Below are 57671 nucleotides of genomic sequence, written 5' to 3'. Positions count from 1 at the left end.
TGGGAGTATACCTAGTGCAATTATCGCAGTAGTAACGATTCATTTCTTACCCCTCTTTCACTATAGTCGAGAAGGAATTATAAAGTATATATTAGGATATGTTCTAATCCTTGCGGCAATTTCTATTTTAATAAAGGCATTTTTCTATAATGAATCTACACAAAATTATTTTCAAAGACAGACTATGGTACAAAAAAAGAGCCTAACAATTCTTATTGGTGCAATACTCGGTTTTATCGTGGGACTTACTTCTGTGGGGTCAGGCTCTTTATTCGCTATTGCAATGATATATTTATATCAACTGAGACCATCCGAGTTAGTAGGCACAGATATTACACATGCTTTTTTATTAGTGACGGTTGCAAGCATACTAAATATGAATTTAGGCAACGTAGATTATCTCTTGTTAATTCATTTACTCATTGGTTCTATCCCAGGTGTCATACTTGGTAGTAAATTCTCCACTAAGATTCCCGTTAAACCCCTTCAAATATTTCTAGCTATCATAATTGGTGTTAGTGGACTAAAGTTAGTTATCGCTTATTAAAAAAATTTATGCTTTTGCTATATAAGAATGGAGGTTCAAAATGGATCATACAGAACTATATAATTTTATATACAAGCAAGGGCGTGCCCCTCATTTCCATAAAGATTTTCCCCTAATCTTATTTTGGAGCCAAAAAAGCGGTTGTACTTCGCTAGCCCACTGGTTTTTTTATCAAATTAATTTATTTAAAGAAGCGATAAAATACAACCCGTTCATTCACAACTATGAGTATGAAGTATATAAAAACTCTACACATTATTTAGCACAATTAGCTAGTGGATTACAAACTAAAGAGAAGAATACTTACAAACTAGTAAGAAATCCTTATAGAAGAGCAGTAAGTTCTTTTGTTGCTCTGATTCCGCCACCAAATTTTGAGAATCCCGCATGGAAACCCATTCGACAATTTCTGTATGGTGATGAAACCTGCAATAAACCCATTTCCTTTAAACTATTTTTGTATTATTTAAAAGCACACATGACCAAATTAGATCAAGTAGATCCTCACTTTACACAACAATATATACAAGGAGAAGAGGAATTCGTTACGAACTATATTTATCTAGAAAATTTCAACACAGGAATTTCGAAACTAGAAGAAGTATATAAATTAAAAAAATCACCATTAGATCTGTTATCAAAGGCTTGGCATTATCAAGAGAGTAAGATGATTTACAAAGGAGTTTATGCAGACGGTGATATCACAACCCCTCTTTTCCCACGATTACCTACTTATGATAGTTTTTATGATGCAGAAACAACTCAGTTGGTTCAAGAAATATTTGCAAAAGATTTTAATATGTATCATTATGATTTAAATTCTTTTCTCTCAAAATAAAAGTGTTCAAAGCCACTGGCTCTATTAAGTGTTTTATCTTAAAACTGATACGACAACATCATATATTTATAAATTTTCATACACTTCTCCTAATTCTTTTTTTAGTTGTGTTTTTAAGTGCTCATTTTCACTTTCTAATAGCTTGTTCTTATGTTTTAAAAGCTACTTTACTCAATAATAAGTTTGGCCCAATACCAATCGTACTTTCAATCCGCGTACGTTCATATATTTCTCTCTTAAACTTAAATGTGAACTCGCAAACAAATGAATACTCGCAGTCATATCCATGAAAAATTCATCGATACTATATTGATGAAAATCTTCCGGCGCAACATACTGTAAAGCTAAGCCCATTATGGGATTTGAACATTTCACATACGTATGCATAATTGGATTCACAATAATAATATCTTGCCGCTTCGGTATTTCATACAAACGAGCCATCTTCTTAATTCCTAACGCTTTTAATGGCGGTGTTGCTGCCAATACGATTGATCCACTCCGATTCACATCTCCTACGACAGCCAATTTTGTATAACGTGGATCAAGTCCTTTTTTAATACATGATACGCTCGCATAAAAGCTACGAAGATCTACACAAAGAATAATGCGATTTGGTAAAAGAGAATAATCATGCAAGGTTATCACTCCTATCAAAAGAACATTCGTTCTTTTGATAGGTATTTTCATGAAAATTTTGGTTAAAATAACCTTACTTTTAAAATTTTTTTAAGAAAAACTTAAGGAATTCCCCTCTATATTCATAAGAAGTTTTTTCTATACTGAAAATGTAAATACATAAAAGGAGAAACAATTATGAAGAAATTTGTACTTTGCATAATAGGAATAAGCCTCCCTATATACTTACTACCTTTCATATTACGCGGGGATTTGGACAGATTTAATCCGATTGCTGAAGAAAAAAATGTATACGCCATTGCGAAAGGATATGGCGTTCCGGATTATCATCATAAAGGAAGAACTATGTACTCACTAAAAGGCGTTGATGAATCAAGAAATGAGAAAGAATATACAGTAGGAACTAGCACCCCTAATGATTTTATAAGAAAAACTTACTTGAAAATTCATGTGAAAGGAAAGTATGTCTATTCTTACGACGTTATTTCTGAAAAGGAGATTCCCGAGAAAATAAAGGACCAATTGGAAATAAAAGAGCCTACTCGTATGAGCTGGCTCTTTATTACCTCTTCCACCTACCATTGGGCCATCGCCCTTAACACACTTGAGGAAAGAGAATTCTTTCAATAAATTTATTAAATTAATTATCATTGTTTTAATAACCATTGTTCAATTGCTTTCACTGTTTCATCTCGTTGTGCTTTTGGCGTAATTAAGCTCGCATTATCACCTTTTTGCTCACCATACATGCCAAAATTAGCATGATTGCCCCCTTTTATCATGTGCATAGTTGTATTCTTTGACATTAACTTTTTACTGTTCTCTATTTTTTCTACAGTTGCTAAAGCATCTACTTCCCCATAAATTGATAACATTGGCATCGATTTAGTAGAGAAATTATCTGCAGGATAAGAGCCTAAGAAAATGATCCCGTCTACCTTATCTTCATGTTGAAAGGCATACTTAGAAATCATAGCTCCCCCCATTGAATGTCCAGCAACATACCATTTTTGAACTTCAGGATACTTTTCAATTACACTGTCTACCACATTTATTCCAAATATCGCTAAGTTTAATGGTAACTTAGGCATCACTACAAAATGTCCATCTTTTGCAAGATCTTCCCCTAAGTAACTATAAGCTTCAACTTCTACTTTAGCTCCTTGATAAAAAATAACCCCTATTTTAGCATCTTTCTCTCCAAAAACTATATTCTCTTCATCTTTTTTATCATCTACTAACGACAAAGCCTCTTTCGTTGGTTTATAAGTAAACTGAGACCAAACAAAAAACGTAATACTTCCCATAAGTAAAATACCTAGTAAAGAGTACAGAAAAATTCTCATCCACTTCTTCACATATATGACCTCCCTAAGATGTATATATTCTATATTTTAGATTATCATTAATAAACATAAAAACTCGAGCATTTTTATTATACTCAAGTTTTTATTTGCGTCTTTAATTTATACTATAAATTGTCCAAGATAAATATGTAGCAAATGCAGCCCATAAAAAATATGGAATTAGCAACCATGTCGATACTTTAGATAAATTGGAAGAAAGCGCTATGAGAAGTAACGTAGTAATAGCGACTAGTAAACAATCTACTGTTGCTAAAAACAAATTTTTTTGACTGAATTGAAAGTAGCTGAACGCCTGATTGCACATATAATTTAAAAGAAATAAAAACCAAAATGTTTTTGGCTTAAATCCATATTTGTTGTAAATAATTGCAACTGATAATGCAATAAGTCCATATAATATAGCCCAAATAATTCCGATTGTCATACCAGAAGGTGTCCAAGACGGCTTTTCTAGCGCATCGTACCAAATACGATCAATTGGAAATAAAATACTAGAAACATAAAACAAACCATATGTTAGTAAAAACACTATGATACTAGATTTTTTCATAAACATTCTCCTTTTTCAATAGAAGGTTTTAGAAACTCTATATGATTCGTATGCTCTTTCAATGAATAAAACTTTAATATGTAAATGGACATTCTTATACTTTTCATTATAACCTTTACATATCAAATTCATATTAATTAATTCATTTATTTTATACAAATTCTTTCATACTTTTATATGCACAAAGTGCTCTCTCCCGTGCTGCCTTATGATCAACAACTGGAAAAGGATATGTATTACCAAGCTTAATATTGGCCTTTTGTAAAATATGCTCAGGTGCTTCCCAAGGTTTATGTATATATTTATTCGGTATATCTCTTAATTCTGGTACCCATCTTCTTATATACTCTCCATTTTTATCAAACTTTTCTCCTTGTGTGATAGGGTTAAAAATACGAAAGTACGGTGATGCATCTGCTCCACTTCCAGCAACCCATTGCCATCCCATTGTATTATTTGCAATATCAGCATCTAGTAGTGTATCCATAAACCATTTTGCTCCTTCTTGCCACGGAATTAACAAATGCTTTACAAGAAAAGAGGCTACAGCCATCCTTGCCCGATTATGCATAAAACCTGTTTGCCATAATTCCCGCATTCCCGCATCAATAAACGGATAACCAGTTTCACCCTTCTGCCATACTCTTAATAACTCCTCTTCATTATTCCATGGAAAATTTTCAAAGCTTTTATTAAGAGGTTTATATATTGTAAATGGATAATGATATAGCAAATAATAAGAAAACTCTCGCCAAATTAATTGACGTATAAAACTATTCACTTGTTTTTCAAAAAGACTACATTGTCTTTCGGTACTTTTATTTATTAAGTAATGATGCATCAACCTCACTGATATTTGACCAAATGAAAGATAAGGTGCCAACATTGAATGAGCGTATTGATTTGGAAAATCCCTTCCTTCACTATAAGATGCTAATTTACTAGAGAAAAATTTCTTAAATGTTTTGTATGCCCCTTCTTCTGTAGGCTCCCATATTGATTCAATATGAGATGTCCACGGTATAGTCGGCAGCAAATGTAATTCTGAAATGGATAAGCTTGCTGGTAGAGAGCTTCCCCCTTTTATACTCTGCACTTTACTAATAGGTTTAGGTATTGACTGCTTTTGAAATGCATTGTAAAAAGGCGTAAAAACCTTATATTCAGTGTCATCTTTCTTTTTAATAATCCACGGTTCTAATAATAAATGTGAATTAAATTCCTTGCAGATAATACCTTTATCTTCTAACATCATTTTCATTTTTTGATTAGATTGTAATCTGTCCGGATCATAACAAATATTCCAATATACAGCCGTTATACCTAATTGTTCTATGAGAGAAAGTATTTCTTCCTGTGTATTTCCTTTACGAATTATTAAAGTAGAGCCCAATGCCTCAAGTTGCTTTTGGACATCTACTATAGCATGGTGTAACCACCACTTTGACGCCTCCCCCATTGAAAAAATTTCATCTTGTACATATACCGGAAAAACCTCACCGGACTGAACAGCCTCAAATAGAGCTGGGTTATCATATAAACGAAAATCTTTTTGAAACATAACAATAATTTTACCTTGCATAGCTATCCCTTCTGATTCTAAAAAATAGATTATTTATATTATTATAAGAATAATTCTTTGTAATCACAAACAAACTTTCCCAGAGTTATAGGATTGCTACGTATTAAATATTTAACTACCACAAGCAGTTAATACTAGCATTACAATGAAAAGCAATAAAAACTTACTCATTTTCTTCATAACACACCCCGAATACGCTTTTCCACAGTAATGTAACGTAAAATAGCATTTAGGCATTTGTAGATTTATACAACATATTGCGAAGCAGAATACAAATGAACCCTAATACTAATGCAAATATACCTACAAATAAAATATATTCCGTTCCAATTTGTGCAATAATTATGCCTGCGATCCCGGTACCAATTGTTGTCCCTAAATTACAAGAAGTTAAAAATAATCCATTAACAAAATCAGGTGAATTAGATGCTGAAGACATCATCCAATATTGGTTGACATTGCCCCCCATCCCGCCAAAAATACCCCAAATTACAATAAGAATTGCCGTTGGAATCACAAGGTCTGCTACAAAGAAAAAGACAATATATAATGCAATTAGAGCAATTGGATAAATGATTACCATACGGACAGGAGCTATTATCAGTAATCTCCCTGCAAGAATATTCCCGATAATATTCGCCAACCCATAAGCAAATAACATGATACTTATCATATATGGCGACATTCTTGTTACAACATCTAAATATTCAGCTAGATAACTATAAATTCCAAATACCGCTCCATTTAAAAATGTTACAGCAAGTATTGATAGCCATGCGATGCCCTTTGTTAAAATTTTGAGCTGCGAACCATAAGAAAGCTTTTCCTGAACAGGCATAGAGGGAATAAATAGTATCGTCATAATAAACGCAAAAATATTAACAAGTGCAAAAAGAGCTAACGATATTTCAAGTGTAAATACATTTGCTAAGAAGTTGACAATCGGTACACCTAAAACCATACCAGCTGAAACCCCAATAAACACTTTGGCAACTGCTTTTGGAGCTTCTTTGGTACTAACTGAAGTTGCTGCTACTGATAAAGCCATCGATACGTACACTGGATGGAAGAAAGCCGGAATTACCCGTGCAACTAAAGCAACTGTAAAATTCGTTGTAAAAATTGAAATAATGTTACCGATAATAAAGATTCCTAGTACTAATAACATAACCGTTTTTCGATTTACACCCGAAAAAACTAAAGGAAGCGTTGGAGCCGCAATGGCAATGGCGAGTGCAAACAGGCTAACCATTAAGCTTGCCTTCGAAACACTTACATCAAAATGATCTGATAATGCTGGAAGCAGGCCAATGTACCCCATTTCAGTATTAAGAATACCGAAAACCCCTACTGCTAATATAAAAATTAATACACTTTTTGAATTCTTCATAAAAAACACTTCAACTCCTCTTTCACTTCTCATCAATGATTTTGGTAATGTGATTATAAAATGGTATTATCAAGATAACAAATACCTATATTGAATACGTTCCTATAACAAATAAGCATACGAAGGAGAAGAGTTTTTTGGACATACGTGTATTACGCTACTTCATTGCGGTAGCAACGCAAGAAAATATATCTGCTGCTGCAAATTCATTGCATTTATCACAACCTACATTATCAAGACAATTAAACAACCTTGAAGAAGAGCTTGGAACTACTTTGTTTGTAAGAGGAAATCGAAAAATCACTTTAACAGACGAAGGTATGTTTTTATTGGAGCGAGCAAAAGAAATTGTGGATTTAGTAGAAAAAACAGAAGCTAATTTTAATCAGCAATCTGAAATTATTAGTGGAGAAATTCATATTGGAGCTGGAGAAACAGAGGCAATGCAGTTCATTGCACAAACTATAAAAAAAGTTGTTGCCCATCATCCCAGCATTAAATTTCATTTATATAGCGGCAATGCTGATGACATTACAACAAAATTAGATAGTGGTTTATTAGATTTTGGTATCGTTATTGAGCCAGCAAATAAACAAAAATATGATTACTTAAAGTTGCCAGCTACTGATGTATGGGGCGTACTTATGCGAAAAGACAGCCCCTTAGCTGAAAAAGCTTATATCCATCCAACAGACTTACTAAATAAACCTCTTATCATATCAAGACAAACCGCTGTAAGTAATGAATTATCAGGATGGCTTGGGGAGGAAATTGAAAACTTAAATGTTATAGGTACATATAATTTACTCTATAATGCATCCTTACTCGTAAAAGAAAATATAGGCTATGCATTGTGTATTGATAAGCTTATGAATACTTCTGAGGAAAGTACGCTTTGCTTCCGCCCCCTATCTCCTATGCTAGAGGCTGGATTAAATATTCTTTGGAAAAAACATCAAACATTTTCAAGTGCTGCAAAGATTTTTCTAACATATTTGCGGGAAGGTATGTAAATGTTTTTTTGCAAAAACTGCATGTTTGATAAGCGGTATAACCTTATTTTTAGGATACATCTATCTAGGAAAAAGAAAAATTTCAGTTGAATTAATTCTTATTTAAGCTTAGCTTGATAGCAATGTGGCGGTGCTATCCCCTTTATAAGCTGTTTGCGATACGAATACCGTTGATCAATATATTCAACTTAAAATACGGACTTCATACACAAAGTAAAATTTCATAAAGAAAAAGTCGATTTCTTTATCGTATAGGAAATCGACTTTTGGCTTAGTTATTGATTTAGTAATAAAAAAACATCTTGTTAAGATAACCTCGTTCACTATAGACGTTGATCTTTCTGGAAGTTTAAACGAAAATGATTTTCATCATTATATACCCCAAATTCATACCCTTGCTCTTTATAAAATTTAATAATTTCCGGAAGAGCTTGTAATGTTTGCGCCTTTTCATGCATTAAAACAACTTCTACTTCTTCTGTTGTCTGTTTCTTTACATTTTCAATAATCTGAGTTGGATTATCTTTTAATTTCCAATCATTTGAGTCTATTGTCCAATCCCAAACTTTTATTGCTGCTTCTACAATTTGATTACGAATTTCCTCACCCTTTAATCCTGGTGCAGATCCATATGGTGGACGGACTAGTTTAGGAGTTGTACCCGTAATATTATGGATAAGATCTAACGTTTCTTTCATCTCTGGTACAAATTGTCCCTTTTTGTATAGCTTATCACTATTATGTGTCATACTATGTGCACCAATATAATGTCCTTCTTTTACTGCTCGTTTTACGTTTTCCTGAAAACCTGTATTTTGTAAATTACTACCTTGCATAAAAAATGTCGAAGCAACATTTTGCTCTTTTAGTACATCTAAAAATTTCCCAGTTAATTCGCTAGGACCGTCATCAAATGTTAAATACACAACTTTTCCTACTGGCTTTCCATCAGGTCTTTTCTGTTTTGCTGGTGGTGTTTCCTTTTTCTTTTCTTGTTGTTGCGTATTAACTTGTTTACTACTTTCATTAGCTACTCCTTTCGCTGGGATAGAGTTCCATTCCCCTATTAAAAAGAATGTGAAAAAGGTCGTTGCTAAAACAACTCCTAGAGATATTATTACCTTAGTTAATCGACTTGTTTTTTTCTTACTTTGTGATTCTTTCATTATCTTTCGATCCTTTCCCTATTAATTTTCATATTCATTATTTATAAGGCTGAGCCTTTACTCGACTGAATCATTAGTTTCAACCGTATCTACAATAAATAGATTAATAGAGACGGATAAAGATAAGATGCAGATAATGTCGAAATCAGTTAAAGAATAGCCTATTGCATCCAATCTTTAGAAGAATATTTGTTTCTAATTTGAAAACTGGATATACACCCAAAATAAAAAATACTACTCTTCCTAATTAAGATTTAGAAAGAATAGTATTTTTCTATTTGCCTATTTTATTACATAATAAAATAATTAATAATGCCATCCACAATACCTTTTTGCGATTTTGTTTGGAATTCTTCTGAATTCATTCTTTTTTCATCATTCGCATTAGATGTAAACCCTAACTCAATTAGGATAGCCGGAGAAGGATTTTCTCGTAAGACAAGAAAATCACTGCCATGAACACCTCGATCTCGGCTGTCTATATTTTGATCAAAAATAGCTTCTTGTACGGTCTTAGCTAACTTTTTATCTTTCCTTTTATTAGCTCCATAATGAGTTGTTATTCCCTTTACATTTATATCCTCAAAAGCATCATGATGAATGCTAATATAAAGATCCGCTGAATGGTCTTTAGCTACTTTGACACGTGCTTGTAATTCTTCTTTTTGCTTTGTTTCTGGAAGTAAGCTAGTATCTTTTTCACGTGTCAATATAACTTTTGCATCCGTTCTTTCTTCTAATTCTTTCTTTATATTTTGTGCTACTTTTAAATTAAGATCTTTTTCAATCGTTCCAAATTTCTTTCCTTTCGTCCCTTTATCTCCTCCACCATGCCCCGGATCAATTACAATTGTTTTTCCTCTTAATCGTAAATCCTCTTGTGATATATTTTTATGCCCCTTAGCATGTATAAAACTAACTCCTGTGCCTATTATTAATATAATAAATAAAAGCAATGTCACTCTTTTTTTCATTTTAACAATCTCCTTATCAGCTTTTCATTCAGTTTCTAATGAAAATAGTAATGAATGCTGATAAAGATAAAATGCAGATAATGTCGATTTTGTTTAAAAATGATAAAAACGTGTAGAACGACAATTCTACACGTTTTTATTTAAATAGAAGAAAAATAATACTCCATCTTCTGTATTCGAAACACCATATTCCGCGCCATGCAGCTCTAATATATTCTTTGAAATGGCAAGGCCCAATCCTGTTCCACCTTTAGAGCGTTGACGAGACGTATCTCCTCGATAGAAACGATCCCATATTTTCTCTACATGTTCTGGCGCGATATGAGCCCCTTTATTTTCTACACATACTTTTATACGTTCATTTTCTTCTATTGTAGAAATAATAATATCCTCATGTTCTGGTGTGTAACGAATCGCATTCGTAATAAAGTTAGTAACCACCTGTTCTATTCGATGTGGATTTGCAACTACCTCAATTTTAGAAAGTTGTTTATGCACATGTAATTGCTTAGCTGTTATATCCGAAGCTAATTGCTCACATATATAATCAATCATCTCATCAATATGGAAAACATCCATTTCCATCTTATACGTACCAGACTCGAATTTTGCTAACTCCAGCATATCAATAATGAGCATATCCATTTTATCTACTTCTTTTGACATTGCTTTAAAGTAATACTCCTTTTTATTACTAGCAACACCATCCTCCAAAATTGAAATACAGCTCTTCATAATACTTAAAGGCGTTTTTAACTCATGTGAAACACCCGCAATAAATTCTTTACGTGTATTTTCTAATTGCTTTTCTTTCTCTATATCTTGCTGCAATTGATTAATATACGAATGCAAAGCTTTAGAAAGTGTATTAATATTTTTTGATAAATCGCCTATTTCATCCTTTGTAGTAATAGGTATCGTCTCTGAGAAATCTAAACCAGCGATTTTTTTTGTAGTATCATTTATTTGTAATAGTGGTTTGGCGATTTTATTTGAATAATAGAACGATATCAAAACGATTAAAATCAATACAAATAGAATTAAATATACATAATAATCCTTTATCATTTGCACAGCTTCATCAACTGGTTGCAATGATGTCATAGCAAATATATAATTCACCTTACCATCTGCATCTATTGTTGGTTTGATTAATAGTTTATATTTAATATCATTTTCTTCATAGTCCACTATTTCTGTAGAAGTAATATTATTTCGTTTTTGATTTAATATTAAATCAACCTGAAATTGTTTTATTCTATCTATTAACACACGATTTCCATAAATAGAGTTAGTTCCTAGAGTACCCTCCGGTAACTGCACGTTCTTAATACTTCCTGCTAAATATAACTGTGAATTCCCTTTTGAAGATGCGATTTTTGGGCCATATAACTTCTCTGACAATTGCTTGTTCTCTAGCCCAACATTCTTCTCTTTTATTGTTAACATCGCAGGGACTACTGCATCACCTTCCTGCACTCCATCGATAATAATATGATTCCCCTGTTCTAAACTATCTTTTATCCTTTGTATATCTTCTAAATTAACAAAACTATACAACGGTATCTGAATTAAACGTTCAGAAAAGGTGTTATTTCCGTTAGGATCTAACTGAATTTCTAAAGAAAAATCACTTGCATATTTTATATTCCCTACACTATCTAACGTTGTAATCCATGTCGCATTATCTTGATAGAAATTTTGTTCCAACTCTTGAATCCTTTTCACGTCATCTCCAGCTTTTATATATGCCTTTTCAAAGGATTGAATATTCGTTTTAATATCATTAACTTTTCGATTCGAATAATATTGCTTAAAAAATATGGTTTGTCCAATAAAAATAGTCACTAAAATAAGTGTGCATAATGCCGTTGTTAATATAAATAACTTTAATACAATTCCTTTTTTCATACCTGTCCCTCAAATTTATAACCAGTTCTAACAACGGTTACAATACAAGTCGCTTTTCCCCCTAATTTATGACGCAAATTACGGATATGACTATTAACAGTACGATCATCCCCAGCGAATTCATAACCCCAAATTTTAGTAATTAGTTGTTCTCTCGAAATTACAATCCCTTGATTTTGCATGAAATACGTTAATATTTCAAATTCTGTATGTGTCATACTTATGTCTTCCCCATCTACAGTTACTGTACGAGAAGGGAAATGTACATGGATACCACTACTAGTTAATGTGTCTGCAGTAGATACATTAATAGTGGAAGAATATCGGCTTTCAATTAATCGTTTTGCCCTTGCCAATAAAATAGGAGGACTATATGGTTTTGTAACATAGTCATCCGCTCCCATTTCAAATCCGAGTAAGGTATCATCTTCATCCACCCGAGCCGTTAGCATAATAATAGGTACATTAGATTTCTTACGAATTCGCCGGCAGACCGCCCAACCATCTAATTCCGGTAACATAATGTCTAAAATAATTAAATGTACCTCATGTTCTTCAAATATAGATAATGCTTCTTTCCCATCAATCGCCTCTAAGACGTTATATCCTTCGTTTAGTAGGTAATCCTTCATTATTTCACGTAAAATATCTTCATCTTCTACAATTAAAATTGTTCTTTGCATATTTCATCTTCCCCACGATTAATTTTATTTTTATGAAGAAATAGTTCATTATATATTTTAACCAATTAGAAATCTTTCACTATTTCTGTCACTACTACATGCAACATAGTTATATCAAGATAATAGCATGCTGATATAAAGATAAAATGCAGAGATAGCTGTAATTCTCCAGCGAATAATGAAACCCATCTTGAATCAAAAGATCCATACAAAAACGCCATCCTTGCTGTATATTTCTACAAACAGGATAGCGCTTTTTCATATTAAAGGTAGAATTATAAGGTAATATCAATTATACGTAATACTTGATATTTAATTGATATTAGAACTTATTACTTTATATTTATCTTCTTTTGCAACATCTATAATTGCATCAATTTTTTGTTGTTCATTATTCAGCTCATGCCCTTCGATCCAAACTTTATATCCTATTTCTCCCACTACTCCAACTTTAGTTATAACAACATCTAACTGTTTTTCTTTTTGAAAATATTCAATAGCAGTTGCCTTTGCTTTTTCTTGAGTTTTTGGAAATTCTTTGTCACTTAATGGATCTTTCGTTGTTAATGTAATGTAAGAGACAAAACCAATAATAATTAAAGTTATGGTAGAAAGTCCAACTAAAAATATTTTTTTCATTCTTCTTCATCCTTGTCTATCTTTTTTTAAAGATTAACATAACATTTATCGTTTTTCAATAAATAAATATTGTGTTTTACTATTTTTTTATTGAAAATCTCTATAACTTAGACAAATATAAAAATCATTCCTCTAACTATCCTGATCTTTATCTCAACTAATCTATTAAATAATATAGATTTATAAAAGAGTTTAATCATTATTAAAGAAATACAAAAATAAAAACCCCAATTTCTCTATATTAAAATCGAGAAATTGGGGTTTAGTTATTTAACAATAGTTTTTATTTAAAACAGATAACTAATTAATAATCCTGCTGATAATAAGAAGCCAAAAATCGTATTTGTCATCGCTGTTGATTTCATTGCGATGCGCATATACCCGGGATCCTTTGCTCCTTTTTGGAAACTTTGAATTGCAGAGATTGGCTTTTTCAAACCTAGGAACATAACTAATGCCCAAGGGCTTATATAACCCATTAATACAATCGCCGCGATCCATAAATAAGCAATGAAAAAGGCTACAGCTAGTGTTACTATGGCTTTTTCTCTCCCAAGGAGGATTACTAATGTCTTTCTTCCACCTTTAATATCTTCTTCGATATCTCGGATGTTATTCGACATGTTAATTGCACCTACTAAAATTCCAATTGGAATGGAAATCAATACACTTTCAATCGTTATCGTATTCGTTTGAATAAAGAAAGCAATAAGTACAAAACATGTCCCCATTAACAGTCCAGAAACTAATTCTCCAAATGGAGTGTACGCAATTGGTAATGGACCACCTGTATATAAGTAGCCAACCGCCATCCCAATTAAACCAATGACGACTAACCACCAGCTGCTATTCATACAAATATAAATTCCAATAAATGCTGCTACTACATACAATAAAAGCGCAACTGTTAATACATTTTTTGGCTTCAATCCATGACGGACAATTCCACCACCAATTCCAACAGAATCAGCGGTATCTAATCCACGTTTGAAATCATAATACTCATTAAATAAATTCGTTGCTATTTGCAATGCTAAACATGAAACCATCATCGCAATAAATAAAAGCCAATGAATTTCGGCAACATAAAGTGATGCCACTGTCCCTAAAATTACAGGAGAAAACGTCGCCGTTAACGTATGCGGGCGCGTCATCTTCCATATTAATTTAGCGGAACTAATTTCTTTTTCTGTCCCCATAGCTCTGTTCAATCTCCGATACGATAAACTTAACTAAATCTATACAATTCAATCAAATTTATCTCGTTCAACTAAGGGCGCAATTCCTTAGCCAGTTCTCTTATGAACTTCTCATATTTTCACATGAGCGCAGACTATATGTTTATCTCTTTAGAGATAGAGGATTTTTCCACCACCATAGGCTTGTGATGTACTCTCGTCAGTTATACGAGATAGTCGTTGAACGTTCATCTTATCCATTTTGACTTAGATGATTCGAGGCGGAAGACCCATTGTTCTAGTGTTTAGGATTTAACCTTGCACGATCTGATTGATTTTTTCTGCTTTCGCAACATTCACGCTCGCTATTTCTAGCCACGTTGTAGTTCAATCAGCTTTAGGGATTGCCCGCAGTTAACCCTCACTACTAGCCAATCACTGGACTAGCAGGGCTTACTGATATATTTAATTAACTTTCGTTATAATTGGTTAAATAAATCGTAACAGTTAGTTACCCTACATTTAAGTATAAATTACTAGCAGTATCTTTCTATCTATTTCCTGCTTCACATCTATTATATCAAAAAAAGAATTGGCGATAGAACTTTCATGCTCTTGCTTACACCATAAATTTGCATCAAAATATATTTTTTTCTACTCTGGGGTACCCCTAATACCCCAGAAGAAAAAGAAGAGTTTGAATCCTTTAACGTACAGGGCGTTCCATATATCATTGTAAAAGATCATGAAAATAACATTCAAAAATTAATTCTTGGATTCAGCACTCAATCATTAGAAGAGGCTATTTTATAATAATCATCCCAAAAAAAGAAACGAACATATATGTTCGTTTCTTTTTTATGGTGCTTAATGCTCAAGAAAACTTATAACCGCATAAGTATATAGAACGACTAGAGCAAAGGCACATATTCCCATAATTATAATCGCTAGTGCGCTTTTCTCTTGTCTAAACCCTATAATTCCAAGAATAAATGCACTCAACATTGTTACCTTAAGCATTGTAGAAAGGTTGGGAATTGAATATCCACTCAACCAGGTAGAGAAACTTACAATTACAGAAAAAGAGAACAAAGTTAGAACAATAGATAATATATTAATGTGCTTCCCATACTTCAGTTGCATTTCGCTAGCCTCTTTTCATTAGTGAATAATAGGTAGGTGAATATATTTTTATTTTATTCTAAATTTTCTTGAAAATCTACAACGAAAAGAAGAGGTTGTCCCAAAAGTCGCTGAATAGTTACTTTTAGGCAACCTCTTTTCTTTATTTTTTACTTTCCTCTAATTTAGAGATACTGGTTTCTTTTTCAGGTAACGTATCAAGAAAATCCGTTGCTCAAATTCGAACAACGGACCTTCTTTATATAAACCAATGTAAAACATCCGCAGCAATCTCTTCTGGTCTATCCCAATGCATCAAATGCCCTGTATCTGTGTAAAGCTTAGTCGTAATATCAATACGCTTCTTAAATTCCTTAATCTGCAATTCTCTTATTTCTAAATAATTATCTGGAAGATCACAATACAATAGTAAAATATCGTTTTTAATTTTATGCGATTTCAATGTCTTATACACCTTATATTGAAACTTAATTACACTTCTAGCGGTATCGCCAGTAGCATGCCATTTCACTTTATTATCTTCTTTTCGCATTAAGTCATAAACCGCACGTTCTATTAATGGTGACCACCTGCTATAAACCATTTTTTCTGATTGGATGAATGCTTCTTTATTGTCAAAAGTATATTCATCAAAATCTTTTTCATAATGAGTAATTTCTTCTTCTAATAACCGCGGTGGGCACTCTCCTTCTTTCGTACCTTTATATAGCTCCGCAAAATAATTTGCATTCATTTTACCATGATGATAACCACCATCTAACAAAACCATTTTATTCACTTTTTCTGGACATTCTGCTGCATAGTGAAGCGCAACGCTTGCTCCCCATGAATGCGCTACTATATGAAATATTTCTTTTCCTATCTGCTCAAGTAATGCTACTACCCAATTTGTTAAATGAGATGCATCGTAATCTTCATCCTTCCCAAAACTCGGTGTTTTCCCATGTCCAGGTAGATCAAACGATACAATATGATAGTGATCTTTTAAAAGTTTCGCTATTTCTATAAAACTTAATTTTGTACTTCCTAAACCATGAAAACAAATAATTTAGTGAAAAATAATTTGTACAATTACATCCGATTTACATTTGATATATCCTAATTATTAAACATAGAAAATTAAAACATAATACATAAACGAAAGGGCCAACTCCTAAGAGTTGGCCTTTTTTCTCTTATTTTAAAAATCTTCAATAGTTACGCTACCTTGATAAACAGATAGGTTTTACTTTTGTAACCCATTAATAATTGTATCTATATTCCATTTCATCATTTTCAAATACGTATCTCCATCCTCATCCGTTTTACCTAGTGAGTCTGTAAAAATTGTCCCTGCAATCGGCACGTTTGTTTCTTTTGAAACAGTTTCCATGCTACGTCGATCTACACTTGTTTCTACAAATAAAGCTGGAACTTTGTTTGTTTGAATTACACTTACAACATCTCTAATTTGATCTGGCGTACCTTGGTTCTCTGAGTTAATTTCCCAAATGTATCCCGTCTTAATGTCATACGCTTTTCCAAAGTATTTAAAAGCACCTTCACTAGAGATTAAGAAACGTTTTTCCTCAGGAATTTGATGAATTCTATTCACTGTCTCATCGTGTAACTTTTGAAGTTCTGCTACATACTTGTCGGCATTTTTAGTATAGAACTCTTTATTTTTAGGGTCTTCTTTAATTAATGCCTTTTTCACATTTTCAGCATATAAAATACCATTTTTAATATTCATCCATGCATGTGGATCTGGTTCTTTTTCTAATCCCTTAGTTTCTAAATAAATAGCCTCTACACCTTCACTTACTTTATAAACCGGTGCATCTTTTTCTGATTTGTTTGCAGTTTTCAATAGTTTTTTAAACCATGCTCCGCCCTCTTCTAGGTTTAATCCATTGTAAAACACCATATCTGCATCTGTCATTTTCATAACATCTTTTGGTAATGGATCATATTCATGCGGGTTAGCTCCAATCGGAACAAGACTATGAATCTCAACTTTATCTCCACCAATTTGCTTCACCATATCATATATAATGGAGTATGTAGTTACAATTTTTAATTTTCCATTGCCCTCTTCTTTTCCATTGGTGTTACTCGAACACGCTGTTAATGCAAATACGAAAATACAAAGTATCGATAATAAAACATTTTTGAATTTCATCTTTATCCTCCAATCAATTATGACAACTCTGCTCTATTTTTTCTAATTTTGATAGCTCTCCAAAACAAACCTTGTGACGGTGAAAAAAAGAATGCCAATGCGAACAAGAATGTTGCGACAAGAACAATTGTTGCACCTGAAGCAAGATTATAAGAGAAACTAAAATATAGCCCTACTACAGATGAAAGTGCACCAATACCTGCAGCTAAATAAATCATGACCCATAAACGATTTGTTAATAAATACGCTGTAGCCGCTGGTGTAATAAGCATAGCGACAACTAAAATAATTCCTACAGTTTGAAGTGATGCTACTGTAACCATTGTAAGTAGAATCATTAAGCCATAATGAATCCATTTGTTTGGTAATCCGTAACTTTGCGCCATCGTTGGATCAAAAGTGGATACGAGTAATTCTTTGTAAAACAACATCACAAGCCCGATAATAACCACTCCGATAATAAGTGTCATCCACATATCAGAAGAACGAACTGATAGGACATTTCCGAATAAAATATGATACAAATCAGAACTACTCTTCATAAAGGTAATTAAAATAATCCCTACGGCAAAAACAGATGTGAACATAATCCCTATCGCCATATCATGTTTAATTCTACTATTTTGACTTACAAATCCAATTCCAACTGCAGTAATAACACCAGTTAAAACCGCCCCTATGAAATAGTTCATACCGATCATATAAGAAAGTGCTACTCCAGGAAGAACGGCATGTGAGATCGCATCACCCATTAATGCCATACCTCGTAAAATAATAAAACATCCTATTACCCCACAAATCACTCCTACCATAACGGAAGTTAAAAGCGCCTTCTGCAGAAAACTGTACTGCGTTAATGCATCTATAAATTCTACAATCTTCATGATGAATGTACCTCCGCTGCATTATTAAACAATATTCCTTGATTCACATATGCTTTTGACATAACAGTTGGTTCTAATACTTGTCGTACTTCCCCGTAATGAATTAAGCTTTTATTCAGTAATAGTAATTTATCAAAATAGGACTCTGCTTTACTTAAATCGTGATGTACAACAACAATCGTTTTCCCTTCTATACGTAGCTCTCTAAGAATTTTGATAATTGTCTCTTCACTTGTTACATCAATTCCAACAAACGGTTCATCTAAGAAGAAGATTTCCGCCTTTTGCGCTAACGCTCTCGCTAAAAAGACACGTTGTTGTTGTCCACCTGAAAGCTCACCAATTTGACGATTTTTAAACTCTTCCATTCCGACCTTTTTTAAACATTCAAACGCCCAATCCCGATGCTCTTTCTTCGGCCTTTTCATCATCCCTAAAGATGGATACGTTCCAATTAGTACGACATCTATTACTGTGATCGGGAAATCCCAATCTATATCACTTCTTTGCGGTACATATGCAACATGTTTTCTAGCGCTTCGAATATCCTCTCCAAGAATCCGAACATATCCCTTATCACTTGGGATTAAATCTAAAACAGCTTTCATTAAAGTAGATTTCCCCGCACCGTTTGGACCGATAATTCCAACGAGTTTTCCTTTTTCAATTTCAAAAGAAACGTTTTGAACTACTTGATTCCCTTGATAGGATACAAACAAATCTTTGACGATTATAGCCTCACTCATTTTTTGTGTATTCCCCCTTCTTTTTTTCGTTAATGTAATTATTTTGCACAAAGGCAACTTTCGGACAAAAAAATATAATATGAATTTACATTCATACCTAATTTTCCCTGGGGAAACTTTTTTACATGAGTCAAATTATATAAGCCTAATACAAATTTGTAAACTACTTTTTACTAATTTATGAATATACAATAAAAATCATTATCACTGTGAAACAAAATATATGATCCATTCTATGCTCTTTTGGAAAGGATATTACTGTGAAAAATTAGCACTATAGTATATAAACGAAAGAGCCTACTCGTATGAGTTGGCTCTTTCTCTTTGAGAATATCCAATACGCTTTACAGCAAAAAACTATGATTAAGGTCAAATCACTTCCAAACAACACCTCGCCGCTCGTATTCCATTCTATATTCAACAGCAGCTGCAATTTTGGGACTTGCGAACCTTTCCGTAATCCAGAGACCTAAGTCAACTCCTGAAGTAACTCCTCTTGCGGTAATAACATTCCCTTGATCCACAATTCTGTAAGGAAGAAGTTCTGCTCCATATTCACTAATTTCACTCTGCGCCAAATGATGCATTGTGGCCTTTTTACCATTCAATATACCGGATGCAGCTAGTAACATACCTCCAGTACAAACTCCCGCAACAATCGTTCCTTCATTGTGCATCTCTCTAATCATTTTAGTCAAAGTACCACGCTCTGCTTGCTTTCTTGCCCCATGTTCTGCTTTATGATTCCAGCCACCACCAGGTACAATTAACAAATCTGGACGATTATCCATTCGTAAAAAATCATGTAGTTTAACCGTAACTCCAAACGAAGTAGTAACCTCTTGCTTTGGTTCACTAGAAACTAATTCAACCGTAAACGGAGCCCCTTCTTCTATCGCTCTTTTCAATACCTCAAAAGGTGCAAAGGAGACAAGCTCTCCGAATCCGTCAAACAATACAATTTGTATTTTCATTTTTAGAACACCTCATATGCTTTGTTTTATAAATCCCAAAAGAGAAGAAATGTTATCTACAAATTAAAACAATGAAGACAACCTTTCTCCCCTTACTCTATAAACTTTCAAATGTTCCTCTAATTCTCTCCCGTCACCAAATAGACTCATCGTCTTTTTAACGAAGTTCCAATTTAAACTACCGGATAACCATAGCAACGAAGAAAGTCTTTTATAATCATTTGAAGTTAAAATGTTATTAGCTTTATACCCTTCTAAAAATGCTCTAGCAACTTCCGGACATACTTTATGCGACTGTATTCCTTTCGTTCGAGAGTACCATTTTATTAAAAAGGCTAACCCTTCAATACGGTCAACATAACTAATAGATTCAAAATCTACAATTCCTTTTACCTGTTGACTTGAGCCCCATAAAACATTCAAAGGATTTAAGTCTGTTTGTACAATAAACTCTAATTCACTCGTATATGCGCAGTCTATATGATATTTAGCAAGATCTATATACTCCCGCAATTCCTTACATGCGCTTGTCTTGCTTTCTAGCATATTAATAAACTCAACATACCCATCCAAATGAGATTTCTTCTGAAAAATCGCGCTTTGAAATGCACTAGAAATATCATGAACCTTTCTTGCTTCCTTTCCAAATGCTTCTGCGATAGCTTCCGTACAGAGTGTAATATGTTCTCCTTCAATCCAATTAGACAATATAAATCGGTATTGTTCATCATTCCAAGCGACTAATGTAAATGACTCCCCTGACCTATTTTTATTAATTTGCATAAAAAGGACTCCATGCTCGCGTAAATAATACGTAAAACGTACTTGCTCTATCAGTTGTTCGTTTGATAACGCCCCAAAAGCTGGATTGATTGTTCGCTTGCTATTGATAAACCGTGCGGAATATCGCTTTCCATTCACCATAATTTTATAGTGTAAATCTGTATTCCAGCTATTTTTATGTAGCTCTTCTTCCACTGCTAGTGAATGAATTTCTTTAAAATAATTTATTAATACGTCTTTTATTATGTGTTTCACCCTTTTTTCCTTTCATGTGAAAAAATTTTTATTACACGCTATTTTTTATGATTACTATCTCGATTACTCTAAAAACCAAAATTTTATTCATTGTTAATTACCAATAGTGTTTTTTTCTATATATAAATTTAATAGAGACAGACTACCATTCTAACTATATCATTCTTACATAATATTCTGCATTCGTTGAGATAGTTGTTGTAAACCAATGCAGTAGTGACTATGTATAGAAAAAGAGCCAATCCCCTATACAATAGAAAATTGGCTCTTTCCTTTATTTACTCCCCTGTTTCAGAAAATCGTTTTATACGTTCCCCAATTTCATCGCGAACACGTTGAAATTCAGACCATTCTTTTCCTGCTGGATCATCAAATCCCCAGTGAACACGATTCACATGCGGAGGTGTCGAAGGACAAACAGAATCCGCATGACTACAAAGGGTAACAACTAAATCAGCACTATTTAAAATGTTTGCATCAATCATATCTGATGTTTGATTCGTTATGTCGATATTTACTTCTTTCATCGCTTTAATAGCATTTGGATTTACTCCGTGTGCTTCGATTCCTGCAGAATATACATTCCACTTATCTCCTAAATATTGTTTGCCCCATGCTTCTGCCATTTGGCTTCGGCATGAATTTCCTGTGCATAAGAAATAGATTGTCTTTTTGTTTTCCATGTTGTTTTCCGCCTTTGTTTTAAATTATACTGGTTGATCATTAAAATATTTACGCTTAAACCAAAAAGCGACGTTTACAAGTGCAATCATTACAGGTACTTCAACTAACGGTCCGATAACAGCTGCAAATGCTGCGCCTGAATGAATACCAAACACACCGACAGCCACAGCAATCGCTAACTCAAAGTTATTACTACCTGCTGTAAATGCTAACGTTGTAGTCACCGGGTAGTTTGCACCAATTTTTCTTCCCATAAAGAAAGAAACAAAAAACATCACAATAAAATAAATCAATAAAGGTATCGCTATGCGTACTACATCTAATGGTACGCTAACAATCATTTCCCCTTTTAAAGAGAACATAACGATGATTGTAAATAGTAATGCAAGTAATGTAAGTGGACTAATCTTAGGTATAAACACCTTTTCATACCACTGTCTTCCTTTTAACTTAACGAGTACAAAACGTGTCAACATACCTGCTATAAAAGGAATTCCCAAATAGATAAATACTGATTTCGCTACTTCTACCATTGTAATATCGACAGTAGCCCCTTCAATTCCTAACCATCCTGGAATTACTGTTACAAACACGTATGCATAAACGGAGAAGAATAACATCTGGAATACCGAGTTAAAAGCTACTAAACCTGCCGCATACTCTTTATCCCCATCAGCAAGGTCGTTCCAAACAATTACCATTGCAATACAACGTGCTAAACCGATCATAATGAGCCCGACCATGTATTCTGGCTTATCTGGAAGAAAAATAATTGCTAAAACAAACATAAGTACAGGTCCAATAATCCAGTTTTGTACTAAAGATAAAACCAATACTTTTACATCTTTAAATACTCGGCCCATTTCCTCGTAGCGAACTTTCGCCAACGGTGGATACATCATGACAATTAAACCAACAGCGAGCGGGATGGACGTCGTTCCAACTTGTAATGTATTCAGGCCGTCTACTACACTAGGAAACACAAACCCTAAACCAATCCCAACAGCCATAGCTAGAAAAATCCATAGTGTTAAATATCGATCTAGAAAAGATAAACGTTTCATTTTAGTTTCCATCTCCTATTAACAACAAGAATTTTTTTCTACTACGTTAGAAGTCGTGCAACAAGATGGATCTTCAACTTTATGAACATCGCTATGTGCTTTTGTATAAAAGAATTCCCACTCGTTTCCATCAGGATCCGTTACCCAAAACTTATCTTGAACCGCATAGCAACAAGTCGTATCCATCTCATCACGTGCAAAGAACCCTTCTTTTTCTAATCTTTCTTTATGAAATGTAATTTCTTCAGCTGTATCCACTTGGAAACCAAAATGATTTACCTGATTTCCCTTCACTTCATCTCGTACGTTTAGCGTAAAATTAAGCCCTGGATTCTCTAATAAAAATTTTGCATAATCCATTTTCACCTTAACTGGTGACACACCAAATACCTTTTCGTAAAATTCAATAGACTTCTCTAAATTCGTAACATTTATACCAACGTGAACATATCTCATAGCTTATTCCTCCTCTTTACATGTTATTAATCAATTTTTTTTGATTAATAGTACAAAATTTTAACAGCAGCTACCTTTGCCTGTTTTTCTAAAGATACAACATAATTCTTCTGATAATAAATTATTTACTTCCGCATCATTTAAATCATAATAACTCCACGTACCCTTTGTTTCTTTTACAATTAAACCTGCATCTAATAAGATTTTCAAATGATACGACAACTTAGATTGCGTCATTTCGAAAACCTCTGTTAGATCACACACACAAGTCTGGCCGCGCTGGCAAAGTTCATACATAATCTCTAAACGTTTCTGATCAGCCAACGCTTTAAATTTCTTCTCATAGAGCTGAAAATCTTGTGCCACTGTAGTTCACTCTCCTTTCATCAACTTTTTTTGATATTTATAGTATATACGCAGTTTAGTTCTTTATGCAACTGATTAATCGATTTTTTTTGATTAATATAACCTTCTTTTCTTTCCCATAATTGTACAAGTCCATAACAATTCACTTCGATAATGAAAGAAGAAAAATGAACCTAACACCGGTCCAGATACAGCACCGATATTATTCGCTGTAACAAAAGTGGCAAAGACGACCCTTCTATCCTTTTCTGGTACTATATCAGCTATCATTGCAGAACTTGCTGGACTGTATATTGCCCCACTAATTCCAATACCGATATAGGCTAAATAGTTAATCCAATGCGAATGAGATAAGGAAAAAACTGCAAACATTGCTACTTGTATGATTGTGCCTAATAGCATGACAGGGCGGCGTCCTAATCGATCAGCTAAATATCCACCTAACAAATTACCGATTATGCCTACAAGAGGTATAATTGCCATTAAAATTCCGCCAATAGTTTTGCCAAAAGCATCGCTATAGTATATGGCCATAAACGGAAAATACATCCAAAACAATGTATTGAACATAGTCTCGCCAATCAATCTAGTTTTTAAATTCCGGTCCCATGATAACCATTTCAACGTGATACATCCCCTATTTTAACTTGTCAAATATTCACTATACATTCTATAAACTTTCAGTCCAAGGAAAATATAATAACATAAAGTGAATTTATTTTACAAATTAATATAGGAATCTAAACTTCGTGCGCGAGAAAACCTGTTTCATGTCCAGCTATATTATGCTGCAGTTGGAAACTAGCACTCCTACCAATAAGCTCAACGTTCTTAATGCGTAAAACTCTTGGTTATCAAACTCCGGATAGATAAAACAGGCATAGTCCATATGCATTGATAATGGGCCAATGGAGTCTTTTAGGGAACTATTAAGTGCGAGAAATATTACTTACATAAATACGATACGTTTGAGGAAATAAATCAAGCGATATACGAGTACATTCAGTTTTATTATTATGACATTCCAAAAACGACTAAACGGCCTCATCCCCATGGAATATAGAACTAAAGCCGCTTAGGGTATTTTATTAATTCCCCTGTCTACTTGACAGGGGGGCTGTTCAGAATTGACTCTTCCTCTACTTACTAATACAGATAGATTTTCTCCTCTTTTTTTATAAACTCTCAAATGTTCTACTAATTCTCTCTCGTCACCTAATAGACGCATCGTCTTTTTAACAAAATTCCAATTTAAACTGCCGGATAACCATAGTAACGAAGAAAGTCTTTTATAATTATTTGAAGTTAAAATGTTACTAGCTTTATACCCTTCTAAAAATGCTCTAGCAACTTCCGAACATACTACATGTGACTCTATTCCTTTCGTTCGAGAGTACCATTTTATTAAAAAGGCTAGTCCTTCAATACGATCAACATATCCAATCGATTCAAAATCTATAATTCCTTTTACACATTGATTTGAATCCCATATGACATTTAAAGGATTTAAATCTGTTTGTACAATAAACTCCAAACCATTCGTATGTGCGCATTCTAAATGATACTTAGCTAGATCCATATACCTCTGCAATCCCTTACATGTACCACCCTTATTTTCTAACAACTTTATAAACTCACCATATCCATCTAAATGAGATTTCTTTTGAAAAATCGAGCTTTGAAATGTACTAGAAATATCATGTATCTTTCTTGCTTCCTTTCCAAAGGCTTCTGCGATAGTTTCTGTACAATGAGTAATATGTTCCCCTTCAATCCAAGTAGACAATACAAACCGGTACTGTTCCTCATTCCAAGTGACTAATGTAAATGAATCTCCCGCCCTATTCTCCTTAATCTGCATAAATGGTATTCCATGCTCTCGTAAATAATACGTAAACCGTACTTGCTCTTTCAATTGTTCATTTGATAACGTCCCAAAGGCCGGATTGATTGTTCGATTGCTATTCATAAACCGTGCAGAATACCGATTTCCATTCACCATGATTTTATAGTGTAGATCTGTATGCCAACTGTCCTTATGTAATTCTTCTTCCAGTACTAATGAATGAATTTCTTTAAAATAATTCATTAATACATCTTTTATTATGTGTTTCACACTATTTTCCTTCCATGTAAAAATCTTTGGTGAGAGGTTTGTAAAGTACATCTAATTTACTCAAATGGATGCCATTTACTTAAATGTACTATACCATTCTCCTCTTTTTTCTCCCTCAATCTAACGAAATCTATTATTTTTTAATTCTACACCAAGACCTTCAACTCTTCCTCATATTCTGTAAGTGCCTCATCTAAAATTGCTAATCCATCATCAATCTGATCTTTGTTTATAGAAAGCGGTGGAATCATTCGAATTACTTCACTTGAATTTCCACAGAAGTAAAATAGTACACCTTTTTTTAATGCGATGTCTAATATTTTAAATAATCCCTCACCATTAGGTGTACCTGTTTCAGGGCTAATAATTTCAATTCCAATCATTAACCCAACAGCTCGTATACTTCCAATAACAGAATGTTTTTGTTTTAAGTTATACAATTTCCGAACTGCGTAAGCACCCATTTCTTTCGCATTTTCAACCAACCGTTCTTCTTTCATTACCTCAAGAGTTGCCAGTGCCGCTGCACATGCAATTGGATTCCCTCCGAAAGTTGTACCATGTGTTCCTAATGGCCACTGCTGCATCAACTCTTTTGACGCAACCGTTGCACTAAGAGGTAATCCTGATGCAATTCCTTTTGCGATTGCCATAATATCTGGTGTTACTCCAAATGTTTGTGCTGCAAACCATTCACCTGTACGACCAAATCCTGTTTGTACTTCATCAAAGATTAATAGAATTCCATGCTGATTACAAATTTCACGAACTTTCTTTAGCCATCCAGCTGGTGGAACAATATATCCCCCTTCCCCTAGCACAGGCTCTACAATTACACATGCAACCTCTTCTGGTGTAACTTGATGATTAAACAGAGTTTCAAAATCTCTTTCTAGTTTTTCAACACAGTGTTCCTCAGGATCAATCCCTTCCGGACAACCTTTAATATTTGCATATGGAATTTGATACGTTAGCCCATTAGGTTGCAAAAACTTACGATATTTACTTTTGGAAGTTGTTACACTTAATGCCCCCATTGATCGCCCATGGAAACACCCTAAAAAAGAAATAACATATGGTCTTTTCGTCACATATTTTGCTAACTTAATCGCCCCTTCAATCGCTTCTGTGCCACTATTTGCAAAAAAGAAACAATCTAATTTAGGAGGCAATACCTTCCCAAGTTCTTCCGCAAGACATAAAATTGACTCATACATGATAACTCCAGATGGGCCGTGAGTCAGACACTCTGCACTATCCTTAATTGCTTGTACGACCTTTGGGTGACGATGTCCAACATTGGTCGTTGCAATACCTGATGTAAAATCAAGGTATTTCCTCCCATCTAGCCCAAAATAGTAACATCCTTCTTCTTTCACGACCGGTAAATTCGGATGGTCTTTTGCCATACTTGGTGCTAGTAATTGTGGCATTCTTTCAATTAAATGATTCCAATTTGTAGTCATTTGAACTCCTCCTTATCATTGTGCATCAGTTTCCCATTGCATATAAAAATCATTGATTCATCTGTTTATGCATCTACATCTACATCTGCATTTGTATGCTGTTCTTTCCACTCTTCATACTTTTCAAATTCTGGTGACGTTAAATACGAAATGATGAAAATTGATAAAACACTACATGCCATCCCATATAAGATTGGATCTGTAGCCGAAAGACCTTGTACAATTAAACCAACTATCGTGACAATTGCACTTAAAATAATAGAGTAAAATGCCGCTTTGTCTGTTACGCGTTTCCAAAACAGCCCTAAAATTATCGGAAAGAATACCGATCCAGATAATATTGCATATGCAACATCTAACGCTACAATAACATCCTGAATCCAGACAGCACTAACCATTACGAATATTCCGATAATTAACGTTAAAATTCTTGAAGTTCTAATTACATCCTTTTCACTCATATTCTTAGATGTAGTACTTTTTATTATGTCGTTTACAATTAATGTTGAAGACGCTAATAGTGTTGCAGATGCAGTTGACATAAGAGCTGAAACAACACTTGCAATGACAATCCCTAATAAGCCTACTGGTAAAATTGTAATGGCCATTGTTATAAACGCACTTTGTGGATCACTTAAATTCGGAAAAACTACAGCAGCGCACATGCCAATTATACTGATTGCAACAGCATATAAAAGACAGTATACCCCTGCGCCAATTGTACCTTTTTTCGCAATCCCTGCAGTCTTGGCAGTAAAAATCCGCTGCCATATATCTTGGCCGATTAGTACCCCTAAACAATATAAGAGAAAGTACGAGAAAATTTTATCTCCACCAATGTTGGCTATTTCAAAATAACTATGTGGTAATTTTTCTTGAAGAGCAGACCAACCTCCAGCCTTATCTAAACTAAGAGGTAACATAATTGCAAATACTCCAATTGTCATTACAATAAACTGAAATATATCGGTCATCGTTACAGACCACATGCCCCCCAGTAATGTATACATAACAACTACACTACCGCCTAATAACATACAAAGTTTAATATCCCATCCTAGTAGTACATTTAATATAGTCCCCATTCCAATTACTTGCGTTACAGTAATCATCGTTACATATATAAATGTAATCAATGAAGTAATCACTCTTGTTTGTGAATTAAAACGTAATCCTAACAGTTCACTGATTGTAATTATTTTAAATCTTGATACTTTTTTCACTAAAAATATTCCTAATAGAATAATTCCGATTCCAATCATAACAACGAGCCATATCCCTGAAATACCAAATTCATATCCTAATCTTGCAGTTCCAATTGTAGATGCCCCACCAAGAATTACTGCGGCTAAACAGGCTAGATACATCACTAAACCTAAACTACGACCAGCAACCATAAAATCTTCAGATGTTTTTGCTTTCCTTGCCCCTATAAAACCAATACCAATAATAATTATAAAATAACCAGCCATTAGTAATATATCTACTGTATTCATAACATCCTCCTTTTCAATACATACTATTTTAGCCTTACTAAATTACGTCTTTTTTGCATCGCTACAAGAGTAATCATTTCATATGCAATACTTGATGCTGCAATTGCTGTAATTTCTCCACTATCATACGCAGGTAACACTTCGACTAAGTCAAATCCAGCAATATGTAATCCATCTAATCCTTGCATAAGTTCCACTGCTTCAATCGTTGTAGGTCCACCAATTTCAGGCGTTCCCGTTCCGGGTGCGTATGCAGGATCTATAAAATCAATATCAAATGAAACGAAAGTTACTGCATCCTTTACTCGTTCATGAATTCTCCGTAACACTTCTGTATATCCAATTTTCCGCACTTCTCTCATTGGAATAACTTCAAAACCTAACTCTCTTGCATCCTCTATATCATTTGGTCCATACAAAGGACCACGCATTCCTACTTGAATAGAATGATCGACATTAATAAGCCCTTCTTCAACCGCCCGTCGAAATGGAGTTCCATGCATATATTTTTCTCCATAGTAATGATCCCATGTATCACTATGCGAATCAAAATGAACAAGAGCTATAGGGCCAAATTGCTTTGCGAATGCTCTTAAATTTCCTAATGAAATAGAATGATCCCCGCCTAATATAATAGGTACAATCCTTTTTTCTAATAAAGGTGCTAAACCTTCTACGATGTTGTCATATGTACGATGAATATTACCAGGTACAATATCTAAATCTCCATAGTCTACCCCTGAACAATAATCAAAAATATCAATTGCTTGATCTGGATTATATGGACGTAATAAACTTGAAAAATTCCGAATATGATTCGGTCCTAAACGCGCTCCCACACGATACGACTGTGCAGTATCAAAAGGAATCCCTAGCACTGCAAAATCTACATTTTCAGTAGTATTTTTTTGTTCTAGTCTCATAAACGTTTTCACTCCACAAAAACGAGGTGACATAGCAGAATCCTTAGGTTTATACATCTTCTCACTCCTACCATTTATTTTTCTACAACTTTAAATAAAATAAATCTTACATTAGAGTATTCTTTGCCTCATACTCACTCATAAAGGTTGACTTATCAATTTATCCCCTACTTATTTTTCTTGTGCTAAATCTTAAAGTATTGAAAATAAGTATTTATATATAAGGCAATATTCTCTCCTCCTTTGTATTGTTTATTAATGCAAATATCATGCCAATTTAGAAAAAAAGAAGAAGATGGACAAAAATGTTTCATCCATCTTCTCACCATTCATAACTTCAATTTATCTTATACTTCTTCAATTTTCTTACTACAGAGGGCTGACTTATCGCTAAATTCTCTGCTATTTTCACAGTCGTTTTATATTTTCTCTTAGCATCAAATAATACTTGCTTCTCTACCATTTCTAGTATTTCTGTAAGAGTTTGAGACGACTTTTTAACGAATTCATCACCACTCTTAGATTTATAGTAATCTGGTATATTTTCAATCGTAATAAGCTTTGAATGTGATGTAATCACGAGCCGTTCTATTATATTCATTAATTCTCTTACATTTCCTTTCCACTTTTGCTGTAATAAAATTTGTATGACCGCCTGATCCAATTCCCTCTCCCTTTTATATTGAGTACAAAATTTATTCAAAAATAAATAAATCAAATTCATAATATCTTGAGGTCGTTCACGTAATGGAGGAATCAAAATTGGTACAACGTATAAACGAAAATATAAATCTTGTCTAAATTTTTTATTCTCTACCAGCTTTTCTAAATCGCGATTTGTTGCGACAATAAGACGAAAATCTGCATTCTTCAGCTTTGTTCCACCAACTCGATAAAATTGTCTTTCTTCAATTAGCTTAAGAAGTTTTACTTGTTGTTCAAGTGAAAGCTCTCCTACTTCATCAAGAAACAAAGTTCCCCCATGAGCAAGTTCTGCAAATCCGGGTTTCCCATTTTTTTTCGCCCCTGTAAAAGAGCCAGCTTCATACCCAAAGAATTCAGCCTCAAATAAAGACTCAGGTATAGCAGCACAATTGACTTCAATAAAAGGTCCATATGTTCTTGGACTTTTATCATGAATATAACGAGCAATAGCTGTTTTTCCTACTCCTGATTCTCCAAGTAGAACTGTATTTACATCCACCTCTGCAACTTGATGTATTGTCTCCATTGCTTTATACATAGCAGGATCATCAGCAATTAACCCTACTGATGTAATTTTTTCACGCAGTGCAAGTTGAGCTTCCTCTTTCACACGTTCCAGTTCCTCTTGCATATGATCTAAATATTTCTGAATTTCTATCAAATCCGAAACATCATAAGAGTAGCTTACAACTCGATATACTTCACCTTCCTCATCCAATAGGGGTACTCCTGTTACTAGCAATTTATTTCCTGTCTTTGTAAGCTGAACAACTGTGATTTTCTCTTTTTTTTGTATGATTAACGGTGTCACAATCGGAGTAATAATACCTGTTCGTTCCAATTCATAAATAGAAGCACCGATTAAACTTTCATACTTAATTCCATATCTATCAGCGGTAAATTGTGTCGCTTTTAGAATCGTCCCATTTACATCTGTTACGATTAAATCATCCATTAAAGATTCCAATATCGTCTCTGTTTCAGAAATAAATTCTGTATATAACAATTTTTCACCACCATTCAAAATAAAGAAAATTCAGTCTATTTATTAATGAATATTTTATTTGATTTTGTATAGAAATGTAAAGCATAAGTTTTCTCATATTATTTTTCTTGCTCTTGATACAACAAAAAAACCTCCCATTTTCAATTTATCTCCCACCTACTCACTAGGCTGTGACCCTTCAAGTTCCTTGAGGAAGGAGTCTTATTAGCTAAATCGAGGCGAAAAATAGTGAGCTAAAGCATAGACACGGGTATGATGTGGCATCTTCCTCGGGTATGATTGGTATGCAAATACAAGGGGCGATGGTCATATTCGCAGTTAATTTAAAACGAATCATGACCTTAATGAAAGAAACAAGGTAAAAAAGCATAAGAAAAAGGCGACTTTCCGTTCAAGTTTGAACGAAAAGTCACCTTTTTGCATTGTACATATGTTTTACGAAAGGAAAAACGTAAGTTTTTCCTTTCGTAAAACCCGCTCCTTTTAATCATCTATCCCTGATTCCTCTGCGCCTCTCTAAACTCTTCTTTAACCTTCTCTAACAACCCTTCTTCCGTAATTAATCGATAGGCTGTATTCGCTAGTGCTTTTGCGGATGTAATTAGCGCTTTATCTCCTAATTCTGAACGTGCTGCTTCTCTAAATTCATTCGTATGCGCAATTAAGTCATCTGGTCCGATTTTAATGTACGGATGAATTGTCGGTACGACTTGGCTTACGTTTCCTGCATCTGTTGAGCCAATTCCTACTCTTTCTTTACGGTTTACGTCTTCACCTAATAGTTCTAGTTCATCGGCTACGACGTCATTAAATGTTTTTGTCACGAGCAATTCATCAATTTCATTTTGGAATTGATGAATTTTTACTTTTGTGCCTGTTGCTAACGCTGCTCCTTGTGCGATGTTTTTTACTTTCTCTGTTACTTCCGCACATCTTTTTCGCGTTGCTGCTCGGATGAAGAACCTTGCTGCGGCGTAGTCAGGAATAATATTCGGTGCTTTCCCGCCTTCAGTAATAACTCCGTGAATTTTCACATCTGACGGAAGTTGTTGGCGAAGTGCATTAATACTGTTATACAGCTGGATAATCGCATCTAATGCGTTAATTCCTTCTTCTGGTGAAGCTGCTGCGTGAGCTGTTTTTCCGTAAAAATGAAAATCAAGTGGATCGACCGCTAGTGATGGGCTCGTTGGAGCTGTTTTTCCGCTCGGATGAATCATAAGCGCCGCATCAATATTTTTAAATAAGCCAGCTTTCACATAACTCGATTTTGCGCTACCATTTGGCCCGCCTTCTTCTGCCGGTGTTCCGAACACGACAACTTCTCCGCCAATTTCTTCCAGCGTTTCTGATAATGCGATCGCTGCTGCAACGCTAATTGTACCAATTAAATTGTGACCACACGCATGACCGAGTCCTGGTAAAGCGTCATACTCCGCTAAAAATGCGATAACTGGTCCTTGTTTCCCTGAACTTTTTCGTGCGATAAATCCTGTTTCATGCCCAGCTATATTGTGCTGCAACTGAAATCCTGCGCTTCCTAACAACAAACTTAACGTTCTTGATGCGTAAAATTCTTGGTTACCAATCTCCGGATTCGCATGAATATTATGACTTGTTTCTATGTACTTTTCCTTATTTCTTTCTATACTCTCTTCAATTGTTTTTCTTTGTGACGTTACTCCTGTCGCTCCCATTTTTCTTCCCCCTTATATTTTCACGTAAAAAAGCCTCTTTCTAAAAGATAGAAAGAGGCTTCTGTATATACAGTCAAAATGAGCTTCTTTCTTATCTTTCAAGTTACCTTGCTGGAATTGGCACAGTATTCATAAAGAATCCGCTGCCGAGGTGTCATAGGGCCAGTCCCTCAACCTCTCGTGATAAGAATTTTCATAAAATTATATTAAATTATTTTCATTCTAAGTTCATTCCAGGCAAAAGTCAAGGAATTCCTATCTGAATTTACCGAATATCTAAAAACCCTTTTAATACGCCAATTGTTTCAGGTGCTTGTAATCTTGCACATATGTACGGAAATTCCATACTACCTTCAAACATCATTTGAGATGTAAGAGGTGCTCCTGCCCAAAAGATTTCATCATCGATTACGATAAACGGGAATGCTTTATTTTGTCTTTGTAACTTTACATTTTTTAACGGAACTGGTCCATCACTATACACTGTTATTTGCGCATTTGTACGCATTAACGCTTGCCATACTCGCTTATCCACTTGCTTTGTACTTGGAAGTGAAATAATAATTTTTCGTTTTGCGGCTAAAATATCTTTCAATAACCCTTTCGGCTCTTCAAGATTCATTTCCATAAACCAGCGTAAACGTTTCGAAATTTTCCGCTCCCACAATTGTCTTGATGTCGTGCGATCATATACATCTCCGTGACGTTCTATATGAGCTGTTAATTGTGATAACGCTTGTTTCCTCGAAAGGTTTTTACGCATATAATGGCAATCTGATAATTGAATGAACTTCCCCCTCGCCCTTGTCACTGCTACATTGACGAGGCGATGGTTTTTATGATCAAAGAATAACACGCCAGGGCGTTCTTGCGGATAACTATCTACCGTATCAAAGATCATCATATCTCTTTCAGACCCTTGAAACTTATGAACTGTCGCCGCTAAAACTGGTATGTTTTGATATTTCGTTTTCTGCAACATTTCTCTAATGCACGTTGATAAAAAGCGGGACTGTGCCCTGTAAGGCGTAACTACACCGATAGATTGAACACCGTCTAACAATCCAATTAACATCATTTGCATCGCTACTAAACCAGACATAATATTAAAACGAGAACCGGAAGCGGCGTCTTTTAAAGAAAAGGCTCCCATTAAGCTCGTATCAAATAAAACACTCGCCTCATTTGCGAACGGTTGCAGTTTCGCAAGTTCTTTACGCTCTGAAACAGATGGATGATCGTATACTCTATTTTTATAAATAAATGAATTCGTAAACTTCGATATATCCGTATGCATACGTCTTTGCTCCTGCAGCATAAAAAGGTTGGGATGTGCTTCTGATTTATTTACAGAATCAACAATCCCTGCATGGTAAAACATATCTTCGCCAAGCCATTTGCGAACGAGTTCATGGTTCGCCATCGCAATTGGAGGTAATTGTAAAAAGTCCCCACAAACGACAATACGTTTTCCAAGTGAAGCAGCTAATGCAATTTGCGGCACATATGCCATACTCACTTCATCTACGACAACTAAATCAAATGTACGCTCATAAATAAGTGAATCAATGGCACATTTTGATAAAGTCGCACCGATTACTTTCGCATTTTCAATGTATTCTTTTTCTACTTCTTTAATTTTCGCTTTTTGCTTTCGAAGATCACTTTCAATCTCTTGTATACGCTTCTTATCAGCAGAAGTCGCTTTATATGATAAAATCTTTTCACGAAGATCTTGTCGTGTCTCTTCTAAATAGAGTCTTTCTTCTCCCCAAGATCCGTTCGTCGTTTCAACTAACTTCGACGCAAGTAACGTTTCATGATTTCGTATATGTTCATGTTGACTATAACCGTAACGAACAATTTCACCAGGCGTCCATTTCTTCTTCTTCTCAATTTGCTTCGTTACTTCACTCATTAATACGTCTACTGCCGCATTACTATGAGCTAGCACAAGTACCGATTTTCCTTTTTGATAATGAGCAGAAATAATACGCGATAAATTGTAAGACTTCCCTGTTCCCGGTGGTCCCCACACGTACGTTGTCGGATTGTAAAATGAACGATACGCCAATTCATTTTTCGTATTTTTCATCTTTTCAATATGTTTCGGACTGCTAGTCCCATCAACAAGACGCTTTATACGATTACGTTTTAGCTTATCTTTATGTGCCTCTTTCAATCGCTCTTGTAGTTGCTCTAAAAGCTGCCACGGTTCACTATATAACACAGCTTCTCTTATTTCACCTTGTATATAATCATTTAACTTCAATTCGATTTCTAATCCATGTACAGATAATACTTCCCCCGTCGCTTCCTCACCATCGAATTCAATTCGAATCGGTGAACCTTCAGGTAAACTCACTTCCGAAATAAGCTGAAATACGTATACTGTACTTTCATAATCTGTATATAAAAAACGACCGTTCATGATAGAGATTTTACTACCACCTATCGTTTTCCAATGTTTAATTTCATATGCTAACGCATAATGCCACTCTTTCATCGTTTCCGATAATGAAGGAGTTTGAGTAGGTGTATTCATCGTATAATCTCCTTCCTTCTCCCCAAACATACTTTCTCACTATACCATATAACAAGCTAAAATTTGTAAGGTTTTTATCTTGCTTATTTTCTTAATTTTCAATAATATATTGTATATAATTTTCAGAAAGAAGGAAGGAATCTACATGCCAGTTAGAAGAATCGAACACGTTGGACTTATGGTTACAAACTTAGAAACATCTATCTCATTTTATGAAGAAGTAGTCGGCTTACAACTCATTAAACGTATGGGACATCCAAATCCAGACTTAAAACTCGCTTTTTTAGGTGTGGAAGAATCGAAAGAAACGATACTTGAACTAATTGAAGGTTACAACTCTTCCCTTCCGGCAGAAGGAAAAGTACATCACATTTGCTTTAAAGTGGATTCATTAGAAGATGAAATCAAAAGGATACAAAAACATGGAGTAACGTTTTTACTAGGAGAAGAAATCGAAACATTACCAGATGGAACACGTTACATATTCTTCGCTGGCCCTGATGGGGAATGGATTGAGTTTTTTGAGACGGAGAGATAAAGTAACACTTTAATCAGGTGGGTGTCCATTCCTCCTTTTTTATCCCACACCAATCGGGCTTTTACGGGCAGCAGGGCTCCCACCTAACTTCTTTGCTCCAGCTGAATTTTGAGGTGGGAGTTTTATTGCCCACAAATAGCGGGATAAAAGTAACTGCCGTATTTGTTGGAAGAATCCTATTAAGTATTATCTTTTTCATAAACGGAATGGCTTTAGGACTGCAACGAAATTGGCTAGAGCCTCCCTATGAAACAGAATGGAATTTCTTTATAAAGTCTTTATTAAATGGAAAAACTGATGCACTTATACACTTGTTGCTTCTAATTATTATCGTTACTTTCGACTTAATAATTATATTTTGTTATATAAATAAAAAGAAATAGAGTGTTTTCCCTATTTCTTTCTTTACTAGGGTACCGCCCATAACCATCAACCTAAGAAAAGCGCATACCCCAAAACGAAAAAAATGACCTGAATTCTCATAAATAACTGTTGTAGTGATATAAGATTTTCGTTTTAGGGATACTTCAAAATATTAGCTTGATGAACATGGGGACGAGCCCCTAAAATACAATTCCACTAGAAATTTTTTCGCTATATTCTCTTTTATTTATGATAGTTGATTAACAACACTTTCTAAAAATTTGTCTACCTTTTCTTTTGATGTATCCGGTGTATGATAACCAATCGTAAATGTAAGTCTTCCATTATAAGAGCTTGCACCCATTGAAAAGAATGGCGCATACATAATGGGTGATGTCATATACCCGTCCTCAGCTTGAACTTCACCAAACTGAATAGGTTCATCAGCGATCACCCCGAAATTTGTCAGTAACGGCAACGCCATCCCCATCTGTAAAGCCTGCTCGTATTGCTGATTATACATTTCCTTCACCACAGATAGCTTCATACCTGCCAGTAGCTCCATTCCTGCTGCTGAAGAAAGACCTGGATTTTGAGACTTTATTTTATCCATTGATTGTTTAATTCGAACGAGAGTCTGATTAAATGATTCATCATCCTCCATTTTAATCACTGGCATTTCCATGCCGGATAAGTTGCAAATAGCACCAGTTGTATAATTAGGCAGATATCGACGTAAATCAATTGTTAAACCGATCATTTTTTCTGCGGTGCGAGGTTCTGCATACACAGTGAAATGTGATAAAGCTCGGAAGTATGCAGTCATGATTACATCATTCAAGGTAGCCTGTTGTGCTTTTGTCCATTGGGTTAGACGTAGAGATTGCTCATGGCTCAACCGCCGTACGGACATTTGAGGGGATTTATTTTTGTTGGGTTGAGATGGAAAAGACCATAACGATGCCTGTTGTTCTTGGTTAGGACGATACGCGCTTTTTATGTCCGATATTCCAGCATATTTGAATACATGTGATTGATCTCGAAAACTCTCATTTCCCTCACCAAATTCCTTCATAATTTGATTCTTAGATTGTCCCAAGGAAAGTTTAGTATAAATTGCTCCAAGCAAATTAATATATTCCTTGACCCCTGCGCCATCTGAACATAGATGAGATAATTTCACAACTAACATATCTGTTGTAGTGCCTCGTAATAATTTTGTTTGAACCATAGGCCCCTGAATACGATCACCGGGTTCCTTAATAAAATCTATTGCCATTATTTCAAGTTCTTGATTATTTCCTTCTGCAAAAAGGCAAATAGGTGAGTTAGTGGCAGATGATTGTTCCTCCCAGTAAGGAATATCATTTTCTACAAACCGACTGTTCAAAACCGGCTGCAATTGTAACGTTATCCTTACTGATTGTTCAAGTATTTCCTTTGATATACCTACAGGAAAATAAAGAACTGCATTAATTTGTTGATCTGCAGAATAAAGACCTAATACATAATTCATTCGATCTTGAGGTGTTACTGAAAACTTTCTTTGTTCCATAATTTCGTCCCCCTTTTAAGACTTTTTTTGTATAACCTTATTCTCCATATGGTTGTAAATTTTCTTCAAGAGTAAATAAGTATTATTTTTCGAATTTTTCACAAAAGTATCTTTTCCGTACTGGTTCCATTCTTTTTACAGCTCTTTGTAGGTGATATAACCATTATTTCATTATTATTAACACCTCCTATCCCTCTTTAAAACCAAACGAAAATTGATTTAGTTTATATATATACAAACATTTTATAATGTTGTTTGGTAATTATCAATAAAAATAAATTATTTTTATGTCTGTTAATAAAAAACAATAATATAATACGTTTAGGTGTTACTTCATAATAAAAGGTTGATGGGCATGGAGGACCACCAACCTTTTATCATATTGCTTTAGATGTTTGTATTCATTATTACATTGTTTACAAATAACTCCTGTTTGCACTTGTATCACCTCATCATTTTCACACTAACTAGGTCTTCATAAAGTGAAACTTTAATCAGTGGGGGGTTTTGTCTATCCCCACTGATTATTAGCCTTCGCCAATCGAGCGTTTACGGGCAGCAGGGCTCCCACCTATCTTCTTTGTTCCAGCTGAATTTTGAGGTCAAATAGCAAAAAAAGGAGCCGGAATTTTGGCCCCTTTTTTCGCAAGTGCAGCAACGGTTTAAACACTAGTAACAATTAAACATACCCCTTTCTACATGCTTTCTAACAACATAAACACACAACTTCCCCCTTTATTTTACCCTCTAAAATGAAACTTTCGTTTCATAATAACAGCAAAAAACCTTACCTTTGATAGTAAGGCTTTTTGTAATCGGATAAGACAATATTCATCTTAAAATATAATAACGTATGCAAATCAACCCCACGGCTCTCCATGTGTATATTGTATACTACTTGTTGTATTAACCTTTGTTTGGTCCGTTGAAACATTTACTCCATTTAATAGCACGACTGTTATTATTAATCCAATTGTACTGTTTATGATTCTTTTCATTTTAAAGCCCCTTTCTGAAAACCTTTTTCTTTTTCTTTATAGCCTAAATAGAAGTATTCACTAGATTTTATTGAATTTCCTTCTTTATGATATTTAACCGCTAATTTTTCAGCATATTCCTGGACATATTGCCATAAACCCACTTCATTAAAGAAAGAAATGCCATTAGAAATAGCTACCTCTAATTTTTCAGCAGAAACATTCTCATTCATTTCTTTTAGAATTGTAAAATGATGTTTATATTCTTTTTGTTCTAGTTCATTACAGATTACTAATCCTTTTTCAATTAGGGACGCTGCAAGCTTTGTTTCTCCTAACTTAAAATTCTCTCTAGCTTCCAAAAAAATCGCTCTAAAGTGATTCGGGATTTTTTGTGATACTTCTGATAAATAACGAAGTGCTAACTCAGATAGATCTTGTTCTGCATACATAACCCCTAAACTATGCCGAACTCGTAACATTAACTCTTCTTCATTCTGCTTTTTCAAAATATCCAGAGACGACATAAAATAAACTTCTGCCTGTTCAAATTCATTTAACTTTATACATGCTAAACCCAGAACATTGTCACATGCTGCAACCTTCCTGTTACACCCGTACAGCCCTTCAAATGTATTTCTTGCTCTAGTTGCATATTGAATTACTAAAATAGGCTGGCAAACATGGTAATAATAGTTGGATAGCTTAAAGTTAAATTCTGCTTTTTCGATTGGATCCTGAATATTTTCCAACAGTGATTCAGCTATCCCATAATGCTTTTCAGCCACTTTAAAATCGCCGTTTATCGTAGCATGAGAAGCCTTAAAGAAATGGTAATAATATAATAAAGATTCATCCGATGGAACTTCATCTAACTTCATTTTTCTTAGATCATTCTTAGATATATCAGATTGATTGGGATAAAACTCTGCACTTAACATTTTAAACCTAAAATGTAAAAGTGAATAATACTCTGTATTCTTTTGATCTTCTTCCATGCTATTAACTTTTGTATCAATACTTTGTTTTAATTCCTTTGCCTTAACGAAATTCTGCGAACGAATTTCTCGATACCACTCATTTAAAAGTAAAGTAATTTCTTCTTTTTTTATTGTATGTACACTCATATGGTCCCTTCTCCTTTACCTATAGATTACTAACATAATAACAAAAAACAGCTCAAAAAACATTTAATTTTCTGAATATTATTACTCAAAAAAACTTTCTCAATAAAATCCCATCATTTTTACTCTTTAAACTTATAGCTTGTTCCTTATTCTTTTCTATTAGGGGTACCGCCACACATCTATCAACTTAAGCGATTAATTGTCCCAAAACGAAAAAGATGAGTGTATTTCTTAACTTGATAGCGATGTAGCTGGTCCCCTTTTAGACTAATAAAGTATAAATGTGAAAAAACTCATAACAAATTTTGTTAGGAGTTTTTTTAAATACGTGATATTTTATTTTTCAATATTTCTTCAGTCTTCCTTATTGATTTCTATTGTGCCTGTTCTAGCACTAACCTTTAAAATATTTAATAGATTCTCAGGTGTCTTGATTTCCACTTCATATTCAAATTTAGATTGTGCTAAGTTGTCATCTTCTAATTCGAATTCTTTTTTTACATTAATAATTTCTCCATTTGTATGAGCTAAAGAAATTTCACGAACTTGTTTCTCTGTATAGTTTTCATTCTTTTTCGCATAATTGTAGCCCATACCATAATATCCACCAACAATAGCAATACCGCTTACTAAAATAGCAATTACACTTATAATTATTTTCTTTTTATGTTTTAACATTTTCATCCACTCCTTAATGATTAATCATCTATTCCAAATCTTGCTTCAAGTGCATTTTCTGCTTGCTCTAATTGATCTTCAAGTATATCTTGTTCTCTTTCTTGTATTTGATATTGTTCAACAGTTATCGTTCCAGCGTGATAATCTGCTTCTAGCTGATCATCAGATAGATCTATCTTGTCATCTAATTGGTCAATTTCTTTTTTTGCTGCTAAGTACGTATTTAAGTTATCTTCTTTTGCTCCAACTGGTTTCGTATTATTTGCCTTTTCTATAATAGATGTGACTTCGTTTTTGAAATTTTGTGTTTGCTTAGTATCATTCATAGCAGGCCCTGTTTTGTGTGGTTCTTGTTGTAGTTGAGCACCTTCTTTTTGTGATGTATCGTTTTCTACTTTCAGTTGTTGTACTTCTGTATCGTTATCAGCTTGAGTCGAACAAGCTGTTAAAAATAAACAAGACATTGCTCCAATCATCATCCATTTTCCCATTATGTTCTCCCCCCTTTACATGTGCACCTTATCCATGTCTTTATATTACTGAACAAACATTAAAGGAAGATTAATGTGCCAAAAAATAAAATGATATAATTAAATAGTTTCTAATCTTTCTTTAATGTTTTGAAATTATAGTGATACATATAAATAAGAAGAAAAGGAGAATGTTAATGCGAGTTCTTATTGTCGAAGATGAACAAGACTTACAAAATATATTAGTAAAACGATTAAATGCAGAATATTATAGTGTCGATGCATGTGGGAATGGAGAAGATGCCTTGAATTATATAAACATGGCTACCTACGATTTGATTGTGCTTGACATTATGATTCCCGGAATAGATGGTTTACAAGTATTACAAAGATTACGTGCGGACAATAATACAACTCCTGTCTTGCTTCTTACAGCTAAAGATACAATTGATGATCGCGTAACAGGACTCGACTTAGGTGCGGACGATTATTTAGTAAAGCCCTTTGCTTTTGATGAGCTGTTAGCAAGAATTCGAGTGTTGATGCGAAGAAAAACAGGAAATACATCTAATGTGTTTGAAATCGCTGACCTAGTGGTGGATTGCAATATGCATAAAGTAACAAGAGGAGATCAAGTTATCAATCTTTCCAGTAAAGAATTTGCTATTTTAGAATATATGATTCGTAATAAAGAAGTTGTGTTGACACGAGATAAAATTGAGCAACATGTGTGGAATTACGACTATGAAGGTGGCTCGAATATTATTGATGTTTACGTCCGCTATCTTCGCAAAAAAATTGATAGCCAGTTTGAAAAGAAGTTAATTCATACAGTACGAGGAACTGGTTACGTATTGCGAGTAGAATCATGAAAAGACTATCAATAAAAATGAGAGTGACCCTATGGTATACGGGGCTAGTTGTAATTATTATGGCACTCGTGTTAGCTTTTATTTTAACTTCTTCAGATAAAGTTTTGCTTTTTAATATGAAAAATCAATTGAAGAGCACAGTAAAAGAAAGTGTTGAAGATATCGAATATAAGCATGGGCAGTTAAAGATTGACGATGAATTTGAAGCCTTAGAAGATGGAGTAAATATCATCATTTATAGTAAACAAGGTGAGCTGCTGGCAGGACATAATCCAACAACCTTTAATAAAAAGGTATCGCTTAAATCCGATGAAATACAAACCATTAAAGACGGTAATAAGGAATGGATAGTATATGATTTTCTCCATAATGTAGGCGGCGATGAGCAAGTCTGGGTTCGTGGCATAATGACCATGAATCAATTATCATCGACCATGAATACGCTTATTGTGGTAACACTCATCTCATTTCCATTACTTATTCTCATTGCAGCAGCGGGAGGATATTTTATTACGCAAAGAGCGTTTCGACCTGTGCAACAAATGAGTGATTCAGCCAGTGAAATTGGTGATGGTAAAGACCTTTCGAAGAGAATTAATTTACAAGGTTCATCGAAAGACGAAATGTATCATTTAGCACAAACCTTTGACAAAATGTTTGAGCGATTGGAGACATCATTCGAAAGTGAAAAACAATTTACATCTGACGCATCTCATGAATTAAGAACACCAACATCTGTTATTATTTCGCAATGCGAATACGCTTTATCGCAGAGGAATAATCCGAAAGAAATGGAAGAATCGTTAGAAGTAATTTTAAGGCAATCGCGTAAAATGTCCGCGTTAATCTCGCAACTCTTATTATTAGCACGAGTTGACCAAGAAAAGCATAATACTTTTCAATTTGAATGTATCAATATGAGTGAATTAACGGAAATCGTTGTAGAAGAGCTTTCATTAATGGTTCAAGAAGCTTCGATTAATATAACAACACATATAGAGGAAGACCTGTTTATTAAAGCAGATCAAACATTGATGATGCGTTTATTAATGAATTTACTAACGAATGCGATTGCTTATAGCAAAGCGAACGGCACTGTGAATATGCAACTGTTCCGGGATGAAACCAACATAATAGGTAAAGTCTCCGATAATGGCATAGGCATCAGCGAGCAACATATTGCGAAAATATGGGACCGCTTCTATCGAGTTGACGCAGCACGAACATCTTCAAACAATGGAAACACAGGTTTAGGATTGTCGATGGTAAAATGGATTATAGAACTACACGGAGGAGAAATTACCGTTGAAAGTGAATTAGGAGAAGGCAGTACTTTTACATTTAAACTACCTATTGAAAACCGAGCATAATGTATGCTCGGTTTTAGCTTTAGAATACAGATTGATTAAAAAGCTCTCTTCAGTCCTTATTTAAAAGTAAATACAAAAACTCCATTTTGAAAAAAAGCGATCAAAATGGAGTTACTCTTTTTAGCTATATATGAGATGTTATAAAACCATCTACTTAAATCTATTTTCCAAGTATACCATTCAACAATCTGGAATATTCTAATCAACACAATCACTCATTTAACTAAAAAAATTGGTTAATTGCATAACGCTCTTCTGACTTTCCTTGCGAAAATTAGTGGATCATCAACGTCTTCGATATTAACGTAAATTAAATTTGGATCATCACATAACCACTCATTGTGTATAGACGAAACAATTATTCCTTGTTTAATAATTGTAGCAACAAATTCAGTAACTTCCTTTTGTAAGAGTGCTACCCGCCCTAGACATAATGCCCGTCCAGTTTTATTATCTCGTGATTCGAATGAGAAGGAAGTTGTTACTCTAAAACGTTTTCCTAATATTGTTGCTTGTATTTCATCTCGATTTATTGTTGCCACGCATTTTCCACCGGCGAATCCTTCTTGGCCGCCGATAATTCTTGCAAACTGTTGACAAATTGATTCCTCATTAATCGCCATACCTTCAATCATCTCCCCTTTTACTGTTAGGTTATGAATGAATACATAGGTATGAAACGGTAATGAATCTATTCTATTACAAAAAAGATGATGGCAATCTAACGAAATCTATTAGCTCAATTATTCTTGATTATTTGAATTAACTCGGCTATATATGTTAAGACATTTTTAGAGAGCATAAAAAAGACACCCTAAGGTGCCATCCTCCGACTTGAGAATCATATCTATGTATGGAGAAATTTAGAAAAGACAAATACAAAAGAGAAGGTTCTAACTATAATTTATAGAGCTCTTATACCATGAATTACTTACATACATATTTCCTTATTTACCCGAAGAAGAATCCCCGTTATATTACTTTCTGATCAGTCTCGTTAAAGCCATCCCAATAAATCCAGCACCCATCCCTATTAGCCATCCAGCATGAGTATCACCTAATATAGATCCCACTCCTCCGCCAAGAAACATGCAGCCAACGAATACTAACCCCCCAATTCCCCAATTCGGTCGTTCCATAATTCAATCACATCCTTTCAATAAAACATATGCTTTTAGCTATCTAAACTTTCTTGCATAGGATAGTTAATTATTTTGCTTAGGTTTAGCACTTCAGGGAATTCAAAAGATGCGGAGATTGGCCGATTTGAAAGGATTTAACCTTGTCATTAGAGGATACATAAAAACCTGACAATTACTCAAAATAGATCATGCACTATGAAATAAAGTGAAACTTTAATCAGCTCCCAACAAACTTCTGTACCCAACTAAATTTTGAGGTGGGAGTTTTACTTTCCACAAATAGTAAGAGGCTAAATATATAGTAAAACCCCAGAAATCCAAAGGTCTCTGGGGCTTCATTATATATTTAGCTCTTTTTGCTTTTTGTTTTGTTTATGTCTATGCAGCAATTTTCGACTTATGAGAGAAATCAGTAATAAGATCAGTATTAGTACGAAAAGTTGCATAAATGATAAATCAAAATATTTAGCACCTGTAACTATTAAAAGTGTAGAAATTGTACCTTTTACAATGAAAAAAATAATAATCCATAATCCGCCTTTTTTCCAGTTCATTTTTATTTTACCCTTTCCTACGTTTTAATTCTTACATGGGACACCTTAATAGAAATCTATTATATTAATAAAAAAGTAAACTTTTTCACAAAAATCATGTCCAATTACATGTGACGACTTCATAATAAATGAAAATGATATTCAGTGTCAATTTTATTGACTATTTGAATATCTATTTATCATCTCAATCTCTTTCTACTTCGTTTCTTATAGGCAATGAACTCTTGTTTTCAAACAAAAACACCTCCATTGAATTTGCACACTAAATATGCGAATTCAAGAGGTGTTTTTTCATGTACCATCAGATAAGATTTCCTGCTTTATTTATTTCTTGATACGTAGCTATTTTCTAGTACACAATAACTGGATCATTAGTGTTCAAACTATCATATACAGTTTTTGCTACATTAGGAAGAAGGTTAACACACCCGCCTGATCCTCCTGTTAAATAAGCATTATTTGCCCAGTCTTTTCGCCAGCCTGCATCATGGAATCCTTGGCCGCTATTTGTGAATGGAACCCAGTAATCTACTTTAACTGCATAATCAGCTTTACCTACTGCGCTGCCTTTGAGCGTGTATGGTGTTCGTTTATATAGAACGTACCACACACCTGGTGATGTATCTTCACTCGTGCTATGTTTACCAGTTACTACATTTGTTGTGACGACTAATTTCCCATCTTTATAAATCCAAATTTGTTGATCTGCAATTGAAACTTCCGCATACGTGTCTCCGATGCCATTATTCGATGTTGTTTCATAACCGATACCTTCCTTCTCCCAACCATTTCCATGGATATTAGAAGCAGATAGCGATTTTTCACCCTTTTCAAAAGCTTGTTGAACTTGTTTTGTTTCTTTTTCAACATCTAGTGCCCAGCCGTAGCCTTGTCCTTTTACTGATATGACCGAACCGGAATGGGTTTTAAAGCTGAAATTTTTATTTAATGTTGATTTAGCATTATTAATTTCAGCAATCTTATTCTTAATGTCGCTCGCATCGATTGTAACTTTCATATCCTTTGACATAGAAGCATTTTGAATTAAATCTTTCGCTTTTAAAGGATACACTTCATTCTGCACTTTATATTCAACTGACTGCCCAAGAAGATTCTGTAGTGCTTTCTCCTCTTTTTTAACAATCGGATCGTCTTCTTTAATAGGCTGTATGTATGTAGACTTCAGATGAATTTCACTTTTATACTTCTGCTTGTCGTAATCTTTCAGTAGACTAGTAACGTCATACTGTTTTCCATCAACGCTCTTCGAAATAACAACTTTTCCTTGTTCCAGCTTAGCCATAGCATCTTGAGGCGCTTGTAGTTTTTCATTCATAGAGATGAGCTTTTCTTCTACAAGTTTTTTCATCGTTTCACTACGATACTGATCCGCCTTTTCCGGTAGCACTGAATATTTTTTTTCCTTTGAGGAAGGGAAAAATGTCCACTGGCTTTTTAATAGTTTCTTAACTTGAGGCAAATCTTTTTCCGTAAGTTCCGTTTTTGTATCTTTTTCATCTAAAATTTGTTGTTGATCAACATAGACTTTGTTTTCTAGTCCAGATGTTTTTAATTTCTGTATTGCCTGATCAGCGTTCAGACCACCGACTTTTGTGTCATTAATCGTAACATTTGAATTGAAGTGAGTTGCCTGATAATAACTCATTCCTCCAATGAGAAGTACAATTACACCAACACCCGCTGCAATAAGCTTCCAATTTGTAAAACGTTTGCTTGATCTTACTCGTTTTCTCTCAACTTCTTCAACTGATTCATTTATTGGATTATTGTTCATCAATCTTTCCCCCGTATACATTAACGTCAATCGATTTTAAACTAAAACCATTGACTAGTGTACCTTATTTTTCCTAAAATTTCATTATTTTTAAAAAGATTTTATCGCATTTAATTGATTAAATTCGTATTTTTCAATAGTACGATACATTGAATAACCCTTTACAAGTAATAAAGTGAAACTTTAATCAACTGTTACACCAAGGGATTTAGCTAAATCTCTTGTGAAAGCTTTTTCTCTTTACGTAAAATACGAAGTATGTTCTCCATTTTTATGAACATCACCCCTAATTTTCCCAAAAACTTTTACATTATTAGTTTATATAATTCTGTTATTAATGTTCACATAAAAAAACGTAGAGGAATCCCCTACGTTTTTCACTCACTCCTATTTTCAATATTTTTCAATGCAAATTTCACTGGAAGTTTCTTTGATTTGATAACTACCAGATAAAAGCTCCCTTGTCTAACTAATCAGCAAAAAAACTTGTAGGAATCATTATCTAGAGTTTTATTTTTCTCTATCGATTTAACCTCTCGACAGCTTCCGCGCTTGTATCTACACGTTTAACGAAAAAAACTAATAGCAGTGCAACAACATTCATGCCAAGCGCTACATAGAATGAATATTGAATTCCCGATAATAAAGCCTTCTGAGTTAATATTGCCTTCGTAGTTTCTGTGAAGGTTGTTGGATCTACATCAGCCATTAGGCTCTCAGCTTTTGTTGTTGTTACAGAATTCATAATCGTAACAAGAATAGCAGTACCAATCGAACCGGACACTTGTTGAGCTGTATTATTAACAGCCGTACCGTGCGGATTTAAGCGAGTTGGCAATTGATTAAGACCATTTGTCATAAGTGGCATCATCACCATTGCCATCCCAAACATCCGCAGTGTGTAAATAAGAATAATATGTGTGTGACTAGAGTCAATTTGCAGGTTTGCCAACATATAAGTTGAAACAGCTGTAATGGAAAGTCCTACTATGCCAAGAATCCGAGGGCCATATTTATCAAATAGTTTACCTGTAATTGGTGACATAACCCCCATTATTACCGCACCTGGAAGCATCATCAGCCCAGAGTTCAGCGGCGAAATGCCACGGACGTTTTGTACATAAGCTGGTGTTAAAATCATACCCGAAAACATGGCCACCGCGTTGACAATTGCAATTACAGACGCAAGTGCAAACATTGGGTACTTGTAAACACGTAAATCCAATAACGGCTCATTCATTTTTAATTGACGGATAATGAAAGTAATTAGGGCAATAGCGCCTATGATTAAGGTTGTTAAGACAACTTTATTCGTCCAACCATCGGAGCTTGCAGCACTGAATCCATATAACAAACCGCCAAAACCGACAGAAGATAATAGTAATGAGAGATAATCAAGTTTTGCATTTTTGTTTTGTCTCATGACATTCTCCGATTTCCAAATCCCTAACAGTAAGCTAATGATTGCTAACGGTAAAATCATTTCAAAAAGCAAACGCCAGTCATAATACTCTACAATATAACCTGATAGTGTCGGTCCAATTGCTGGAGCTGTAATCATAACTAATCCAAAAATCCCCATTGCTGTTCCCCTTTTTTCTCTTGGAAAGCTTACTAGCATAATATTCATTAACAAAGGCCCCATGACTGAAGAACCTGCTGCTTGAACCATCCGGCCAGTAAGTAATAAACCAAAGTTCGGTGCTAAAGCCGCTAAGGCCGTACCAAGAATAAAAATCACCATAGATATAATAAATAAGCTCCTATTGGAGAAGCGGGTTATTAAAAATGCTGATGCCGGAATTAATATACCACTTACAAGCATATACCCTGTAGAAAGCCACTGGATCGTTGAATAATCTTTAATGTCTAAATCCTTCATTATTGATGGCAAGGCTACATTTAAAAGCGAGTTGTTTAGAAATGAAACAAATGCCCCAATAAAAAGGATTACAAGCATTAAATATGGTGGTTTTCTTTTATGTAATGTTTCACTCATATATTTATTTGCCCCTTCATTATAAATTCCATTGATTCGTTTAAGTCGTTTGCATATCTGCACAAGAATACATTGTCCTTGCAGTATTTTGCCAAACTCTTCGAAGGGATATTCTCTTTTTAGCAATTCTAATTACTCAACATAACATTTTAAAGTCTTTTTTATTGATTAAACCTTTATAAACATTTAAATAAGATTTTGAATGAATATTTAAACACGTTTGTTAACCGAAATTAAATTAGGCTGAAATAAACAAAAGGAGAAACTGAAAATACCTTTCTAAAATAAAGTGAAACTTTAATCAGTGGGACTTTTACAGGCAGTCCCCCCAAACTTCTTTGCTTTCGCTGAATTTTGAGGTGGCGGTGTCTTACTGCCCACAAATAGCGGGATAAATCAACAAGACCACACACCCATTCTTTTAAATACGGGCTTGTAAATCTAGTTATGTAACCATCCATAAAAAGGAATATTACATAGGCTAAGTCTAACATTACATTTTTAAAGTGAGGGGAATAAGCTTATGCACCAATATTGGTATTTGGATTCAAAGGGAAACGGGGAACAATATAATAACCAAATTTCAATGTCATCATTATATTCACAGCCCCAAATAACTAAAGCTGAGGAAATGAATGGTCTGAATATTCCTGAAAATCGGAGTTGTCGAATCTATCCATTTGGTTGGGATTCACCAACCAATTATACGGGTTTCAATCCCGGGCCCCCTTTCTCTTGGGGTCAGCCAATCCATTATGCAGGGATGATGCCCCAAGGACATCCTGCTAATTGGACTCCATTACCAGGCCATGCAGGTTTTAATTTTCAAAAACATCCCTTCCCTTCGGCTCAACCATTCAATCATACAGGGATGTTCGCACAAGGTCATCTTGCCGCTTTACTATCGCCGCCAGCCAAGCCTTTTAATTTTAATACCAATAACTGGGGTGTTTTTGGAAACCCTCCAGGGTGGGGAGGACAGGTAAGTCCCATGGGATGGGGGAATAATGGAGGTAACGGTCAGGCAGGAATGCTTGGAAACTTACTTACAGTAGGAAAAGGCACCATGAATGGAATAGGAATGCTTAGTAGTCTAATCGGTATGGGGAAGTTCTTCTTTTAGTTAATTAGAACGGGAGGATAGGTCCATAGCCCAGACTTAAAAATCATTTCCTTTTCCATTGATTTAATCTTCTCAAACATGCCCCCTCAATGTATTTATTGTATGCTTCCAATACTCCCTCCAAGTTCGTTTCCTCGTCTTTCAAATTATAAAAACATCTGTTACCTTGTATCTGATAAGGGATAGTTGAAGGTGATTGCATCTGTTAGCTTAATAGAGATGTGGTCGCACCAACAAAACGCGAATTTCGTACGCTAAGATTCTTTCAACATAAAGATTGTTGATAACTTGTACGTGTCAGTAATACCATCTAGCTGTAGAGTGCCGAAAAAAAGTGAAGCGAACAAAATATTAATCTCTTTCTCCCTATTTTAGAAAGAGTTGGAGTAGATTACGTAGTTCCTTTCGCATATTTCATAGTAACTTTTGCTGTTATAGCAATTATATTAGCGGTTATCTCATTTTGTAGTCGTACCGAAAAGAAAATTTTATCTATCATCGGTTTAACCTTTACGTTATTTAATACAGCAATTATTTTACTTTTCCTTTGGTTCGGTTACCATTTCACATAAAATAAAAATTAGGCGAAGTAAGGGAAGTCCTTTGACTTCCCTTACTTCGCCTTTAAAAAATAATTAGTGAATATCTCACTATTTTTTACACAATTGTAATTATAGTGTTTTTTGACATTTTATCATTATAAATTTAAATGGAGGCTTACTTGCCATATTTTTATGTGGCTCCACAATTTCCGTAGTTTCCATCAGTCCATATTTTCCAAAGTCTTGTTTTACCGAGTCAACATCATAAAAATACATTTTTACCCCTTCCATTATTTCAAAGTAGTCTTTACCCAGTTGTTTCCCCTTCCCAAACATTGGGGCATCTTTAGAAATAGTAGTAAAAATCATATATCCGTTTGGTTTTAACTGACTATAACAATCTTTAATAAACTTCTCTCTCTCATCCTTATTCAACAAATGAATAAGTGCATAAGAAAATATGCCATCATACAGTTTGTTATCAAAAGGCATATCCGTAACTGAACCATGGAAGAAATTAGCATTAATTTCATTTGCCCTCGCCAATTCAATCGCCGTTTTTGAAATTTCAATACCTGTTACTTGTATTTCGTTATCAATAAAAACCTTTGCATTTCTACCGTACCCAATACCAGGAATCAATATATCCTTCACTTTCTTTTCAAGGAAAAAATCCTTCGTCAAAATTGCGGAATCTGCAGCTTCAAATCCCCACATCATTTGATTTTCTATAAAACTTGCTTCCCAAAATTCTGTCATACATCAATCTCCTTTATATATCATTGTTTACCGTTGAATGTTGAAAACTCATCGCATATTCACGAAATTGTATCAAATTTCAACATTAATTCAAAACAAAAAGCATTGGATATCCAATGCTTTTTCACACTTACGCAAACAGAGACGTATTCGCATATAAAGCTGGTGAGCCACCTGAATGTACGAATAAAATGTTGTCCTCTTTATTAAATTTACCTTTTCTAATTAAATCGATTAGTCCCGCTACTGCTTTACCTGTATAAACTGGGTCAAGTAAAATACCTTCAGTTTTCGCAAGTAACTGAACTGCTTCCACCATTTCTGGTGTTGGTAACGCATAACCTGGTCCTACATATTCATCAAAACATGTAACAGCTTCGCGTGAGATAAAGTTTGGAATACCTACGTGAGCTGAAGTTTCATCTACAAGTTTTGCTACTTTCTCTTCTTGCTCCGCTTTTCCTCTACTTACGTTAATTCCGATTACAGGAATTTTACTTTGCGTTCCGGAAAAGCCAGTAATTAAACCAGCATGCATACCAGCGCTACCACTTACACAAACAACTGAACTGAAATCAATTCCTTGCTCGAATGATTGCGCCATAATTTCTTGCGCACAAGCAATATATCCCATTGCGCCAGTAGGGTTTGATCCACCAACTGGTATTACATATGGTGTATTACCTTTTTCACTTACTTCTTTCGCTACTTTATGCATCTCTTCCATAAGGTCTGTTCCGTTTGGTACAACAATTACGTTTTCAGCACCTAATAAATGATATAAGAAATAGTTTCCGTTAAAGTCTGGCTTTTCTTCTGGCTCAAGCCCTTCTTCTAACACAAGAATACATTTCATTTTTTCTTTTACCGCAGCTGCAAGTGTTAGACGGCAATGGTTTGACTGAATACCACCAGCTGTAATTAACGTATCTGCACCCTTTGCCTGTGCATCCGCAACTAGAAACTCTAACTTTCTCGTCTTATTACCGCCAGCTGTTAAACCAAGTAAATCATCTCGTTTAAAATAAATAGTCGGCCCACCAAGTGCTTCAGAAAAATTGTTTAATTTTTCAATTGGTGTATATGATTCTGTATATTTTTTTCTCGGAAATTTAGCTAAATTCATCAATAACGCTCCTTTTATACTCTTTCACAGTAAATGTAACCCTACTATTATTACATGGAAAAATGATGAAGTCACCTTTCTGGATTAAAAATGTATCAAAATTCGGTACATGCAATTGCATTTACGATTTTAACTTCAGTACGGTACATGAAATTTATATTAGCGATTGTTCAAATATATCGACTTACCGACAAAAAACGACAAAACAAAAAGAGCCCACTTATTAAAAAGTAGGCCCTTACCAATCACTTATTTGCCGAAAAACGAAGTAGCTGCGTTAATCCTGGTTCTAAATTCATTTCGCCTTTATGGCGTACGTATACAGTTTTGTTCCCATCAAATTTTGGAGGGTTCCCTTTACTGTATGTGTGCCACTCATTCGTTCCTTCTACATTGTACTCCATATACTCTGTTGCACCAGCGATTACGTTTTTACTATCATCAGCCGTTACATCTGGTGCCATTTGTGCAATTTTTGCATCACTAATTAATAAGTTCTTTATACCTTTATCACGTTTATAATCGTAAGCCGTTACGACAACATCGTTACCATATGCTTTCACTTGCAACCCTTGTTTAAAAGAAGATCCATCCGGAGCATGAATCTCGCCGCCATTTGGACCAGCTGACCTCCATCCTGTTTCAATGCCGCCCGTATTTACAACTGTAAATCCTTTTTCATCTCCGCCTGCAATTTTCTTTTTACCAGCCCAGTCTGGTAAATTTAAATCCCAGTGCGTATGGCTCGTGAAAAAGACAACTTGCGGGTAATCTTTTAATATATCGTACAATTTATCCACGTTTAAATAGTCATTTAAATACGGTGATTGTCTTGAACCAGATACAGAATCAGGTAAAACGTGATGAGAAAAAATAAAAATCGGCTTATTTTTATCTTTTTGACTGTAGTCTTCTAAATTTTGTTTTAGCCAACCTAATTGTTCCTCACTTAAGTACACTTGATCTGACATTTTTGAATCATGGTACCTCATATATTTTTCTGTCCCTAAAAATAATAGTGGATAACCATCTAATTCTTTTTTATGGTACACCTTTTCTTGTCCACTAAATTTCAAATATCGATTAAATAGCGTTTCTTCTGCTACACCGTTTGGCCATGTACTTTGAGATAACTTTCCATCAGCTGTCCATTTCCCAGCGTAAAACTCATGGTTCCCAATAGCCGACCATACATTTTCCGGATGCTTATTTTTGTTTAACACACGCTTCACATCATCATATTGTGACTGCTGTCCTTCTGGCGTTATATCCCCATTCATAATAAGTGCTCTAGATAGCGGCGTCACTTTGTTCATATCTTTTAATACGTGATCAAAATCCGATAAATCCCCTTGAATGTCACTAATTACATTAAACAACGTCGCTGTTTTTCGTGCTTGTGCTTGTTCTTTTCCCTCAGCATTCATCGAAAACGTTGGTAATAACACTGCCATAACGGCTAACGAAGCAACTACCTTTTTCATACAATTTCTCCCCCTAATAATAAAATGTATAAACTGACATGTTCTGCTTTCTCTTAGATGCTTGCCCAATTCACATTATAAGGAGGGATTGTAAAGATAGATGGAGTAAAAATTTAAGTATTTTTTAAGAGATTTTGTCTTTTTTACACTACGCATTTAACAATTGGCACCAATTGTTCTATTTACCTATTAATATTAAATGAGTGTAAAATCACACGATTAATCTCGTAGTTTGATACGTTGTGTTTTAATCTATTTTACATAATCTCAATAAAATACTTTACCTTTTCAAATTCTCTTCATTTAATCCTAACAACTCCGGTAAAATAAAAGGTCCATCTTTTCTTATCAGTACGTCATCAAACCAAATTTCACCCCCTCCATACTCCGGTCTTTGAATGTTTACTAAATCCCAATGTATCGCTGATTTATTCCCATTATCTGCACCTTGTAACGAATCTCCAATTGCTAGATGAAAACTACCATTTATTTTTTCATCAAATAACGTATTATTCATCGGGTGTAATATATAAGGATTAAAAGCTAGTGCAAATTCTCCAATATATCTTGCTCCCTCATCCGTATCCAGAATTCGATTTATTCGCTCTGTATCATTTGCATATGCATCTATTATTTTCCCCTGTTTCATATGTAACTTTATATTTTGAAACGCATAACCTTGTTGAACGGATACTGTGTTAAATGTTATTACTCCATTTACTGAATCTTTGACAGGTGCTGTATACACTTCACCATCAGGTATATTATCCGTTCCATCTCCTTTTAAAACGCCAATTCCTTCAATTGAAAACTTCAAATCCGTACCTTCTCCAATAATCCTAACTTGCTTTGTCTTTTCCATTAATTCTTTTAACGGATTCATTGCTTTCGACATTTTATTGTAATCTAACGTACATACATCATAATAAAATTTTTCATAGGCCTCAGTGCTCATATTCGCTTCTTGCGCAGACGCCGCATTCGGGATTCTTGTTGTCACCCATCTTGTTTTATACACTGCTTCACTATGAGCTTTTCCAAATATCTTTTGATATAATTTCATTTTTTCTGCTGGTACATCTGCTAATTCATATGCATTTCTAGGGCTACGGAGATTAATATATACTTGCATCTTACTTAAGCGATAACATTCCCAATCTGCAAATACCTTAAATTGTTCTTCAGATCCTGACAAAATCAATTGCCTCGTAACAGAAACATCGCGCATTGATACATGCGCATATCCCCCTGCTTTTTCCACAGACTTAATAATTTCACGAACTACTGCCGGATCTATTTCTGTAACACTTTGGATCAACACTTGATCACCAGGCTGCACTTTCGTAGAATGATTGACTAACACATCTGCTAATTTAGATAATCCTTGCTTCACTACACTCCTCATCCTTTCATTCCCGTTTCAAAAACGTAATAAAAAAGAGAAATAACCTTTAAGCATTTCTCTTTTCCAGCCACACGATAGATAGAAAATAAATCATTAAAAATATAATATATAAATTCCATAACGAGGGTATTGCAGCTACACTCAAATACAGAGTTCCTGGTAACAACCAAATGCTACAAACAATCATGAAAGTCTTATGCCTTGCCACTGCCGCAATTACTGCTAGAAAAGAAGGAAGTAAGAACATGAAAAACACAGTAATATATAAGTCTTTATCAAGGAATTGCTTACTATACGGATTGAAATATAGAAAAACAATTGAAAGGATAAAGATACTTTTAGCAGCTACTACCCCTATATAATTTTTCATCATTCCCCGCCTTCCAATAGCAATGTACTTAATACTTTCCATTCCTGCTATCTATATCTTCCGCTCCATACAGAACTCTCTTTGGGTTCACAACAATTAAAACAACTGCAACTACTAAATAAAAAATCGCGTTATGCATGATTAGATCGATTAAGTTTCCGTTTATGATGCCAATAAAGACATTAAAGAATTGATGGATAATGATTGGAATGATTAGATTTTGATTTAAGTTATAAAATGCAGTCATGACGATTTTTATAGATATGATAGAGATCATAAAAAATAGAATATATTTAATTAGGTCCATGCCTACAAATCCTGTAGTAAACCAAATAGGTAGGTGCCACATTCCCCACCAAAAACCAATAATTAGCGAAGCTTTTAATGGTGAATACTTCTTTTGAAGCTCAATTTGTGCAAAGCCTCTCCATCCTAGTTCTTCTCCCAATGGCCCCGCAAGAAAGTTTTTAACAAAGAAATAGATTAGCATTCCCCATGAAGTGACAGTAAAAATAGAGTCTACTTTACTATTTTTAGATACGAGAAATAAAATTATCAAAAATATGAAGGCTTGAATCATAATTGTAGTAAGCAGCACAGAAAATTTAAGTTTATTCTTGAATTTCTCTTTTACAAACTGTATAAAGCTCTGCCCCGGATAGATTTTCTTAAATAGCACGGCAAAAGCAAAAGTTGAGGACCAAGACGATATACAAAACATTACATCAAAAACCCATGCTGGGAATCCTAGCATACTTATAGCACCTACAAGCAAAAAAAGTGGCAGAAAAATGATATTGGTTAGTACGATAAAACTCGCTACTGGTTTTTTGAGTTTCTTTTCCCTATTCATGCACAATCCCCATTTCAAACTAAGTATTTCGTAAACATAATAGTAGTTATATTTACAGATACTTTCAGCTTAAACCTGGGGGTTACTCACAGGTCAATACATACCTTCATTATTTTATAGGTGCATAAATCTCTAAAAATATACGCTCAAGTTCCTCTTCATATGTGGTAAGTAATATATTTATATACACTAGCCCCAAAAGTTCATGTCCTTGTTCTATTGCTGCTTTTCTTAAACTGGATTCTACATTATGATCAATACTTTCCCCACCAGTTGCCCACCTTCCATCTTCAATAACTGTATAAATACATTTTGGATGCGATAGAATTTTTCCTTCCACTCTTTTATCAGAGTCCTCTACTTTTCTTACAATAATAAATTTATCTTCTATAATACCTTCTTCATTGAAACGTATAACTCTTCGTAAAGATGTTAAAGTAACTGCTTTTTTTAAACTATCCTTACTCTTTTTCAAAGATTCATATTCATCATACGCAGTAAAATGCTCTATTTCTCCGTTTACTTCTAAAGGCTTCATTTCTTTTACTACGTATTCCCCTAAGAATTGCTTTATTTTTTCGCAATCTTCTTTTACAATTTGAAGCTTTTTTAAAAGAAGTTT

General features: G+C 34.4%; 53 protein-coding genes, 5 pseudogenes and 1 riboswitch (2 of these 59 cut by a window edge). Of the genes and pseudogenes, 10 read left to right on the top strand and 48 right to left on the bottom strand.

Annotated features, from left to right (window positions below; translation table 11 throughout):
* Both MR155_RS21685 and MR155_RS21680 read left to right on the top strand, forming a co-directional pair.
* Positions 1-547, top strand: the 3' portion of a protein-coding gene (locus MR155_RS21685; protein WP_242311061.1) for a sulfite exporter TauE/SafE family protein. Its footprint begins 227 nt before the window's first position; 547 of the gene's 774 nt are visible here — the last part of the coding sequence; its start codon lies off the left edge, out of view; its stop codon occupies positions 545-547.
* Between the two features lie 40 nt (positions 548-587).
* Positions 588-1385, top strand: coding sequence for a sulfotransferase family 2 domain-containing protein (locus MR155_RS21680; protein ID WP_219303001.1), 798 nt, complete (start codon positions 588-590; stop codon positions 1383-1385).
* A 160-nt stretch (positions 1386-1545) separates the two neighbouring features.
* Here the strand turns inward: MR155_RS21680 and MR155_RS21675 are convergent.
* A pseudogene (locus MR155_RS21675) lies at positions 1546-2024 on the bottom strand (Y-family DNA polymerase); the annotation flags it as partial.
* Between the two features lie 177 nt (positions 2025-2201).
* Here MR155_RS21675 and MR155_RS21670 point away from each other — a divergent pair.
* Positions 2202-2555: pseudogene (locus MR155_RS21670) on the top strand (YxeA family protein); the annotation flags it as partial.
* A 116-nt stretch (positions 2556-2671) separates the two neighbouring features.
* Here MR155_RS21670 and MR155_RS21665 read toward each other — a convergent pair.
* The 4 genes from MR155_RS21665 to MR155_RS21650 form a co-directional block, all read right to left on the bottom strand.
* The gene (locus tag MR155_RS21665; RefSeq protein WP_219303005.1) at positions 2672-3382 is read right to left on the bottom strand and encodes an alpha/beta hydrolase; all 711 of its coding nucleotides are present in this window, start codon (positions 3380-3382) and stop codon (positions 2672-2674) included.
* 103 nt (positions 3383-3485) lie between these two features.
* Complete coding sequence (locus MR155_RS21660) at positions 3486-3941, bottom strand: TspO/MBR family protein (RefSeq protein WP_242311056.1); 456 nt, start codon at positions 3939-3941, stop codon at positions 3486-3488.
* 151 nt (positions 3942-4092) lie between these two features.
* Positions 4093-5523, bottom strand: coding sequence for a cryptochrome/photolyase family protein (locus MR155_RS21655; RefSeq protein WP_219303009.1), 1431 nt, complete (start codon positions 5521-5523; stop codon positions 4093-4095).
* A 229-nt stretch (positions 5524-5752) separates the two neighbouring features.
* Positions 5753-6946, bottom strand: a complete 1194-nt coding sequence (locus MR155_RS21650) for an MFS transporter (RefSeq protein WP_219303011.1) — start codon at positions 6944-6946, stop codon at positions 5753-5755.
* 104 nt (positions 6947-7050) lie between these two features.
* On the opposite strand from MR155_RS21650, the gene MR155_RS21645 reads away from it, so the two are divergent.
* Entirely contained in the window at positions 7051-7926 is an 876-nt protein-coding gene (locus MR155_RS21645) for a LysR family transcriptional regulator (RefSeq protein ID WP_219303013.1), read from the top strand.
* 323 nt (positions 7927-8249) lie between these two features.
* Here MR155_RS21645 and MR155_RS21640 read toward each other — a convergent pair whose 3' ends face one another.
* From MR155_RS21640 to MR155_RS21530, 24 genes and pseudogenes are all read right to left on the bottom strand, one after another.
* Complete coding sequence (locus MR155_RS21640) at positions 8250-9092, bottom strand: polysaccharide deacetylase family protein (protein WP_242311055.1); 843 nt, start codon at positions 9090-9092, stop codon at positions 8250-8252.
* A 290-nt stretch (positions 9093-9382) separates the two neighbouring features.
* Positions 9383-10066, bottom strand: a complete 684-nt coding sequence (locus MR155_RS21635; RefSeq protein WP_219303017.1) for an N-acetylmuramoyl-L-alanine amidase family protein — start codon at positions 10064-10066, stop codon at positions 9383-9385.
* Between the two features lie 126 nt (positions 10067-10192).
* A complete protein-coding gene (locus MR155_RS21630) occupies positions 10193-11977 on the bottom strand; it encodes a sensor histidine kinase (RefSeq protein WP_242311054.1) in 1785 nt (594 codons plus the stop codon).
* The gene (locus tag MR155_RS21625) at positions 11974-12660 is read right to left on the bottom strand and encodes a response regulator transcription factor (RefSeq protein ID WP_012261222.1); all 687 of its coding nucleotides are present in this window, start codon (positions 12658-12660) and stop codon (positions 11974-11976) included. Before MR155_RS21625 ends, MR155_RS21630 begins: the two co-directional genes overlap by 4 nt.
* A gap of 312 nt (positions 12661-12972) precedes the next feature.
* Positions 12973-13299, bottom strand: a complete 327-nt coding sequence (locus tag MR155_RS21620; RefSeq protein WP_002013624.1) for a hypothetical protein — start codon at positions 13297-13299, stop codon at positions 12973-12975.
* Between the two features lie 287 nt (positions 13300-13586).
* On the bottom strand, positions 13587-14498 hold the full coding sequence (gene menA / locus MR155_RS21615) for a 1,4-dihydroxy-2-naphthoate polyprenyltransferase (RefSeq protein WP_242311053.1): 912 nt from the start codon (positions 14496-14498) through the stop codon (positions 13587-13589).
* A gap of 846 nt (positions 14499-15344) precedes the next feature.
* Complete coding sequence (locus MR155_RS21610; RefSeq protein WP_001176332.1) at positions 15345-15620, bottom strand: hypothetical protein; 276 nt, start codon at positions 15618-15620, stop codon at positions 15345-15347.
* 238 nt (positions 15621-15858) lie between these two features.
* Positions 15859-16668, bottom strand: a complete 810-nt coding sequence (locus MR155_RS21605) for an alpha/beta fold hydrolase (RefSeq protein ID WP_242311060.1) — start codon at positions 16666-16668, stop codon at positions 15859-15861.
* Between the two features lie 177 nt (positions 16669-16845).
* Positions 16846-17781, bottom strand: coding sequence for a manganese ABC transporter substrate-binding protein/adhesin MntA (gene mntA / locus MR155_RS21600; RefSeq protein WP_242311052.1), 936 nt, complete (start codon positions 17779-17781; stop codon positions 16846-16848).
* 17 nt (positions 17782-17798) lie between these two features.
* Positions 17799-18665 carry a metal ABC transporter permease gene (locus MR155_RS21595; RefSeq protein WP_000706185.1) on the bottom strand — a complete coding sequence of 289 codons (867 nt, stop codon included), beginning with the start codon at positions 18663-18665 and terminating at the stop codon, positions 17799-17801.
* Positions 18662-19411 carry a metal ABC transporter ATP-binding protein gene (locus MR155_RS21590; protein ID WP_002084653.1) on the bottom strand — a complete coding sequence of 250 codons (750 nt, stop codon included), beginning with the start codon at positions 19409-19411 and terminating at the stop codon, positions 18662-18664. Before MR155_RS21590 ends, MR155_RS21595 begins: the two co-directional genes overlap by 4 nt.
* 374 nt (positions 19412-19785) lie before the next feature.
* A complete protein-coding gene (locus MR155_RS21585) occupies positions 19786-20385 on the bottom strand; it encodes a DJ-1/PfpI family protein (RefSeq protein WP_219303029.1) in 600 nt (199 codons plus the stop codon).
* Between the two features lie 63 nt (positions 20386-20448).
* Positions 20449-21423 (bottom strand): phosphotransferase enzyme family protein, encoded by a 975-nt coding sequence (locus tag MR155_RS21580; RefSeq protein WP_219303031.1) that lies wholly within the window; start codon positions 21421-21423, stop codon positions 20449-20451.
* Positions 21424-21701: 278 nt separating this feature from the next.
* Positions 21702-22106, bottom strand: a complete 405-nt coding sequence (gene arsC, locus MR155_RS21575; RefSeq protein ID WP_088265418.1) for an arsenate reductase (thioredoxin) — start codon at positions 22104-22106, stop codon at positions 21702-21704.
* A 24-nt stretch (positions 22107-22130) separates the two neighbouring features.
* Positions 22131-23171: an ACR3 family arsenite efflux transporter gene (gene arsB, locus MR155_RS21570; RefSeq protein WP_002084645.1), complete on the bottom strand. Its 1041-nt coding sequence runs from the start codon at positions 23169-23171 to the stop codon at positions 22131-22133.
* Between the two features lie 18 nt (positions 23172-23189).
* Positions 23190-23627 (bottom strand): ArsI/CadI family heavy metal resistance metalloenzyme, encoded by a 438-nt coding sequence (locus tag MR155_RS21565; protein WP_219303033.1) that lies wholly within the window; start codon positions 23625-23627, stop codon positions 23190-23192.
* Positions 23628-23687: 60 nt separating this feature from the next.
* Complete coding sequence (gene arsR, locus MR155_RS21560; protein WP_000046018.1) at positions 23688-23993, bottom strand: arsenical resistance operon transcriptional regulator ArsR; 306 nt, start codon at positions 23991-23993, stop codon at positions 23688-23690.
* Between the two features lie 117 nt (positions 23994-24110).
* Positions 24111-24617 (bottom strand): annotated as a pseudogene (locus tag MR155_RS21555) (MFS transporter); the annotation flags it as partial.
* A gap of 122 nt (positions 24618-24739) precedes the next feature.
* Positions 24740-24858, bottom strand: a pseudogene (locus MR155_RS32275) (amidohydrolase); the annotation flags it as partial.
* Between the two features lie 210 nt (positions 24859-25068).
* Positions 25069-26109 carry a phosphotransferase enzyme family protein gene (locus MR155_RS21550; protein WP_242311051.1) on the bottom strand — a complete coding sequence of 347 codons (1041 nt, stop codon included), beginning with the start codon at positions 26107-26109 and terminating at the stop codon, positions 25069-25071.
* Between the two features lie 146 nt (positions 26110-26255).
* A complete protein-coding gene (locus MR155_RS21545; RefSeq protein WP_219303037.1) occupies positions 26256-27575 on the bottom strand; it encodes an aspartate aminotransferase family protein in 1320 nt (439 codons plus the stop codon).
* Between the two features lie 65 nt (positions 27576-27640).
* Positions 27641-29071, bottom strand: a complete 1431-nt coding sequence (locus MR155_RS21540; protein ID WP_113935853.1) for a sodium:solute symporter family protein — start codon at positions 29069-29071, stop codon at positions 27641-27643.
* A 23-nt stretch (positions 29072-29094) separates the two neighbouring features.
* Entirely contained in the window at positions 29095-30051 is a 957-nt protein-coding gene (gene speB, locus MR155_RS21535) for an agmatinase (RefSeq protein ID WP_242311050.1), read from the bottom strand.
* Positions 30052-30331: 280 nt separating this feature from the next.
* On the bottom strand, positions 30332-31705 hold the full coding sequence (locus MR155_RS21530) for a sigma-54 interaction domain-containing protein (RefSeq protein ID WP_242311049.1): 1374 nt from the start codon (positions 31703-31705) through the stop codon (positions 30332-30334).
* Between the two features lie 212 nt (positions 31706-31917).
* Here MR155_RS21530 and MR155_RS21525 point away from each other — a divergent pair.
* Positions 31918-32067, top strand: a pseudogene (locus tag MR155_RS21525) (IS5/IS1182 family transposase); the annotation flags it as partial.
* A 129-nt stretch (positions 32068-32196) separates the two neighbouring features.
* Here MR155_RS21525 and MR155_RS21520 read toward each other — a convergent pair.
* Together MR155_RS21520 and MR155_RS21515 are read right to left on the bottom strand one after the other, a co-directional pair.
* Positions 32197-33402, bottom strand: a complete 1206-nt coding sequence (locus MR155_RS21520; protein WP_242311048.1) for a M20 family metallopeptidase — start codon at positions 33400-33402, stop codon at positions 32197-32199.
* An 88-nt stretch (positions 33403-33490) separates the two neighbouring features.
* Positions 33491-33592: riboswitch (SAM riboswitch) on the bottom strand.
* Between the two features lie 75 nt (positions 33593-33667).
* Entirely contained in the window at positions 33668-35977 is a 2310-nt protein-coding gene (locus MR155_RS21515; protein WP_242311047.1) for an AAA domain-containing protein, read from the bottom strand.
* A 115-nt stretch (positions 35978-36092) separates the two neighbouring features.
* On the opposite strand from MR155_RS21515, the gene MR155_RS21510 reads away from it, so the two are divergent.
* Positions 36093-36485: a VOC family protein gene (locus MR155_RS21510; protein ID WP_242311046.1), complete on the top strand. Its 393-nt coding sequence runs from the start codon at positions 36093-36095 to the stop codon at positions 36483-36485.
* 125 nt (positions 36486-36610) lie between these two features.
* Positions 36611-36868, top strand: a complete 258-nt coding sequence (locus MR155_RS21505) for a hypothetical protein (protein ID WP_396027177.1) — start codon at positions 36611-36613, stop codon at positions 36866-36868.
* A 227-nt stretch (positions 36869-37095) separates the two neighbouring features.
* On the opposite strand, the gene MR155_RS21500 is transcribed toward MR155_RS21505, so the two are convergent.
* The 5 genes from MR155_RS21500 to MR155_RS21480 form a co-directional block, all read right to left on the bottom strand.
* Complete coding sequence (locus MR155_RS21500) at positions 37096-38403, bottom strand: condensation domain-containing protein (RefSeq protein WP_242311044.1); 1308 nt, start codon at positions 38401-38403, stop codon at positions 37096-37098.
* Positions 38404-39263: 860 nt separating this feature from the next.
* Positions 39264-39401 carry a Phr family secreted Rap phosphatase inhibitor gene (locus MR155_RS21495; RefSeq protein WP_088078878.1) on the bottom strand — a complete coding sequence of 46 codons (138 nt, stop codon included), beginning with the start codon at positions 39399-39401 and terminating at the stop codon, positions 39264-39266.
* Positions 39398-40507 carry a response regulator aspartate phosphatase gene (locus MR155_RS21490; RefSeq protein WP_242311043.1) on the bottom strand — a complete coding sequence of 370 codons (1110 nt, stop codon included), beginning with the start codon at positions 40505-40507 and terminating at the stop codon, positions 39398-39400. The genes MR155_RS21495 and MR155_RS21490 overlap by 4 nt, the downstream gene beginning before the upstream one ends.
* A gap of 354 nt (positions 40508-40861) precedes the next feature.
* Complete coding sequence (locus MR155_RS21485; protein WP_002084636.1) at positions 40862-41185, bottom strand: PepSY domain-containing protein; 324 nt, start codon at positions 41183-41185, stop codon at positions 40862-40864.
* A 20-nt stretch (positions 41186-41205) separates the two neighbouring features.
* Positions 41206-41676, bottom strand: a complete 471-nt coding sequence (locus MR155_RS21480) for a hypothetical protein (protein WP_242311042.1) — start codon at positions 41674-41676, stop codon at positions 41206-41208.
* Between the two features lie 176 nt (positions 41677-41852).
* On the opposite strand from MR155_RS21480, the gene MR155_RS21475 reads away from it, so the two are divergent.
* Complete coding sequence (locus tag MR155_RS21475) at positions 41853-42527, top strand: response regulator transcription factor (RefSeq protein WP_242311059.1); 675 nt, start codon at positions 41853-41855, stop codon at positions 42525-42527.
* Positions 42524-43897, top strand: coding sequence for a sensor histidine kinase (locus MR155_RS21470; protein WP_242311041.1), 1374 nt, complete (start codon positions 42524-42526; stop codon positions 43895-43897). Before MR155_RS21475 ends, MR155_RS21470 begins: the two co-directional genes overlap by 4 nt.
* Before the next feature lie 236 nt (positions 43898-44133).
* On the opposite strand, the gene MR155_RS21465 is transcribed toward MR155_RS21470, so the two are convergent.
* The 5 genes from MR155_RS21465 to MR155_RS21445 all read right to left on the bottom strand — a co-directional run bounded on the left by MR155_RS21465 (position 44134) and on the right by MR155_RS21445 (position 49387).
* The gene (locus MR155_RS21465; protein ID WP_003190280.1) at positions 44134-44532 is read right to left on the bottom strand and encodes a DUF1259 domain-containing protein; all 399 of its coding nucleotides are present in this window, start codon (positions 44530-44532) and stop codon (positions 44134-44136) included.
* A gap of 342 nt (positions 44533-44874) precedes the next feature.
* Entirely contained in the window at positions 44875-45036 is a 162-nt protein-coding gene (locus MR155_RS21460; protein WP_000441003.1) for a hypothetical protein, read from the bottom strand.
* A gap of 341 nt (positions 45037-45377) precedes the next feature.
* Positions 45378-45593 carry a hypothetical protein gene (locus MR155_RS21455; RefSeq protein ID WP_002017170.1) on the bottom strand — a complete coding sequence of 72 codons (216 nt, stop codon included), beginning with the start codon at positions 45591-45593 and terminating at the stop codon, positions 45378-45380.
* 349 nt (positions 45594-45942) lie between these two features.
* Positions 45943-47388 carry a L,D-transpeptidase family protein gene (locus MR155_RS21450; protein ID WP_133116657.1) on the bottom strand — a complete coding sequence of 482 codons (1446 nt, stop codon included), beginning with the start codon at positions 47386-47388 and terminating at the stop codon, positions 45943-45945.
* A 520-nt stretch (positions 47389-47908) separates the two neighbouring features.
* Positions 47909-49387 carry a DHA2 family efflux MFS transporter permease subunit gene (locus MR155_RS21445; RefSeq protein WP_242311040.1) on the bottom strand — a complete coding sequence of 493 codons (1479 nt, stop codon included), beginning with the start codon at positions 49385-49387 and terminating at the stop codon, positions 47909-47911.
* Positions 49388-49910: 523 nt separating this feature from the next.
* Here MR155_RS21445 and MR155_RS21440 point away from each other — a divergent pair.
* A complete protein-coding gene (locus MR155_RS21440; protein WP_242311039.1) occupies positions 49911-50510 on the top strand; it encodes a hypothetical protein in 600 nt (199 codons plus the stop codon).
* A gap of 671 nt (positions 50511-51181) precedes the next feature.
* Here MR155_RS21440 and MR155_RS21430 read toward each other — a convergent pair.
* From MR155_RS21430 to MR155_RS21400, 7 genes are all read right to left on the bottom strand, one after another.
* Positions 51182-51811: a class I SAM-dependent methyltransferase gene (locus tag MR155_RS21430; RefSeq protein WP_242311038.1), complete on the bottom strand. Its 630-nt coding sequence runs from the start codon at positions 51809-51811 to the stop codon at positions 51182-51184.
* A gap of 130 nt (positions 51812-51941) precedes the next feature.
* Complete coding sequence (gene cuyA / locus MR155_RS21425) at positions 51942-52937, bottom strand: D-cysteate sulfo-lyase (protein WP_242311037.1); 996 nt, start codon at positions 52935-52937, stop codon at positions 51942-51944.
* 245 nt (positions 52938-53182) lie between these two features.
* A complete protein-coding gene (locus MR155_RS21420; RefSeq protein WP_242311036.1) occupies positions 53183-54421 on the bottom strand; it encodes a DUF4073 domain-containing protein in 1239 nt (412 codons plus the stop codon).
* Between the two features lie 280 nt (positions 54422-54701).
* Positions 54702-55814 carry an aminopeptidase gene (locus MR155_RS21415; RefSeq protein WP_242311035.1) on the bottom strand — a complete coding sequence of 371 codons (1113 nt, stop codon included), beginning with the start codon at positions 55812-55814 and terminating at the stop codon, positions 54702-54704.
* A gap of 58 nt (positions 55815-55872) precedes the next feature.
* On the bottom strand, positions 55873-56196 hold the full coding sequence (locus tag MR155_RS21410; RefSeq protein ID WP_242311034.1) for a hypothetical protein: 324 nt from the start codon (positions 56194-56196) through the stop codon (positions 55873-55875).
* A gap of 28 nt (positions 56197-56224) precedes the next feature.
* Complete coding sequence (locus MR155_RS21405) at positions 56225-57049, bottom strand: CPBP family intramembrane glutamic endopeptidase (RefSeq protein ID WP_242311033.1); 825 nt, start codon at positions 57047-57049, stop codon at positions 56225-56227.
* A gap of 109 nt (positions 57050-57158) precedes the next feature.
* Positions 57159-57671, bottom strand: partial view of a MerR family transcriptional regulator gene (locus tag MR155_RS21400; RefSeq protein WP_242311032.1) — the 3' portion only. 282 nt of this gene lie beyond the right edge of the window; the window shows 513 of its 795 coding nt (coding positions 283-795); its start codon lies beyond the right edge, outside the window — the gene reads right to left on this strand; its stop codon occupies positions 57159-57161.

The sequence above is a fragment of the Bacillus cereus group sp. BfR-BA-01331 genome (genome assembly GCF_022663915.1).
Taxonomy (GTDB): domain Bacteria; phylum Bacillota; class Bacilli; order Bacillales; family Bacillaceae_G; genus Bacillus_A; species Bacillus_A mycoides.
The sequence above is the reverse complement of the archived record's forward strand: the minus strand, read 5'-3'. Positions and strand labels throughout refer to the sequence as shown.

Bases quoted from the DNA above. Each gene is read 5' to 3' on its own strand.
- MR155_RS21680 (WP_219303001.1), top strand. From the start codon at position 588: ATGGATCATACAGAACTATATAATTTTATATACAAGCAAGGGCGTGCC.
- MR155_RS21660 (WP_242311056.1), bottom strand. From the start codon at position 3,941: ATGAAAAAATCTAGTATCATAGTGTTTTTACTAACATATGGTTTGTTT.
- MR155_RS21655 (WP_219303009.1), bottom strand. From the start codon at position 5,523: ATGCAAGGTAAAATTATTGTTATGTTTCAAAAAGATTTTCGTTTATAT.
- MR155_RS21650 (WP_219303011.1), bottom strand. From the start codon at position 6,946: ATGAGAAGTGAAAGAGGAGTTGAAGTGTTTTTTATGAAGAATTCAAAA.
- MR155_RS21640 (WP_242311055.1), bottom strand. From the start codon at position 9,092: ATGAAAGAATCACAAAGTAAGAAAAAAACAAGTCGATTAACTAAGGTA.
- MR155_RS21635 (WP_219303017.1), bottom strand. From the start codon at position 10,066: ATGAAAAAAAGAGTGACATTGCTTTTATTTATTATATTAATAATAGGC.
- MR155_RS21630 (WP_242311054.1), bottom strand. From the start codon at position 11,977: ATGAAAAAAGGAATTGTATTAAAGTTATTTATATTAACAACGGCATTA.
- MR155_RS21625 (WP_012261222.1), bottom strand. From the start codon at position 12,660: ATGCAAAGAACAATTTTAATTGTAGAAGATGAAGATATTTTACGTGAA.
- MR155_RS21620 (WP_002013624.1), bottom strand. From the start codon at position 13,299: ATGAAAAAAATATTTTTAGTTGGACTTTCTACCATAACTTTAATTATT.
- menA (WP_242311053.1), bottom strand. From the start codon at position 14,498: ATGGGGACAGAAAAAGAAATTAGTTCCGCTAAATTAATATGGAAGATG.
- MR155_RS21610 (WP_001176332.1), bottom strand. From the start codon at position 15,620: ATGCAACTGAAGTATGGGAAGCACATTAATATATTATCTATTGTTCTA.
- mntA (WP_242311052.1), bottom strand. From the start codon at position 17,781: ATGAAATTCAAAAATGTTTTATTATCGATACTTTGTATTTTCGTATTT.
- MR155_RS21595 (WP_000706185.1), bottom strand. From the start codon at position 18,665: ATGAAGATTGTAGAATTTATAGATGCATTAACGCAGTACAGTTTTCTG.
- MR155_RS21590 (WP_002084653.1), bottom strand. From the start codon at position 19,411: ATGAGTGAGGCTATAATCGTCAAAGATTTGTTTGTATCCTATCAAGGG.
- MR155_RS21585 (WP_219303029.1), bottom strand. From the start codon at position 20,385: ATGAAAATACAAATTGTATTGTTTGACGGATTCGGAGAGCTTGTCTCC.
- arsC (WP_088265418.1), bottom strand. From the start codon at position 22,106: ATGGAAAACAAAAAGACAATCTATTTCTTATGCACAGGAAATTCATGC.
- arsB (WP_002084645.1), bottom strand. From the start codon at position 23,171: ATGAAACGTTTATCTTTTCTAGATCGATATTTAACACTATGGATTTTT.
- MR155_RS21565 (WP_219303033.1), bottom strand. From the start codon at position 23,627: ATGAGATATGTTCACGTTGGTATAAATGTTACGAATTTAGAGAAGTCT.
- MR155_RS21545 (WP_219303037.1), bottom strand. From the start codon at position 27,575: ATGACTACAAATTGGAATCATTTAATTGAAAGAATGCCACAATTACTA.
- MR155_RS21540 (WP_113935853.1), bottom strand. From the start codon at position 29,071: ATGAATACAGTAGATATATTACTAATGGCTGGTTATTTTATAATTATT.
- speB (WP_242311050.1), bottom strand. From the start codon at position 30,051: ATGTATAAACCTAAGGATTCTGCTATGTCACCTCGTTTTTGTGGAGTG.
- MR155_RS21520 (WP_242311048.1), bottom strand. From the start codon at position 33,402: ATGGGAGCGACAGGAGTAACGTCACAAAGAAAAACAATTGAAGAGAGT.
- MR155_RS21515 (WP_242311047.1), bottom strand. From the start codon at position 35,977: ATGTTTGGGGAGAAGGAAGGAGATTATACGATGAATACACCTACTCAA.
- MR155_RS21510 (WP_242311046.1), top strand. From the start codon at position 36,093: ATGCCAGTTAGAAGAATCGAACACGTTGGACTTATGGTTACAAACTTA.
- MR155_RS21500 (WP_242311044.1), bottom strand. From the start codon at position 38,403: ATGGAACAAAGAAAGTTTTCAGTAACACCTCAAGATCGAATGAATTAT.
- MR155_RS21495 (WP_088078878.1), bottom strand. From the start codon at position 39,401: ATGAAAAGAATCATAAACAGTACAATTGGATTAATAATAACAGTCGTG.
- MR155_RS21490 (WP_242311043.1), bottom strand. From the start codon at position 40,507: ATGAGTGTACATACAATAAAAAAAGAAGAAATTACTTTACTTTTAAAT.
- MR155_RS21485 (WP_002084636.1), bottom strand. From the start codon at position 41,185: ATGTTAAAACATAAAAAGAAAATAATTATAAGTGTAATTGCTATTTTA.
- MR155_RS21480 (WP_242311042.1), bottom strand. From the start codon at position 41,676: ATGGGAAAATGGATGATGATTGGAGCAATGTCTTGTTTATTTTTAACA.
- MR155_RS21475 (WP_242311059.1), top strand. From the start codon at position 41,853: ATGCGAGTTCTTATTGTCGAAGATGAACAAGACTTACAAAATATATTA.
- MR155_RS21470 (WP_242311041.1), top strand. From the start codon at position 42,524: ATGAAAAGACTATCAATAAAAATGAGAGTGACCCTATGGTATACGGGG.
- MR155_RS21465 (WP_003190280.1), bottom strand. From the start codon at position 44,532: ATGATTGAAGGTATGGCGATTAATGAGGAATCAATTTGTCAACAGTTT.
- MR155_RS21460 (WP_000441003.1), bottom strand. From the start codon at position 45,036: ATGGAACGACCGAATTGGGGAATTGGGGGGTTAGTATTCGTTGGCTGC.
- MR155_RS21455 (WP_002017170.1), bottom strand. From the start codon at position 45,593: ATGAACTGGAAAAAAGGCGGATTATGGATTATTATTTTTTTCATTGTA.
- MR155_RS21450 (WP_133116657.1), bottom strand. From the start codon at position 47,388: ATGAACAATAATCCAATAAATGAATCAGTTGAAGAAGTTGAGAGAAAA.
- MR155_RS21445 (WP_242311040.1), bottom strand. From the start codon at position 49,387: ATGAGTGAAACATTACATAAAAGAAAACCACCATATTTAATGCTTGTA.
- MR155_RS21440 (WP_242311039.1), top strand. From the start codon at position 49,911: ATGCACCAATATTGGTATTTGGATTCAAAGGGAAACGGGGAACAATAT.
- MR155_RS21430 (WP_242311038.1), bottom strand. From the start codon at position 51,811: ATGACAGAATTTTGGGAAGCAAGTTTTATAGAAAATCAAATGATGTGG.
- cuyA (WP_242311037.1), bottom strand. From the start codon at position 52,937: ATGAATTTAGCTAAATTTCCGAGAAAAAAATATACAGAATCATATACA.
- MR155_RS21420 (WP_242311036.1), bottom strand. From the start codon at position 54,421: ATGAAAAAGGTAGTTGCTTCGTTAGCCGTTATGGCAGTGTTATTACCA.
- MR155_RS21410 (WP_242311034.1), bottom strand. From the start codon at position 56,196: ATGAAAAATTATATAGGGGTAGTAGCTGCTAAAAGTATCTTTATCCTT.
- MR155_RS21405 (WP_242311033.1), bottom strand. From the start codon at position 57,049: ATGAATAGGGAAAAGAAACTCAAAAAACCAGTAGCGAGTTTTATCGTA.